This is a genomic window from Marinibaculum pumilum (genome assembly GCF_042646425.1).
Taxonomy (GTDB): domain Bacteria; phylum Pseudomonadota; class Alphaproteobacteria; order Ferrovibrionales; family Ferrovibrionaceae; genus Marinibaculum; species Marinibaculum pumilum.
Genome location: NZ_JBHRTR010000029.1, coordinates 1 through 44,753, shown reverse-complemented (window position 1 = coordinate 44,753; position 44,753 = coordinate 1). Strand labels below are relative to the sequence as shown.

Sequence of the window (44,753 nt, the reverse complement as noted above, 5' to 3'; positions counted from 1 at the left end):
CGATCCGGGTCTTCCGGGCGCCCGGTTGCCGCCACTATCCGCCGGCGGCAGGCGGCGCGCCAGCGCGGCGGAAGCCCGTTGCGGGGCCCCCGCCTGCCGCCGGCGCCGCGATCAGTTCGACGCGGTGCCGCTGACGTCGATGATGTCGCCGAACCGTTCCCAGGCCTCGCCGTTGAAGCGGATCAGCTGCATCTGCTCGATCGGGAAATGGTCCTGCGGGCCGGTCTTCACCCGGATCCCCGGCAGCAGCATCGGCGGCTCGAAGTCGAGATCCTCGGCCTGCTTCAGCATGTTCTCCCGGGTCAGGGTGTCGCCCATCTTCTCCAGGATGTGGATCAGCGCGTGGCAGGTCGACCAGGCATAGACGTTCAGCTTGTCCAGCTTGTCGCCCTTGAAGTCGTTCTCCATGAAGTCGAGCCAGGCCTTGAAGTCCTCGTCGTCCTGCCATTCCGGATCGGTCGGATCCTTCAGGTAGTCGGCGGAGATGATGTCGACCGACTTGTCCAGGCCGGCCGGCTTCAGCACCGCGCCGATGGAGTTGGAGGTGTTGTTCAGGAAGTGCATCGGCTGCCAGCCGATATCCGCCATCTTGCGGATCGACTGCGCGGCGAACTTCGCGGTGGTGATGTTCAGGAAGGTGTCGGCGCCGCTATTGGCCAGGTTGATGATCTGCGAGTCCACCGTCGGGTCGGTCGACTCGTAGGTCTCCTCGGCGACGATCAGGTCGGTCTTGTCGCCAAGGCCCTCCTTGAAGCCGGTCAGGTAGTCCTTGCCGAAATCGTCGTTCTGGTAGAGCACGGCGATCTTGGCGCCGGGATAGTTGGCGGCGACATACTTGCCGTAGATCTGGCCCTCGGTCCGGTAGGCGGGCTGGTAGCCCATGGTCCAGGGATAGTTCTCGTAATCCCCCCACATGGACCCGCCGGAGGCGATCAGCAGCTGCGGCACCTTCTTCTGGTTCAGGTATTTCCGGACCGAGAAGGAGGTCGGCGTGCCCAGGCTCTGCACCACGCCCAGCACCTTCTCCCGCTCCACCAGCTTGCGGGTCTGCTCCACCGTCTTCGGCGGGCTGTAGCCGTCGTCCAGGCTGATATAGCGGACCTTGCGGCCGTTCACCCCGCCCTCTGCGTTCTTCTTGTCCAGGCAGACGGAAACCAGTTTGCCGATCGTGCCGTAGGCGGAGACCGGCCCGCTATAGGGCATCGTGTTGCCGATCAGGATCTCCGTCTCCGAGGCGCCGGGGCCGTATTCGGCGGCCTGCGCGCCGCCCCAGGCCAGGCCACCGGCGATCGCCGCAGCGACTGCCATGCCGGCCGTTCCAGGCTTGCCAAATCTCATCGTTCCGCTCCTCCCGAATGGTCCTTCGCCGGCCCTTCCGGTCCGGGCACGGCCTGCCGCCATCCCGCGGATGGCAGACGGCAGGATCTATGGCGGGTTCGGGGCGTCCTGACTTGCGTCAACTGGCTACGCGGCCGGCAGCGCGTTTGCACAAGCCGGCCGCCCTCCGCTACAGGCCCTCCGCTACAGGCGATGCGACCGATCAGGGGGAGGCATGCGATGGACGATCCGAAACCCGGCCCGGCGACAGCCGGTGACCGTGCCGCCCTGCCGGCGGCGTTCCGCCTGGACGGCCAGGTCGCCCTGGTCACCGGTTCCAGCCAGGGGATCGGTGCCGCCACAGCGCGCGTCCTGGCACAGGCCGGCGCCCATGTCGTGATTTCCAGCCGCAAGGCGGAGGCCTGCGAATCGGTGGTCGCGGCCCTGCGTGACGAGGGGCTGAAGGCGGAGGCTCGCGCCTGCCATGTCGGCCGGCTCGCCGATATCGAGGCGATGGAGGCCCATCTGCAGGCCGCCCATGGCGGCCTCGACATCCTGGTCAACAATGCGGTGCTGAGCCCCTGGCGCAGCATCGCCGACACCGATCCGGGGCTGTTCGCCAAGACGGTGGAGGTCAACCTGCAGGGTCACTGGTTCCTGTCGACCGCGGCCGTCCGGTTGATGAAGCCGCGCGGCGGCGGCAGCATCGTCAACATCTCCTCGGTGGCGGCCATGCATCCGCAGACCATGCTGGCGCTCTACGGCACCCTGAAATCGGCGCTGACCGGCATGAGCCGCAGCTTCGCCCTGGAGCATGGCCCCGACGGCATCCGGGCCAATACCGTCCTGCCGGGACTGATCCAGACCAGCCTGGCCGATGCCTTCGACGCTGAAACCCAGGCGCGGATCGAAGGCCGGACCCCGCTCGGGCGGCTCGGCCTGCCGGAGGAGATCGGCAACGCAGTGCTCTATCTCTCCTCGCCTGCGGGGGCCTTCGTCACCGGGGCGAGCCTGGTGGTGGATGGGGGCTTGTCCCTCTCCCTGTTCTGAACGCTGCCTGGACGCTGCCGCCGCCGATCTCAGGCCGCAGGGCAATGCGCGCCGGCCACGATCCGCAACTGGCGCGAGCCGCGGAAGATCGAACTCGGGGTCAGGCCGTAGATGCGCCGGATCGAATGGCTGAAATGGGTGGAATCCGGATAGCCCAGGTCCATCGCGACATGGGTCAGGTTCTCCGGCCCGTTGACGTGGGGCATCAGCGCCCGGGCACGCTTCCACATGCGGACCGACCGGAAGCGCAGGCCGGTTTCCTGGCTGAACAGGTGCAGGTAACGGGATTTCGACAGGCCGGCCTCGCGGGCGCAATCCTCCGCCGTCACGGTCGCGGCGGGCAGGTCGTGCACCAGATGGCGGATGGTCCGTTCGATCCGCTCGTCCAGCCGGCGCGGCGCCAGCAGACGGCCCAGGAACAGGCGGTCGAAATCATCCGTGGCGAAGCCGCTGCAGTCCGTCGTGCCGGCCAGCGCGGCCCTGGCGGCTTCGATCCTCGCATCGATTTCGGCCGCGCCGGCCGGCGTTGCGCTTCGTGCCTCCAGGGCCTGCAGCTGATCCTCGGCGACGCTTTCCGGCTCGATCATCAGCACGCTGATCAGATCGCTCGAGCTGGTGACCCGGTGGGCGACATAGGGGCGCACGGTGGCGATGCGCCGCCGCTGGATCGGCCCGCCAGCGACGGAAAGGCCGAAGCTGCCGACCGGCGCGGCATAGATCACGAAGGCGCCGGGCGCGCGCAGGCGGCAGGCCCGGCCCAGCAGGCCGTTGTAGAACAGCCGCTCGTGGCCGATCAGCATCACGTTCGGGTTGTCCTCGCCCAGCATTCTCACCTGGCTCTCCTCCCTCGGTGGCGCCGCCGCTGCCTACATCCGCAGCCTGCCACTATTGAAGACGTACTCAGTTTAAGTGAGTCAAGAAACACCCACCTGCAAGGATCCGGCGGCAGCTGGCAGTCCTTGATGCACAACGGTTTTTGCTGCAGTGCAGCATGATCGGTCGGTTCAAGAATGATCTTGACTCATTTTAACTGAGTTCGTTTCATTTAAGCGCGGAGTGCGGTACCGGTTGCTCCGGCCGGTCGGTTGCCCCTCGGAACCCGACATCGGGGGGGCGCCGACTGCCTTCGCCAAACACCACGACAGGGCCGGCCCTGGCGCTGCGGCGATGCGCCGGCGCGGACGGCCGTCACCTGGCGGACTTGCCTCGGAACTGTCGCGGCGCAGGCCGCATGCGCCGCCATTCGAAACGGGAGGGAACCATCATGAAGCTCACGAAGCTCCTGGCCGCGTCGGCCCTGGGTCTAGGCCTGGGCCTGAGCGCGATGGCCGCGCAGGCCGACACCCTGAAGGTCGCGGTCGGCTTTCCGCCGGGCAGCGCCTCCGCCATCGGGCTGGAGAATTTCGCCAAGTATGTGGAAGCGAACAGCGACCTGAAGGTGAAGGTCTTCCCGCTGTCGCTGCTGAACCTGAAGGAGACGCCGCCCGGCCTGCGCGACGGCATCGCCGATATCGGCTACGTGCTGACCCCCTACTATCCAGCCGAGTATGCGGAGACCAATCTCGGCGCCAACCTGTCGATGCTGGTCACGACGGGCGAGCAGGTGCCGGCGCCGGGCGCGGCGATGGCCGGCGCGATGCTGGAATACGTGATGCTGAACTGCCCCGACTGCCTGGCGGAGCATAAGCGGCAGAACCAGGTCTATCTGGGCGGCGCCGCCAGCACCGACTATGTCCTGCTCTGCACCACCCCGATCCGCACCCTGGAGGATGTGAAGGGCAAGAAGATCCGCTCCGGCGCGGCCAATTTCGGCCGCTGGGCGGAGCATTTCGGCGCCACCAAGGTGTCCATCCCCGGCAACGACATCTACGAGGCGATGTCGCAGGGCGTCATCGACTGCGCGATGATCTCCGCGCCCGAGCTGACCAACCTGCAGCTGATGGACGTGACCAAGGACATCACACTGCGGGTGCCCGGCGGCGTCTTCGCCGGCTCCGGCACCTCCAACGTCAACCGCGACACCTGGCTGGAGCTGACCCCGGAACAGCGCAAGGTGATGTTCGAGGCGGCGGCGAAGCTGCTGGCCGATATCAGCCTGGACTACAACGACCTGGCGAAGAAGAACATCGCCGACGCCAAGGCCAAGGGGATCGAGGTGATCGACCCGCCGGCGGAGATGCTCGACGCCTCGGAAGCCTTCGTGAAGGGCGACATGGACGTGATCGCCGAGCAGTTCACCTCCGCCTACGGGCTGGAGAACGTGCCGGCGAAGATCGACACGATCTCCGCCCTGGTCGAGAAGTGGAAGGGCCTGACAAAGGACGGCGCGGTGACCGACGATCGCGACGCGCTGGCGAAGCTCTACTGGGACCAGGTCTTCTCCAAGGTCGACCCGGCGACCTACGCGACGGACTGACATCCTCTGAATGGTGCATCAGGCGGCGCTACCGGGCCCGGGCTCCCTGGCCCGGTAGCGGCCCCTGGCCCTGAAAACGCAGTTCCGATGACTTTCCTCTCCCGCCTGCTGGGCCGGCTGATCGATGCCTCGACCATCGTCGGCGCGATCGCCGTCGCCCTGATGATGCTGCAGATCACCGCCGACGTGATCGGCAAGTTCGTCTTCCTGGCGCCGGTGCCGGCCACCATCACCCTGGTCTCCAACTACTACATGGTGGTGGTCGCCTTCCTGCCGCTGGCATTCTGCGAACGCGGCAACGGCCATATCACCGTCGAGGTGCTGACAGAGCTGATGCCGATGCGGGCGCAGCACCATCTGGGCGCCTTCGCCACCCTGCTGTCCGCGATCATCTTCGCGCTGCTGACCTGGCGCGGCTGGCTCGACGCGGTGAAGAAGCAGGATATCGGCGCCTTCATCATGGAGCAGGGGACCAAGGTGCTGATCTGGCCGTCGCACTACCTGCTGCCGATCGGCACCGGGCTGATGGTGCTGGTGCTGCTGTTCAAGCTGGCCCGCTATCTGCGCGGCGGCGAAGACGCCGCCACCACGACCAGGTTCTGAGCGCCATGTCCGACGTCCAGATCGGCTTTGCCGGCATCGCCCTGCTGCTCGCCCTGATCGCGCTGCGCGTGCCGATCGCGGTGTCGCTGATCGGTGTCTCCTTCGGCGGCATCTGGCTGCTGGTGGGCGAGCGCGCTGCCTGGGGCATCCTGGGCGTGATCCCCTACGAGTTCGCCGCCACCTGGCAGCTCAGCTCGGTGCCCATGTTCCTGCTGATGGGCTTCTTCTGCTTTCATGCCGGGCTGACCAAGGGGCTGTTCGACGCCGCGCGGATGTGGCTGTCGCGGCTGCCCGGCGGGCTGGCGATCGCCACCGTGTTCGGCGCGGCCGGCTTCGCCGCCGTGACCGGCTCCTCGGTCGCCTGCGCCGCCGCCATGGGCCGCATCGCGGTGCCGGAGATGATGCGCCACCGCTACGCGCCCAGCCTGGCCACAGGCACGGTGGCCGCCGCCGGCACGATCGGCGCGCTGATCCCGCCGTCCCTGCTGATGATCCTCTACGGCATCATCGCGCAGGTGCCGATCAGCTCCCTGTTCCTGGGCGGGGTCGGCGCCGGCCTGCTGACCCTGGTGGGATATCTGGTGGTGATTGTGGTGCGGGCGAAGATGGTGCCGGAGCTGGCACCGCCGATCCACGAACATGTCGGCTGGTCGGACCGTCTCTGGGCCCTGCGGGAGACCTGGCCGGTGCTGCTGCTGATGGCCGGCGTCTTCGGCGGCCTGTTCTCCGGCGCCTTCACACCGACGGAAGCCGGCGCGGTCGGCGCCTCGCTGGCGCTGGTGATCGCGGCGCTGAAGCGGGCGCTGACCTGGCAGAGCTTCAAGAATGCGCTGGTGGAGACGCTGCTGACCTCCGCCGCTTTGTTCATCATTGCCATCGGCGCCAGCCTGCTGACCCGCTTCCTGGCATTCAGCGGCGCCGGCGACTATCTCTCCGACATGGTGGTGGGCATCGGCGCGGACCCGATCCTGCTGCTGATCGGTATCTCGCTGGTCTACCTGGTGCTCGGCATGTTCCTGGAGCCGCTGGGGGCGATGCTGCTGACCCTGCCGATCCTGCTGCCGATCATCGACGCCACCGGCTTCAGCCTGATCTGGTTCGGCGTGGTGCTGACCAAGTTCCTGGAGATCGGCATGATCACCCCGCCGATCGGGCTGAACGTCTTCGTCATCAAGGGGGTGGTCGGCGAACTGGCCACCACCAGCCTGATCTTCCGTGGCATCATGTGGTTCCTGGTGGCCGATCTGTTCGTGGTGGCGGCACTGATCATCGTTCCCGACATCATCCTCTATCTGCCGGGGTTGCTACAGTGAGCGGAGACGGGGAGAACGCGATGCTGCGGACCGTGGCGGCCGGCCGGACAGGGCCCTGATGCCGCGCAAGGCTCTGACCCGCCGCGTGCGGGTGGAGGAGCGGGAGCAGGCGATCATCGCCGCCGCCCGCGAGGTCTTCACCCGCAACGGCTTCGACGGCGCCAAGGTCGCCGACATCGCCCGCGCCGCCGGCGTGGCCGAGGGCACGGTCTACATCTATTTCCAGAACAAGAGCGCGCTGCTGGTCGCCGTCCTGCGCGAGTTCTACGAGGAACTGACGGCCAAGGCGGCGGAGGGGGTGGCAGAGATCCCCGGCACCTTCGACCGGCTGGAATTCCTGGCCCGCCACCACCTGGAAAGCGTCGCCCGGGCCTGGCACATCCTGGCGCTGGGCAGCCAGCAGTACCGGATCGTCAGCGACTACGGCCAGACCGAGACCTACCAGTTCAACCGCGCCTATGTGGCGGTGTTCGACCAGGTGATCCGGGAAGGGGTCGCCCGCGGCGATATCCGCGAGGACGTGCCGCTGCGCCTGCTCGGCGACATCTTTTACGGCGGGCTGGAATTCGCCAGCTACACCCTGCGCCTGCGCAGCAAGCGCTTCGAGCGGCTGGCGGCGCCGGTGGTGGCCGACTTCATCCGCATCCTGAGGACCGGCATGGCGGCGCCGGCGGCGGTGCCCGATGCCGCCGAAGATGAGGCGCTGCTGTCGGTCGCTGCGCGGCTGGAACAGGTCGCCACGCGGCTGGAGCAGGCGGCACCGGAATCGCCGCAGGAGTCCGAACGAAAAGCCGGCATGTCGCTCTCGGGCTTGACCCGAGAGCCTATTCCGCCAGCCCGGCGGCAGGGAAAAGCCGGCGGAATGGATCCTCGGGTCAAGCCCGAGGATGACGGCTGAGAGGGCCCCTTACCTTTTCTCCTTCGGCACGATGCCGTGCGCGATCATCGTCTCGATCTCGGCATCGTCGTAGCCGAACTCGGCCAGCACCTCGGCGCTGTGGGCGCCGAAGCGGGGCGGGGCGCGGCGGACATTGCCCGGCGTGCGGGACAGCTTGATCGGCATGCCGGTGCCCTGGTAGCCGTCCAGCTTCACCACCATTTCCCGCGCCAGGGTATGCGGGTGGGTCAGCACGTCGGGCACCGCCAGCGCGGCGCCCGCCGGCACGCCGTTCTGCATCAGGGTCATCGCCAGTTCCTCGCCGTCCCAGGGCGCCACCAGTTCCTCCAGGATCGGGTCCAGGGTGTCGCGGTTGGCGTGGCGGTCGCGATTGGTGCGGAAGCGGGGATCGTCGGCCAGCTCCTCCCGTCCCAGCACGCGGCACAGGGTGCGGAACTGCCGGTCGTTGCCGGCGCCGATCATCACCGGCCGGCCCTTCGACGGCACCAGCTGGTAGGGCACCAGGTTGGCATGCCGGTTGCCGGTCAGCTTCGGCGTGACCTGCGCCATGTGCCAGTTGGCATTGTGCGGGTGCAGCAGGGTGACCCCGGTGTCGTAGAGCGCCACCTCCAGCGACTGGCCGCGGCCGGACTGGGTGCGCTCGTGCACCGCGGCCAGGATGCCGACCGCGACATAGAGGCCGGTGCCGATATCGACCAGCGGGCTGCCCAGGCGGATCGGTCCCGATTCCGGCGAGCCGTTGATCGAGATCAGGCCCGACCAGGCCTGCACCATCGCGTCGTAGCCCGGGAAGCCGCCGAACGGCCCGTTGCCGCCGAAGCCGGTGATCTGCGCATGGATCAGGCGCGGGAAGCGCTTCTCCAGAACCTCGGCATAGCCCAGGCCCCATTTCTCCATGCTGCCGGGCTTGAAATTCTCCACCAGCACGTCGGCGCCTTCCAGCAGGCGGAACAGCACCTCCCGCCCCTCCGGCTTCGACAGGTCGAGCGCCAGGCTGCGCTTGTTGCGGTTGATGCCGGCGAAATAGGCGGCATAGTCCTCCTCGAAGGGCGGGCCCCATTCCCGGGTCTCGTCGCCCTGCGGCGGCTCCACCTTGATCACCGTGGCGCCCAGGTCGCCCAGGGTCTGGGTGCAGAACGGCCCGCCCAGCACGCGGCTCAGATCGATGACCTTCAAGCCCTTCAGGGGCCCGGTCGGCGCCGCGGTCTCACTTTCCATTGCGTCTCGCTCCCGGCAAACGGTTCCTGCTCTTTCCCGATGCTGATAGCGCCGGGGGCACCTGCCCGCAATGGCGCACCTTGACCCGGCGCCAACGTTAAGCAAAGTCCTGTATCACGGATCGGCGGCCACCCGGGCACGGGCGCCGCGACGGCAATGCGCCCGGCCAGGGCCAGTTCCAGGGGGAGGATCGGCATGAACCAGATCATCAGTGCGGATGCGCTGCGCTTCGGGCGCGACGCGCGGGCGGTGCGGCGCCAGGAGGATCAGCGCCTGCTGGTCGGCGACGGCCGCTATGCCGACGACAAGACGGCGGAGGGCATGGTGCACATGGTGCTGCTGCGCTCCCCCGTCGCCCATGCCGCCGTGACGTCGCTGGACGTCTCCGCCGCGAAGGAGGCGCCCGGGGTGGTGGCGGTCTATACCCTGGCGGACCTGGACGCGGACGGCGTGCGGCCGATGCCCTGGGCGGCGGAGATCCCGCGCCCCGACGGGAAGCCCTTCGCCTCGCCGCCGCGCAAGATGCTGGCCGGCGACACCGTCCGCTTTGTCGGTGACCCGGTGGCGGTGGTGATCGCCGAGAGCCGGGCCGCGGCGCAGGACGCCGCGGAGCTGATCGAGGTCGAGTATGACGAGAAGCCCGCCGCCACCAGCACCGAGGCGGTGATCGCCGGCGGTGCCCCGGCGGTCTGGCCCGATGCGCCGGACAACATTTCCTGCGGCGCCCGGCACGGCGATGCGGCGGCGACCGAGGCGGCCTTCGCCAAGGCGCACCACGTCGCGAAGCTGCGCATCGTGAACCAGCGCCTGGTCGGCAATGCGATGGAGCCGCGCGCGGTGCTGGCGGTGCCGGACGGGCCGGGCGGCCATGTCACCCTGAACATGGGCTCGCAGAACCCGTCCACGGTGAAGACCATCATCTCCGGCGCGATCTTCGGTTTCCCCGATACCGAACTGCGGGTGCTGGTGGAGGACATCGGCGGCGGCTTCGGTCTGAAGGCCAATCCCTATGTGGAGGATGCGCTGGCGGTCTATGCCGCGCGCAAGCTGGGCAAGCCGGTGAAGTGGCGCGCCGATCGCGGCGAGGAATTCACCAGCGTGATGCAGGGCCGCGACCATGTCAGCGAGGCGGAGCTGGCGGTCGATCCGCAGGGCCGGATCCTGGGCATGCGGGTGAAGACCTGGGCCAATCTGGGCGCCTATGTCTCTACCGTGGGGCCGCTGGTGCCGCTGATGCTGGGGCCGAAGGTGATCACCAGCGTCTATGACGTGCCGGCCCTGGACCTGGAGGTGATCGGCGTCCTGACCAACACCACGCCGACCTCCCCCTATCGCGGTGCCGGCCGGCCGGAGGCCGTCTTCCTGATGGAGCGGATGATCGAGCAGGCCGCCCGCGACCTGAAGATGGACCCGCTGGAGATCCGCCAGCGGAACTATATCCGCCGCGACGCGATGCCCTACACCAACGCCATGGGCGAGGTGTACGACGTCGGCGATTTCGGCACACTGCAGGGCCGTGCCGTCGAACTGGCCGACTGGAAGGGCTTCGACGGCCGCAAGGCGGAGTCCAAGTCCCGCGGCCTGCTGCGCGGCCGCGGCATGGCGTCCTACGTGGAATGGACCGGCGCCATGCAGTTCACCGAGGCGGTGACGGTGGAGGCCTATGCCGATGGCCGCATCCTGCTCTGGTCCGGCACACAGGACATGGGGCAGGGGCTGCGTACCGCCTATGCCCAGCTGGTGGCGCAGAAGCTGGGCGTGCCGGTGGAACGGATCACCGTCGTGCAGGGCGATACCGACCGGGTCGGCGGCTTTGGCAGCATGGCCTCGCGGTCGCTGTTCACCGGCGGGCCGGCGGCGGTGACCGGGGCGCAGGCCCTGATCGACAAGGGCCGGGAACTGGCCGCCGACGCGCTGGAGGCCGCCGCGGCCGACATCACCTACGAGGAGGGCCGCTTCACGATCTCCGGCACCGACCGGTCGATCGACCTGAGCGAGCTGGCGGGTCGGCAGGATGGCGGCATGTTCCTGATCGACGCCTCCGAGACGGTGGCCGGGTCGAGCTGGCCGAACGGCCACCATTTCGTGGAGGTCGAGGTCGATCCCGACACCGGCCGGGTCGCCCTGGTGAAGATCACCACCCTGGACGATGTCGGCCATCCGGTGAACCCGCTCATCGTCTTCGGCCAGCTGCAGGGCGGCATGGCGCAGGGCATCGGCCAGGCGTTGCTGGAACAGGCGGTCTACGATCCTGAGAACGGCCAGCCGCTGACCGGCTCCTTCATGGACTATTGCATGCCGCGGGCGGACGACCTGCCGTCGATGGATGTGAACCTGGACGAGAGCGTGCCCTGCACCACCAACCCGCTGGGGGCGAAGGGCTGCGGCGAGTCCGGCACGGTGGGCATCACTGCCGCGGTGGTCGCCGCGGTGCTGGACGCGCTGGCGCCGCTCGGCGTCAGCGACATCCAGATGCCGATGACCCCGGACCGGGTCTGGCAGGCGATCCGCGACGCCAGCGCGTGATGGCGAAGGCTTCGGCCCCGGGAGGTCCCCGGGGCCGCACCTGCGGTTGAACTGCTCCGCTTGATGGCGTAGTCCATCGGCTTTACATCGATGGCGGCGGTCGTTTCCTTCCGGGACTTTGCCGCGAAGGTGCAGGCCCTGCACCTGGGTTCCGGAGCTGTTTCGCGCCCGTCTGCCACACCACAGCCTGGCCGGACAGTCGTTCGGGTCGTACCAGCGTTTTCTGATGCCGGATTCACGTGGGGCGTGCCGGTCGGGGGGCCGGGACGCCGCCACCAGGGATAGAGGAGGCCTGAGATGCCTGCGAAGGAAGTACGTTTTTCCACCGAGGCACGGGAGCGGATGCTCGCGGGCGTCGACGTCCTGGCCAATGCGGTCAAGGTCACCCTGGGCCCGAAGGGCCGCAACGTCGTCCTGGAGAAGAGCTTCGGCGCACCGCGGATGACCAAGGACGGCGTCACCGTCGCCAAGGAGATCGAGCTTTCCGACAAGTTCGAGAACATGGGCGCCCAGATGGTGCGCGAGGTGGCGTCGAAGACCAATGACGTGGCCGGCGACGGCACCACCACCGCCACCGTGCTCGCCCAGTCGATCGTCAGGGAGGGCGCCAAGGCGGTCGCCGCCGGGATGAACCCGATGGACCTGAAGCGCGGCATCGACCTGGCGGTCGAGACCGTCGTGAAGGACCTGGAGAAGCGGTCTCGGAAGATCTCCTCCTCCGGCGAGATCGCGCAGGTCGGCACGATCTCCGCCAACGGCGACCGCGAAGTCGGCGACATGCTGGCCCGCGCGATGGACAAGGTCGGCAAGGAAGGCGTCATCACCGTCGAGGAGGCCAAGGGCCTGGAGACGGAACTCGAGGTCGTCGAGGGGATGCAGTTCGACCGCGGCTACCTGTCGCCGTACTTCATCACCGATTCCGAGAAGATGGTCTGCGAGATGGAGGATGCCTACATCCTCCTGAACGAAGGCAAGCTGTCGAACCTGCAGGCCCTGCTGCCGGTCCTGGAGACCGTGGTGCAGTCCAACAAGCCGCTGCTGATCATCGCCGAGGATGTCGAGGGCGAGGCCCTGGCCACCCTGGTGGTGAACAAGCTGCGCGGCGGCCTGAAGGTCGCGGCGGTGAAGGCGCCGGGCTTCGGCGACCGCCGTAAGGCGATGCTGGAGGATATCGCCGTCCTGACCGGCGGGCAGGTGATCTCCGAGGATCTGGGCATCAAGCTGGAGAACACCACCCTGGCGATGCTCGGCCGCGCCAAGAACGTGCGCATCGACAAGGAGAACACCACGATCGTCGACGGCGCCGGCAAGAAGAAGGAAATCAACGCCCGGGTCGGCCAGATCAAGGTGCAGGTCGAGGAGACCTCGTCGGACTATGACCGCGAGAAGCTGCAGGAGCGGCTGGCGAAGCTGGCCGGCGGCGTTGCGGTGATCCGGGTCGGCGGCGCCTCCGAGGTCGAGGTGAAGGAGAAGAAGGACCGGGTCGACGACGCCCTGCACGCCACCCGCGCCGCGGTCGAGGAAGGCATCGTCCCGGGCGGCGGCGTCGCGCTGCTGCGGGCGGCGAAGTCGCTGTCCCGCGCGAAGGGCGGTAATGACGACCAGCAGGCCGGCATTGCCATCGTCCGCCGCGCACTGGAGACGCCGGTGCGGCTGATCGCGGAGAATGCCGGCACCGACGGCGCCGTGGTTGCCGGCAAGCTGCTGGAGGCCAAGGACGACAACTGGGGCTATGACGCCCAGACGGGCGAGTATCGCGACCTTGTGAAGGCGGGCATCATCGACCCGACCAAGGTGGTGCGGACCGCGCTGCAGGATGCCTCCTCCATCGCCGGCCTGCTGATCACCACCGAGGCGATGATCGCCGAGAAGCCGGAGAAGTCTTCCGGCGGCGCCGGCGGCGGCGTGCCGGACATGGGCGACATGGACTTCTGATCGGGCGGTTCGCCGGAAGGACCTGTTCCGGGGGCCGGGCGGCCGCGGCAGCGGCGGCCCGGCCCTCATCGTTTCCGGGCCTTGTTCCGGGACCGTCGCAGGAGCGACCCGGCCCTGCCGCGCCACTGCCGGTGTCGTCGTCCTCGGGCTCGACCCGCGGATCGTGGCAAGGCGCCGACGTTGCATCTCTGGGCCGCTCCACCGCCCGTTGACCGGTCCCCGGGTCGGGCCCTACGCGATTCACATATCTCTTCTCTTCGACGCGCCTCCCTGCTGCCGTCGCCCTCGGGCTTGACCCGAGGGGCATGACGGGACAGGGACGCTGCGCAACTTCGCCGTCTTGCCACGATCCTCGGCTCGGGGGCCGAGGATGACGGCAAAAAGGTAGGACCGCAGGGCTGATCTGGCCCCGCCGGCGAAATGTGTGAATGCCGTAGGCTCGGGGGCCGAGGGCGACTGCGGGGCGGGTGCCGATGCCGGACGGCGGCTTGTCATGGCGGGACCGCGATGACATCTGAAGGATGCGGCGAGCGCCGCTGATACCGAAGACGGGGCGAAAGGACTGATGCGGTCGCGGGCCTGGCGATATCTGGCGATCTGGGCGCTTCTGGTGGCCACCCTCTGGGTGGGCGACCGGTTCGTTCGCGGCGTCTGGCTGACCGCGGACGAGCCGCGCGTGGTGACCCCGCGCGGCCAGCTCTCCGATGTCGAGGAACATACCATCGCCCTGTTCCGCCATGTCAGTCCGTCGGTGGTGGCGATCACCGCCGCCGGCGCCCGGCCGGGCGGCCGGGGTGCGGGATCGGGCTTCGTCTGGGACGGCGCCGGGCATGTAGTGACCAATGCCCATGTCGTGGAGGGCGCCGCCCAGGTCTGGGTGCGGTTCGGCGATGCCGAGGTGGTCGGCGCGACGGTGATCGGCGTGGCGCAGGACCATGACCTTGCCGTCGTGCTGCTGGACGACAACCGGCTGGACCTGCGGCCGATCCCGGTCGGCAGCACCGACGAACTGCAGGTCGGCCAGTCGGTCTATGCCATCGGCAATCCCTTCGGCCTGCCGCGCAGCCTGACCACGGGCATCATCTCCGCCCTGGACCGGGAGATCCTGACCGGCACCGGCCGTGAGGTCACAGGGGTGATCCAGACAGACGCGGCGATCAACCCGGGCAATTCGGGCGGGCCGCTGATCGATTCCGCCGGCCGGCTGATCGGCGTGAACACCGCCATCGTGTCCGGCAGCGGCAGCTTTTCCGGCGTCGGCTTCGCGGTGCCCGTCGACGAGGTCAATCGCATCGTCCCCGCCCTGATCCGCGACGGCCGGGTCGCCCGGCCGGGCATCGGCATCGCCGTGGCCAGCCCGGGGCGCGACCTGCCGCCGGGACTGCGGGCCGGAACGGACCAGGCCGGCGGCATCGTCGTGGCGCAGGTCTTTCCCGACACGCCTGCCGCACGGGCCGGGCTGGAGGGAATCGCCGAGCGTGGCGGCGCTTTGGCGGACATCATCACCGCGGTCGACGGACGCGAGGTCCATTCCCTGGCGGAACTGGCGCGCGAACTGGCGCGGGCCGGGGTCGGCGCCCGGGTCGAACTGACGGTGGTGCGCGACGGCAGCAGCCGCGCGGTCCCGGTCGAGGTGATCGATATCGGGCGGAGCTGACGGCGTCCCGGCCTTGCCCTCAGCTTCCGCCTGCCGGCGGGGCCGCATCGCGGCAGCGGTACATGCCCATGCCGCGGCTGGACATCACCACCTCGTCCGCCTGGTTCAGCACCTCGTTCTTCTGGAACACCACGCCGCGGTCGGGCTTGCTCTCCGACCGGCGCACCCGCTCCACGGTGATCCGCACCCGCAGGGTATCTCCCGGCCGCACCGGCCGGTGCCAGCGGATCTCGTCCACCCCGGGCGAGCCCATGGAGGCGCGCGGCGAGATCCAGTTCTCCACCAGAAGCCGCATCATCACGCAGGTGGTGTGCCAGCCCGACGCGATCAGCCCGCCATAGTTGGAACCCTGCGCCGCCACGGGGTCGGTGTGGAAGCTCTGCGGGTCCCATTGCCGGGCGAAGCCGATGATCTCCGTCTCGGTCATGGTGTAGCTGCCGAACTCGTGCCTCTCGCCCGCGCTGTAATCCTCGAAGAAGCGTTCCGTAGGCGGCACCTGGGACATGAGAACCTCGACTGAAGGGGGCGGCAGCGAAAGCCCGCCGTGCAAAAGCAAGTCCTGACGCAGAGGAGTATGGCCGATTCAGCAGGTTTCCAGTCACCCGGAAGCGCAATCAGGGCAAAACCTGCTAAGATTTCCGTAACGATTCCTGTCATATGCGTAGGACGGGCCGGCAGTACGGGCGCCAGACTGGCTGGCGCCCAATTCGACAGGGGCTCTCAAGCGCGTCGATGAACGTGGTACAGCGTCTGGAACTCGATCCGCAGAAACTGCAGGACATGCTTGCGAAGCATCGCAAGTGGCTGCAGCGCACCTATGGCGGCGTGCGTCTGGACCTGTCGGGCGCCGACCTGCGGGGCGCCGACCTGTCGGGCGCGGTGCTGCGGTCGGCGAAGCTCTCGGGCACCAACTTCGCCCGGGCGATCATGATCGGCACCGACCTGCAGGAATGCGACCTGTTCGCCGCCAACCTGGACCGCGCCGATCTCAGCCATGCCAATCTGGAAAATGCCGACCTGCGCGGCGCCTTCATGCGGGGCTGCCGGCTGAACGGCGCCAACATGAAGGGGGTCGACCTGCGCGGCGGCGCGCTGATGCAGGGCAGCGGCCGCGATTCGCTCTCCAATGCCTACGGCTCCAAGCCGAACACAAAGGGCGCCGACCTGACCAAGGCGCGGATGCGCAATGTCGACTGCTCGGAGGCCCATATGGAAGGGGCCAACCTGTCCGCGGCCCGGCTGGAGAATGCCAACTTCCGAAATTCCGACATGCGCCGCTGCGACCTGTCCGGCTCCCATCTCAACGGCGCCGACCTGCGCGGGGCGAACCTGGAGAAATCGGCGGTCGACGGTGCCATCTTCGCTGGCGCCGACCTGGAGGGCGCGAAGCTGGAAGGGGTCGACCTGCGCGAGGCCAACCTGCAGGGCGCCCGCCTGTTCAAGGACCAGGATTCCTATTCCAAGGAGGTGAAGGACGCCTTCCAGCAGCACGCTCTCTGGATCGAGAGCGACGGCCGCAAGGGCGAGCGCCTGAACCTGAAGGGCGCCGAGATGAGCCGCATCGACCTGCGCGGCGCCAACCTGTCGGCCGGCAGCCTCAAGGACTGCATCATGGAAGGCGCCAACCTGGAAGGTGCCCGCATGGTGATGACCGACCTGTCCGGCGCGCGCCTGACCGGGGCCCGGCTGGTGAAGGCGAACCTGAACGGCGCCAACCTGACCGATGCGGTGCTGAACGGCGTCGACATGCGCGGCGCCTCCCTCGACCCGGTCGAACTGCTCGGGCCCGGCGGCAAGCCGACCGGCCGGCACTGGTCCGCCAGCCTGGCCGGCGCGATGCTGCAGAAGGCCAACCTGGCCTATATCCGCATGCGCCGCTGCAACCTGGTGGATACCGACTTCACCAATTCCAATCTCGCCAAGGCGGATCTGCGCGGCGCCCGCATCGACGACACCATATTCACCGGCGCCATCGTCAAGGACGCGAAGATCCCCAAGGCGGAGGAGTAGAGCGTTTCGGGGCGAGGCGGCGGCGGTATCGAAACCGCGATCGTCATCCCAGGCCTTGAGCCGTCCACGGACTTCGTTTGTGGACCCATTCCGCAAGCCTCGAGGCGCCCGGCCGCCAACGGAATGGGTTCTCGGGTCAAGCCCTACGGCATTCACACATCTCGTCAGCGGAACCAGAGCAGCCCTGCGGTCCTACCTTCTTGCCGTCATCCTCGGCCCCCGAGCCGAGGATCGTGGCAAGGCGGTGAAGCTGCGCGGCGTCCCTTTCCCGTCATGCCCCTCGGGTCAAGCCCGAGGGCGACGGCAACAGGGAGGCGCGTCGAAGAGGAAAGAATATGTGAATCCCGGAGGGGCAAGCCCGAAGACGCGTCGATTCCGGCACGACGCATGACCAGCTCAGGGCCCGCGCGGGCTCAGGTGCGCGGGGCCAGGAAGTCGGCGATCGCACCGTCCGATGCCCGCGCATAGAAGCCGCTGCGGCCGGCCGCGACGCCGGTCAGGCGGTGCATGTCCACCGCCATCTCCGCCGTCTTCAGCGCGACCCCCAGGCCCTCCATCACTGCGGCGCCGTCCACCAGGAAAGGCTGCAGTTCCGCCAGCAGCAGCATGGGCAGGCCGCCGGCCGGGATCAGCACATCGGCGCCGGCGGCGACCAGCGGCTGCACCTGGGCAACGAAGTCGGCGCGCATCGCGTCGCGTTCCGCTGGGTCGGTGAAGGCAGCCATGAACCGGCCCACATCGGCGGTGATGGCGCGCACCCCGGCACAGCGCCGCTCCAGCCCATGGCCGGCGACCTGCAGGTCGTGCCAGGCCAGGAAGGCGGGGTTGATCGTGACCAGGCCGAACTTCAGCCCCATGGAACAGGCCCAGAGCATGCACGCCTCGCCCAGGCCGATCACCGGGATCTCCAGCGCGCCGCGGATCTCCCGCAGGCCGGGCTCCTGGAAATGGCCGATCAGGAAGGCGTCATAGCCCTCCGACTGCGCCCGCAGCGCATTGCGGATGCACTGGTCGGCGCAGCGGAACTCCGTCAGCGCGTGGAAATGCCGGTCCGGCGGGGTGACGCCATGGATCTCGACCGCGGTGCCGGGACGCTTCAGCAGGTCGAGGCGTGCCTGCAGCCGCTCGAAATAGGGGCGCTGTTCCTCGGGGGCGATGAAGCTCTGGTACCAGATCCGCATCGCTCCTTTGGCACTGTCCTGGCTCATCGCATTCCCCTGTCGACCGCCGTCCTGCACTTTCCGTCGGCTAGATAGCCCGGCAACGGGCGGCAGCGGAAGCTGGCAGGCTCAGCCCTCCTGCTCGCGCAGGCGGCGGAGCCGTTCCTTGAAGCCCTCACGCAGCTGCGGGCGATAGGTCATCGGCGCGCTGGGGGTCAGGTTCTCCTCCAGCTCCATCGTGGCGCGCCATTCCTTCGTCGGCTCCTTGCGCATCAGCGGCGCGCGGCCCTCGACCTCGCCCAGGATCCGCAGCCAGAGGCAGTTGCGCGCCTGCTCCAGGCGGGTGTCGCGCAGCAGCTTGGACAGGTCGCTGGCCGCCTGGTTGGGCACCGGCGGCTCGTAGGAGCCGGTGGCCAGGTCGGCCATCGCGTCGATCGCCGCGAACAGGCTCGGCTGGCTGCCCAGCAGCTCCATGATCACCGAGGGGAAGTCCAGGCAGCCCGCCAGCAGCTCGTCCAGGATGCCCAGCGGGTGCCGCTCCATGTCCAGGGTGACGTTCTTGCGGACGAAGTCGATGCGCGAGAAATGCGAGCGCGAACCCCGCATCGCCCGGGCGATGGCATGCAGTGTGAAATAGCGCACCTCGCCCGGGGTCTCGAAGCGGCCCTGGGCGGCTTCGTACAGGGCGCGGTAGTCGTCGTTCACCAGTTCCGGGCGGTTGCGTTCGGCCGCGGCGTCGCGGCTCCAGCTGATCGCGGTGCGCAGCAGGTCCTGCAGGATCTCCGCCCGTTCCCGCGCCGACAGGCGGCCCTCGGTCGCCTGCTTGCGGGCGACCAGGTGGATCGCCGCGCCGACCAGCGGGTATTGCAGGTCGATCATCTTGAACAGCCAGGGGGAATGCAGCGCCTCCAGCGCGCTCAGGCATTCCTCCTCGAAATAGTCGCGCAGGACCAGGTTCAGGATCCGGCAGGAGGCGCGGCCCGACAGGTCGTCGAAGCTCTCGCAGTGCGGCGGCTGCTCCTTGACGTCGCGGGCGGTCAGGACCTTCTCCCGCTCCTCCGCCACCTCGTGGAAGACCTCGGTCTGCGTGCCGCCGCCGCCGGAGCGCGCGCGCTCGCGCATCACCTTGATGGCCTCGAACTTGCCGGTCGCCAGCATCTTCCTGGCCTGGCCGATCAGCCGCTTCTCCACGGCATCGACATCGGCCTTGTTGAAGATGCCGCCCATGCGCATCTCGTCGGGGTCATGCGCGATCTCGATGCGCCAGCGGCCCTCGACAAGGACATGCGTCTCGTACGTGAACTTACGGGCCTTCAGAAAATCGGCCATGGTCCCCCTGCAGCAGGTCTCCCCACACCCGGAGGCGCGTTCCGCAGGTCCTGCGCAGCCAGCAGCCCTGCGCCTCTCGCAGTATGCATGTGTATAGCAAATATTGGAGCGGGTTCGTCAAAACCTCAAACCGCATTCCCCAATAGCCGGCGGACAATCCCGAAGCGTCGCCCGTGCCGCGTTCCGGCAACGGCGCTGTGCACTTGCGGGAAAGGGCCGGATATTGTCGTCCGGCGACGCGTTCTTCCTCCCCAAGTTGTCGGCGGCCCATGGCCACGGCCGGTATCGCCCCCCGGCTTTCGCCGGGCGCCTGTGACGAGTATATCACTGCCATGCACGACCTGGATGCCGTTCTCGCGGCGAATGAGAGTTTCTACCGGGCCTTTGCGGAGGCCGACATGGCCGCCATGGAGGCGCTCTGGGCGGAACGCAGCCCCGTGGCCTGCATCCATCCCGGCTGGCCGCCGCTGACCGAACGGGCCGACGTGATCGAGAGCTGGCGGCGGATCCTGACCAATCCGGGCCAGGACGCTCCGGAATGCCGCGCTCCGGAGGTGCTGCTGTACGGCGACATGGCCCTGGTCCTGTGCTTCGAGGCGATCGCCGGCCAGGTCCTGGTCGCCAGCAATTACTTCGTGCAGGAGGCGGGGGGCTGGCGGCTGGTGCACCACCAGTCCGGCCCGGTGAACGAGGCACCGCGGCCGAAGCGGCCGCCAGGCCCCCGATCCGTGCATTGATGAGACTCAGCGTTGAGGCGGTTGCCGCAGTGCGGGACCGGGGCGCGGCGGAACAGGCGCCATGCTCGACCCGCTGATGCGGCGCCTGATCGACCCGCCGCTGCGGCGGGCCGGGGCGACGCTGGCCCGGGCGGGAATCGGGGCGGACGGCATCACCCTGCTGGCCTTCGTGGCGGGGCTGGCGGCGGCGGCTGCGGTGGCGCTGGGGCAGACCTGGATCGGCCTGGCGCTGCTGGCCCTGAACCGCCTGGGCGACGGGCTGGACGGCGCGGTGGCGCGGGCGACCGGGGCCACGGATCGCGGCGCCTTCCTCGACATCGTCCTGGACTTCGTCTTCTACGGCCTGATGGTGCTGGGCTTTGCCGTCGCCGCGCCGCAGAATGCCCTGCCTGCGGCCTTCCTCCTGGCATCCTTCATGGGCACCGGGGCGAGCTTCCTGGGCTATGCGGTGCTGGCGGGAAAGCGGGGCCTGAGCACCGATCTGCGCGGGCGGAAATCCTTTTTCCATATGGGCGGCCTGACGGAGGGCACGGAGACGATCGCCTTCCTGGTGCTGTGCTGCCTGTTTCCGCAATACTTCCCGCTGTTCGCCTGGATCTTCGGCGCGGCCTGCTGGCTGACGGCATTGAGCCGGGTGGTGGCGGGCTGGCAGGATTTCGCCGGCGGGCCGGGGCGGGACTAGCCCGGGCGGGACCAGCAATGCGCCAGGCGCGAAAGGACGGATGAAGCGATGATCGTCTGGATCGCCATCGCGCTCTCGGCACTGGCGGTGCTGCTGGGCGGCGCGGCGCTGGCGCTGGCGCTGGGGCGGCTCGCCACTCTGCGCCACCAGGTCCGCCTGGCCATGGCGGCGGCGGTGGAGGCCGCGGAGCGCGCCGACGAGGCGACCGCCCAGCTGGACCGCCTGGACCCTGAGGGGAACCCCGCACTGGCAGCCGAGCTGGAGGATGTGAAGCAGCTGCTGGCGCAGCTGGCGAGCCGGATCGACACGGCCTCCGGGCGTGCGGCGATCGGCGCTTCCGGCGGCGCAGGCCGGGGCGAGGCGACCGGCAGTGTCGCGGCGCAGAGCATGACCGTCGCCGTCCAGGAGGCGATCGAAGCCAACCGCATCGACATCTACCTGCAGCCGGTGGTGACCCTGCCGCAGCGCACGCCCCGCTTCATGACGGCAAGCTGCCGCCTGCGCGATTCCGGCGGCCGGGTGCTGCCGCCGGACCAGGCGATGGCGATGGTGGCGCATCTGGGCCTGGCGCAGGAGCTGGACAACCAGATGCTGTTCCGCTGCGTGCAGATGGTGCGCCGGATGAAGCGGCGGCCACGCAAGGTGGGGCTGTTCTGCAGCCTGTCGCCGGCCAGCCTCGCGGATGCCGACTTCTTCGCGCAGTTCTCCGAATACCTGGAGAGCGAGCCGGAGCTGGCCGACTTCCTGGTCTTCGAACTGCCGCTGGCCGCCCTGGAGGATGCCGGCGGTGCGGCGGCGCGGCGCCTGACCCATCTGATGGAAATGGGCTTCCACCTGGGGGTGACGACCCTGACCACCCCGCGGATCAGCGCCGAGGAACTGGCGCAGGCCGGCATCTCCTTCGTCCGGATCGACGCGGCGCACCTGATCCGCGCCGACCGCGAGGAGGAGGAGGGGCCGGACCTGGACCTGCAGGAAACGGCCAACCGCGACTGGCTCTCGGCCTATGTCGCGCTGCGGCGGGAGGGCATCCTGCCGATCGCCGTCCATGTCGACGGCGAGGGCCAGGTGCCGGCACTGCTGGACCTGGAGGTCGGCCTCGCCCAGGGCCGGGTCTTCGGTGCGGCGGAACTGGCGGGGCAGGAGCCCTGACAGCGGCGGCCGCTGCCGTCGTCGTCGGTGGGCTCAGTTCAGGTAGTCGTCCCGCAGATAGTTCACGCCGGTCACGCTGGCGGTGACCGCCCAGCCCTTCTTGGTCAGAACGTAGTACTTGCGGCCGTCGACGAAGCTGCCGGACGCTTCTTCCTTGGAATCCCCCAGGATCGCCTTGCCGTCCATCCGGGCATCCTGGGTGCTGCTGATGAAGGTGTCGAAATCGGCCTGCTCCTGGATCAGGATGACGATCTTGTTGTCGAAATTGCCGACCCCGAAGGTGATGCCGAGCCCGACCGAGGCCATCTTCATGTAGGTCTTCTGCTGGGTCGACCGGTCCACCGCGACGCCGCGGCCGAAGCCGGCCGCCAGGATGAAGGCCACCTTGCGGGCATCGAACACGGCATAGCCGGCGCTCTTGTCGAACAGGGCGCGGGCCTCCGGCTTTTCCTTGAACAGCTGGAGCAGGGTTGTATGCGCCATCTCGTCCAGAGTCCGCCGCATGGCCTCGGGGCTGCCGTCGCCGTCCACCAGCTTCTCCGTCGACCTGAACTCATCGCCGATCCGGTCCGCCACGCCGGAGACGGCGTCGGAGATCTTCTGCCCGGCATCTCCGGCATGGGCGGCGGCACTGCTCAGGAAAAGGGCAAGGAGCAGGCAGATCGACGTGCTGAGCGGCTTCATAGAGCGGAATCCCCCTTGGGATGACCGCACCCGACGGCCACCGATGTCATGTCCATGGTTGCGACCGGGCGACGGCTGACTGCCCGGAGCGACGGCCAGGGTAGTGCGATGCCGTGCGGCGGGAAAGCCGCGCGGGCAGCCCGTCAGGTGACGGCGGCGCGGGCGTGAAAGCGGGGATCGTCCCAGCGCCGCGTCTCCAGGATCTGCCGCAGGCGGTCGACGGCGTCCCAGACGTCCACATGGCGCAGGTAGAGGGGGGTGAAGCCGAAGCGCAGCAGGTCGGGCGCGCGGAAATCGCCGATCACCCCGGCATCGATCAGCGCCTGCATCACCGGATAGCCGCCGCCGAGATCGGCTGGGCAGGCGAAGGAGGCCTGGCTGCCACGCTGGCCGTGGTCGCGCGGCGTGACCAGGCGCAGGCCGAAGCCGGCGCAGTCGCGTTCCACCAGGGCGATGAACAGGTCGCTCAGCGCCAGGCTCTTGCGCCGCAGCGCCGCCATGTCGACATCCGCCCAGACCTCCAGCGCGGCGTCGAGGGCGGAGAGGGACAGGATCGGCGGGGTGCCGACCTGCTGCCGCCGGATGCCGGCGGCCGGGCGGTAGTCCGGTGTGAAGTCGAACGGTGCCGCATGGCCCATCCAGCCGGACAGGGCCGGCGGGACCCGGTCCTGCAGGTCGGGCCGGACGTAGATGAAGGCCGGCGCGCCCGGCCCGCCGTTCAGATATTTGTAGCCGCAGCCCACCGCGCATTCGGCGCCGCTGGCGGCTAGGTCGAGCGGTACCGCGCCGGCGGAATGGGCCAGGTCCCAGACCATGGCGGCACCGGCCGCATGGGCGGCACGGGTCACCGCCTGCATGTCGTGCATCCGGCCGGTGCGGAAATCGACATGGGTCGCCATCACGACCGCGGTGTCGCCGTCGACGGATCCGGCCAGCGCTTCCGGCGCCACGGTTCGCAGATGCAGGCGCCCGCCGGAGGCGGCGCAGAGGCCCTGGGCGACATACAGGTCGGTCGGGAAGTTGCCGGTGTCCGACAGGATCACGGACCGACCGGTCGGCTGCGGCATCAGGCTGAGCGCCGCGTTCAGCGCCTTGTACAGGTTGATCGAGGTGGAATCGCCCGCCGTGACGCTGCCCGGCGCGGCACCGATCAGCCCGGCGATGCGGTCGCCGACCCGCCCCGGCAGGTCGATCCAGCCGGCGTCGTTCCAGCTGCGGATCAGGCCCGCGCCCCATTCCTGGCGGACCACCGCCTCGATCCGCGTCGCCGCGGCGCGCGGCAGCGGGCCCAGGGAATTGCCGTCCAGGTAGATCAGCCCTTCCGGCAGGTCGAACGCAGCCCGGAAGCGGGCCAGCGGATCCGCCGCATCGCGTGCCGCGCAGGCCGACCGGTCGGCCGGCAGGTCCGTCGCGCATGATAAGTCCGGAGCGTTCACAGTCCCTCCGTCGCGGCTGCGGTGCGGGCCGGCACCGGTATCCGCGCCCCCAGGACCGGGCCCGCCAGGACCGGGACACTCAGGACGGGGACACTCAGAACTGGGACACTCAGGAAGGGGACATTCAGGGCCGGGACCCTCAGGACTTGGCCGGGTCGGGGCCGTCGTCGAACAGGGCGTCGACATCGTTCTGGTCGATCGCCTTGCCGGACAGCTGCGGCCCGTTCAAAAGCGCGGCATCGCCCTCCGGCAGATCCGCGGCGGCGGCATCCTCCAGGTCGTTCCCGAACGTGCTGCGCAGCTGCGCCAGCCGGTCCTCGACATGCACCAGGGTCTGCACCACCTTGCGCAGCCGCTGGCCGGTGATGTCCTGGAAGGCGCAGGCCTCGATGATCTGGATCGCCGCGGTCTGCACCTTCTCGGGATAGTCGCCGGCCTTGGGATCCGCGGACATGATCTCTTCCGCCGCCGTCATGATCGTATTGGCGGCTTCCTCCGTCTCCTGAACGACGGCGGTCAGTTCCTGCCCGGCCTGCGGCAGCTGGCGGGTGTGCAGGTCGGTCGGTCGCATGGCCGCGACCTCGTGCCGGGTGCGCTCGATCGCGCGGGACAAACCGACACATTCGCGGGCCAGCTTGAAGATCAGGGTGTCCTTCTCAACCCCTGGAATCAGATCGGCCATAGCTTCCTCTTCCTCCTCCGCCGCGGCCGCGATTGTTGCGCATACCAGGTGCGGCTTCTAAATAGAGCCCCCGATTTATCCAGCCAAACCCTTGTCAACCGGTAAAGGTGAACGATGGCATATCAGCCCGAGGTCAGTGCCGCCATGCTGGGCTACCAGTTCGACGACCTGACGGTCGGAATGGAAGCCCGCTTCGGCAAGACGATCACGGATGCCGACATCGTCATGTTCGCAGGCATCTCCGGCGATACCAACCCCGTTCACCTCAACCAGGATTTCGCCGAGCCGACGATGTTCAAGGGACGGATCGCGCACGGCATGCTGTCGGCCAGCCTGATCTCGACCGTGCTGGGGACGAAGCTGCCCGGCCCGGGCAGCATCTATGTCTCGCAGAACCTGGGCTTCAGGGCGCCGGTGCGGATCGGCGATACGGTGACGGCGGTGGCGCGGGTGGCGGAGCTGCTGCCCAAGCGGCGCGTGCGGCTGGAGACGTTCTGCCTGGTCGGCGACAAGGTGGTGATCGACGGCGAGGCGGTGATGATGGTGCCGGCCGGGTCCGGCCGGTCGGACAGCCAGGCGGGCTGAGGACGGCCATGCGGATCCTGCGGCATACCGGGGACGTGCCTGCCGGCCTGCGCGGCGGGGTTGCCGTGCTGGGCAATTTCGACGGCGTGCATCGCGGCCACCAGGCGCTGCTGAATCTGGGGCGGGAACGCGCCTCGGCGCTTGGCGCGCCGTTGCTGGTGATCACCTTCGAGCCGCATCCGCGCAGCTTCTTCGCGCCCGGCGGGCCGCCGTTCCGGCTGACCAGCCTGCGCAGCAAGACCCGGCTGCTGGCGGCGCTGGGGGTGGATGCGGTGATCGCCCTGCATTTCGATGCCGAGCTGTCGCGGATGCCCGCCGACACGTTCGTCGACGACCTGCTGGCGCGCGACCTGGGCCTGCGCCATGTCGTGGTGGGCTACGACTTCTCCTTCGGCCATCGCCGCGGCGGCAATGCGGAGCGGCTGCGCCTGGGCGGCGAGGAGCATGGCTTCACGGTCGATGTCGTCGATCCCGTGGGCGAGGGGGTGCTGGTCTATTCCTCCACCCGCATCCGGGAGGCGCTGGGCGAGGGACTGGTTGCGAAGGCGGCACAGCAGCTGGGCCACTGGTGGGAGATCGACGGGCGGATCGAGAAGGGCGACCAGCGCGGCCGCACGATCGGTTTTCCGACCGCCAACGTGGCGATGGGCGACCATCTGCAGCCGCGCTTCGGCGTCTATGCGGTGCGCGCCATGCTGGACGGCGGCCCGCAGCCGCGGGAATGGCTGCCGGCGGTGGCGAATCTCGGCCGGCGGCCGACCTTCGACAAGGAGAATGTCACCTGGGAGGTGCATTTCCTCGACCTGGATGCCGATCTCTACGGGCTGCACGTGCGGACCGCCCTGGTCGATTTCATCCGGCCGGAACAGAAATTCGACGGGCTGGAGGCATTGAAGGCCCAGATCGCGGCCGACGCCCTCGCCGCCCGCGATCGCCTGGCTTCGGAAGACACGGCGATCGCGCGTTTCCCGCTGTCGCTCGCCACCTCCGCGCCACTGACGATCGAGGGGGCGGCGTGACGGCCGCGCCCGTGATTGCCGCTGTGGGGGGGCATTGCTATAAGGCGGCCATGACCGAGCACCAACGCGGCCGGAACCTGGCCGAAACGGGCGGCCACCGTCCGGTGGAGCGCGACCGAATTACCCGCCCGGCCTCCTGAACGGGGGCCGGGACGAAGGGTGTGCCTGCGCCGCCCGGCCGAAACGCAGACCAGCCGACAGCCTGCGGGGTCCGCCGCGGGCGCATGAAGCGCCCATGACAGGCCCTCCCGCAGGTTGCACCCGGCCGGCCCCGGATCCCGGATGCCGGACAGGGGCCGCGGAGCCAGAATACCGACAGACATGAATGTGAACTACAAAGACACCGTCCGCCTGCCGCGGACCGACTTCCCGATGAAGGCCGGCCTGCCGGCCGCCGAGCCGAAACTTCTGGAGCGCTGGGAAAGCACGGCGCTGTGGGCGCGCCTGCGCGACACGTCGAAGGGGCGGGAGAAGTTCATCCTGCATGACGGGCCGCCCTATGCGAACGGCAACATCCATATCGGCACGGCGCTGAACAAGATCCTCAAGGACCTGGTCAACCGCACCCAGCAGATGCTGGGCCGCGACGCCTTCTACGTGCCGGGCTGGGACTGCCACGGCCTTCCGATCGAATGGAAGATCGAGGAACGCTACCGCGCGGAGGGCCGCGACAAGGACCAGGTGCCGATCGTGGAGTTCCGGCGCGAATGCCGGGAATTCGCCGACCACTGGATCAACGTGCAGCGCGCCGAGTTCAAGCGGCTGGGCGTGTTCGGCAGCTGGGACCGGCCCTACACCACCATGTCCTTCCCGGCAGAGGCGCAGATCGTGCGGGAACTGCTGAAGTTCCTGGACAGCGGCGCGCTCTATCGCGGCTCCAAGCCGGTGATGTGGTCGGTGGTGGAGAAGACCGCCCTGGCCGAGGCGGAGATCGAGTATCACGACCATGTCAGCCCGCAGATCTGGGTCGCCTTCCCGGTGGAGAAGCCGGCGGCGCCGGAACTGGAGGGCGCGCGGGTCGTGATCTGGACCACCACCCCCTGGACGATCCCGGCCAACCGGGCGATCGCGGTTTCCGCCAAGGACCGCTACCTGGTGATGGCGGTCGACGCGGTGACGGAGAAGGCGGCGGCGAAGCCCGGCGACCGGCTGGTGGTCGCGGCCGACCTGGCGCAGGCCTTTGCCGGCGCCACCGGCATCGAGGCCTGGCACGAGGCGGCGTCCGTGACCGGCGCCCAGGTCGCCGGCACGGTCTGCGCCCACCCGTTGAAGGCCCATCCGGAGGCGGCCGGCGGCTATGCCTTCCCGGTGCAGGTCTTCGTGGCGGACTTCGTCACCATGGAGCAGGGCACCGGCTTCGTGCATATCGCGCCGGGGCATGGCGCCGACGACTACGAGCTCGGCATCCGCAACGGCATCGAGGTGCCCGACACCCTGGGTGAGGACGGCGTCTACCTGCCCCATGTGCCGATCTTCGCCGGCCGCGCGGTGCTGACGGCCGAAGGCAAGGACGGCGACGCCAACCGCGCGGTGGGGGAGGCGCTGGCCGAAACCGGCGCCCTGCTGGCGCGGGCGCGGCTGGAGCACAGCTATCCGCATTCCTGGCGCTCGAAGGCGCCGCTGATCTTCCGCAACACGCCGCAATGGTTCATCTCCATGGCGGTGAACGACCTGCGGGCCAAGGCGCTGGCGGCGATCGACGCCACCCGCTTCGTGCCGGCGGCCGGCCGGAACCGGCTGCGCTCGATGATCGAGCACCGGCCGGACTGGGTGATCAGCCGGCAGCGTGCCTGGGGGGTGCCGATCACCCTGTTCGTGGAAAAGGCGACGGGCAAGCCGCTGAACGATCCCGCGGTGAACGAGCGGATCGTCGCGGCGGTGGCGGAGGAGGGCGCGGACGCCTGGTTCGACAGCCCGCCGGAACGCTTCCTGGGCGACGGCCGCAACCCGGCCGACTATGACCAGGTGTTCGACATCCTGGACGTCTGGTTCGATTCCGGCTCCACCCATGCCTTCGTGCTGGAGGAGGATGCCGACCTGGCCTGGCCGGCCTCGCTGTACCTGGAAGGGTCGGACCAGCATCGCGGCTGGTTCCATTCCAGCCTGCTGGAATCCTGCGGCACCCGCGGCCGGGCGCCCTACGACGCGGTGCTGACGCACGGCTTCGTGCTGGACGAGAAGCGCCGCAAGATGTCGAAGTCGCTGGGCAATTCGGTGGCCCCGCAGGAGGTGATCGACCAGTACGGCGCCGATATCCTGCGGCTCTGGGTGGCCTCGTCGAACTACCAGGACGACCTGACCATCGGGCCGGAAATCCTGAAGGCGCAGACCGATGCCTATCGCCGCCTGCGCAACACCCTGCGCTACCTGCTGGGCAACCTGGACGGCTTCACGGCCGAGGAGCGGGTGGCGCATGCCGACCTGCCGGAGCTGGAACGCTGGGTGCTGCACCGTGTGGCGGAACTGGACGGGGTGATCCGTGCCGCCTGCGACGCCTTCGACTTCCACCGGATGTATGTCGAGCTGCACAATTTCTGCGCCATCGAGCTGTCCTCGCTCTATTTCGACATCCGCAAGGACGCGCTGTACTGCGATGCCCTGGACTCGCCCCGGCGGCGGGCGGCGCGCACGGTGCTGGACATCCTGTTCGACCACCTGACCGCCTGGCTGGCGCCGATCCTCTGCTTCACCGCGGAGGAGGCCTGGCTCAGCCGCAACCCGTCGGAGGAAGGCTCCGTCCACCTGCGGACCTTCCCGCTTCCCGACCCCGGCTGGACGGACCCGGCACTGGGCGCGAAGTGGCGCCGGGTGCGGGAGATCCGCCGCGTGGTGACCGGCGCGCTGGAGATCGCGCGGGCGGAGAAGCGGATCGGCGCCAGCCTGCAGGCGGCCCCGCTGGTGTACCTGCCGGCGGCGGATGCCGAGCTGCTGGCCGGCCTCGCCTTCGCCGATCTCTGCATCACCTCCGGCATCGAGCTGTCGACGGCGCCGGCACCGGCGGAGGCTTTCCGGCTGGAGGAGGTGCCCGACGTCGCGGTGGTGGTGCGTCCCGCCGATGGCGAAAAGTGCGTCCGCTGCTGGAAGGTGCTGCCGGAGGTGGCGCCTGACGGTATCTGCCACCGCTGCGCCGAGGCGGTCGGCGAGCTGCAGCCGGCCTGAGACCCGGCCCGGCAGGCGCGCGGTGGCAACCGATATGACCTCTCCGCCGGCCGCCGCAGCTTCGGTCCGGCGGGCGCGGCGGCTGGCCGGGCTGGTGGCCGTGGCGGTGCTGCTGGCGGACCAGGTCAGCAAGGCGTTCCTCATCGACCTGCTGGCGGAGACACCCGGCGGCTGGATCGAGGTGACCGGCTTCTTCAACCTGGTGATGGTCTGGAACCGCGGCGTCAGCTTCGGCATGTTCGGCGACGGGGCGATGCCGCCCTGGGTCTGGATCGCCCTGTCGGCCGTGATCGTCGCGGTGCTGCTGCTCTGGATTCGCCGTCTGGACCGGCTTTGGACGGCGGTGGCGCTGGGCGGCATCGTCGGTGGCGCCGCCGGGAATGTCATCGATCGCTTGCGTTTCGGGGCGGTCGCCGATTTCTTTGACCTGCATCTGGCGGGCTGGCACTGGCCGGCTTTCAACATCGCCGATGCCGGAATCGTGGTAGGTGTCGGCATGCTCCTGCTGGATGCGCTGACGACGAGGGAGACGAAGGGACATCATGGTCGGGAATGAACGCGGGCGGCCGGTGCGCCGGGCGATCCTCGTCCTGGCCGGGCTGGCGATGCTGGCCGGGCTGCCGGGCTGCGATTCCGTTCGCAACACCTTCGGGCTCAACAAGCAGCCGCCGGACGAGTTCGCCGTGCTGTCGCGGGCGCCGCTGACCCTGCCGCCGGACTTCCAGCTGCGGCCGCCGGACCCCGGCGCCCCGCGCCCGCAGGAGATGCAGCCCGAGCAGCAGGCGCAGGCGGCGGTGTTCGGCACCAATGCCGGCGTGGTGCCGGCCCCGGGCGGCGTCGCCGCGCCGCATGCCGCCGGCACCGCGAACCTGTCCGCCGGCGAGCAGGCGCTGCTGGCGCAGGCCGATGCGGAGGATGTCGATCCTTCGATCCGGCGGGTGGTGAACGAGGAAACCACCGCGCTGATCGAGCGCGACCAGAGCTTCATCAACAAGCTGGTGTTCTGGCAGGCGGCGCAGCCGCCGGGCGAGGTGGTCGACCCGACGAAGGAGCGCGACCGCCTGCAGGAGACCTCCGCCCGCGGCCAGCCGCCGACCACCGGCACCACGCCGACCATCGAGCGGCGCGAGCGCGGCATCCTGGAAGGGATCTTCTGAGGGCTGGGGACCAGCTTGCGGGAACCGCGCTCACGCCCGCTTGATCGCGGCGGGCTGACGCGGCCCGTTGGCGGGCCGCCACTTTCTCGCCATATCGCCTCCATAGCGTGACTTTGATCCGATCCGCTGGAGAGGCCCTGACGCATGTCCCTTTCGCTGTCGCCGCCGGGCAGGCCCGCCCGCCGCGCCGCACCCGCCGCCCGTTTGTCGGCCGTTCGCTTCCTTGTCCTGGGCCTCGGCCTGCTGCCGGCGCTGCTCCTGCTGCTGGCGGGGCGCGCCCATGCCGGGCTGTTCAATCCGGAAAGCTTCACCCTGGACAATGGCATGCAGGTGGTGGTGATCCCCGACCACCGCGCGCCGGTGGTCCACCACATGGTCTGGTACAAGGTCGGCGCCGCCGACGAGGAACCCGGCAAGTCCGGCCTGGCGCACCTGACCGAGCATCTGATGTTCAAGGGCACGCCGAAGGTGCCGGCCGGCGATTTCTCCAAGATCGTGCGTCGCGCCGGCGGCCAGGACAACGCCTTCACCTCCAGCGACTATACCGGCTATTTCCAGACCATTGCCGCGGACCGCCTGCCGATGGTGATGGAGATGGAGGCCGACCGCATGGTGAACCTGGACTATGCGGAAGGCGATTTCGCGCCGGAGCTGAAGGTGGTCCTGGAGGAACGCTCCTCGCGCACCGACAACAACCCGCAGGCGCTGCTGGGCGAGCAGATGGACGCCGCGCTCTACCAGAACCATCCCTATGGCCGGCCGGTGATCGGCTGGCGGCATGAGATCGAGGGCCTGAGCCGGCAGGACGCGATCGACTTCTATCGCGCGCATTACGCCCCCAACAACGCGATCCTGGTGGTCGCCGGCGACATCACGGCCGAGCAGCTGAAGCCGCTGGCGGAAGCGACCTACGGGCAGATCCCGGCGCGCGAGCTGGCACCGCGTGCCCGACCGCAGGAACCCCCGCAGATCGCCCCGCGCCGCATCGTCCTGACCGATCCGCGGGTGCAGCGGCCATCCTTCTCCCGCAGCTACCTGGCCCCCAGCCTGACGGCAGGCGACAGCAGCCAGGCCGTGCCGCTGACCGTGCTGGCGGAGATCCTGGGCGGCGGCGCCTCCGGCCGGCTCTACGACCGGCTGGTGCGGCAGTCGGACACCGCCGTCTATGCCGGCGCCTGGTACAACGAGGGCGCAATGGACCTGGGCGAGTTCGCCGTCTATGCCGCGCCGTCGCCGGGCACCGCATTGCAGGCGGTGGAGGACGCGGTGGATGAGGAAATTGCCCGTATCCGCGACGACGGCGTAACCGAGGAAGAGCTGCAGCGCGCCAAGACGGTGCTGCTGGCGGAGGCGGTCTATGCCCGCGACAGCCTTGGCAAGGCGGCGCGGGTGTTCGGCCAGGGCCTGACCGCCGGGCAGAGCATCGACCAGATCGAGGCCTGGCCCGACCAGGTGCGGGCGGTCACCGCCGAGGATGTCCGGGCCGTCGCCGAAGCGGTGCTGCAGCCGCAGCGCAGCGTGACCGGCTGGCTGCAGGCCCCGGCGCCATCTCCCGCACCGTCTGCCGCCGGGCCGGCCAAGAAGGAATCCTGATCATGACCCTTTGGACGCGCTGGCCTGCACCTGCGGTGGCCCTCCTCCTGTTCCTGGCCGCCTTCCTGCCGCCGGCCCAGGCGGCCGACCTGAAGGTGCAGAAGGTCGTCAGCCCCGGCGGCATCGAGGCCTGGCTGGTGCAGGAGGAACAGATCCCCGCGATCTCGGTGGAGATGATGTGGCGGGGCGGCAGTGCCCTGGACCCGACCGGGATGGAGGGGCTGGCGGAAATGGCGACCGGCCTGCTGACCGAGGGCGCGGGCGAGATGGATGCCGCCGCCTTCCGCCGCGCGCTGGACGACAAGGCGGTGTCGATCGGCTTCGAGGCGGGGCGCGACTATCTGTCCGGCAACATGCGGACCCTCAGCGCCAACCGCGATGCCGCCTTCGACCTGCTGCGACAGACCCTGATGCAACCCCGTTTCGGCGAGGCGGAGATCGCCCAGGCCCGCCGCCAGATGCTGTCCAGCCTGCAGCGGATCGAGCAGGACCCGCACGAGATGGCCGGCCGGACCTGGTTCGAAACCGCCTTTGCCGGGCAACCCTATGGCCGTCCGGGCGACGGCACGCCGGAGAGCCTGGAGGCGATCGGCCGCGCCAACCTGCTCGACTTCCACGGACGGCGCTTTGCCCGCGACAACATGATCCTGGCGGTGGTCGGCGATATCGACGCCGACAGCCTTGGCGGCCTGCTGGACAGCACGTTCGGCGGCCTGCCGGCGGCGGCCGCGCCCTGGGCGCTGCCGGTGCAGGAGATGAAGGCCGGCGGCACCCGGGAGACGGTGCGGATGCAGAACCCGCAGACCGTCATCATGATGGGCGGTCCCGGCATCCCCCGCGACGATCCCGACTACTACGCCGCGCGGGTGCTGAACTACATCCTGGGCGGCGGCGGCTTCGATTCGCGGCTGATGGAGGTGATCCGCGAAGAGCGCGGGCTCGCCTACAGCGCCTATTCCACCATGCTGCCGCTGGCCGAACAGGGCCTGTTCTTCGCCGGCACCGCGACCGCGAACGTCACTGCAGAGGAGGCCCTGTCCTTGCTGCGCGGCGAACTGGAGCGGATGCGCGACGACGGCCCCACGGAGGCGGAGCTGGCGGGAGCGAAATCGGCGCTGACCGGTTCCTTTCCCCTGCGCATGACCTCCAACCGGGCGATTGCCGGCCTGCTGGCCGGCATCCAGTATCGCGGCCTGGGTGCCGATTATCCCGACCGCTATGCGGGCCTGATCGGCCATGTCGACCGGGCCGCCGTCATGCGGGTCGCGAAACGGCTGCTGGATCCGGCGCAGATGCTCACCGTGGTGGTCGGCGACCCGGTGCCGCCGGACCAGGCGCGGACCACACCGCTGCCGGGCCTGGATAAGCCCGCCGGCCGCCATCACGGCGGCGGCGGCGGGCCGGTCGACGGCTGAGTGGCGCCGACCCAGTCCGAGATCGCCAACCCAGCCCGGGATCGCCGGAACCGGCCGGCGGGGCGCCGGGTTGACCGTCCGGCTGCTCCTCCGCGCCGCTTTCCAGGCGGCTGCGCTTTGTGCTATCGGACGGCACCATGGGCTATGAACATAACGTGGACGCATGTTTCGCGGACCGCATCGGTCCGGGGGGCATTGCCCGCGCCGGCTTCGAGCGCCTGAGGGCGGAGGCCGGGGATGCGCTGGGCCGCCTTGCCGCCCTGCAGGGCTCCGGGCGGATGGCCCTGTTCGACCTGCCCGCGACCCGCGCCGACCTGCCGGTGCTGCAGGCGGAGGCCGCGCGCTTCCGCGCCGATTTCGACCGGGTGATCGTGCTCGGCACCGGCGGCTCCTCCCTGGGGGCGATGGCGCTGACCGCGATCGGTGTGCCCGATGGGCCGGAACTGATCTTCCTCGACAATTTCGAACCCTACGGCCTGGACCGGGCGCTGGCAGGCGACCTTTCGCGGACCGGCTTCATCGCCATCTCCAAATCCGGCGGCACGGCCGAGACGGTGGCCCAGTTCCTCGCCTGCATCGCGGCGGCGGAGGGGCGCACCGGCGGCCGAAGCATGTCGCGTACCTTCCTGTGCATCGCCGGCCCGGGCGATTCGCCGATGCGGCGCATCGCCCGCACCCATGCAATCCCGGTGATGGACCATCCGCCGGAGATCGGCGGCCGCTATTCGGTCTTCACCCTGGTGGGCATGCTGCCCGGGCTGATCGGCGGCTATGACGTGGCGGCCCTGCGCGCCGGCGCGGCCGAGGTACTGTCCCAGGCGATCGGCGATCCGCGCTCGCCGCCGGTGGTGGGCGCCGCGCTGCAGGTGGCGGCCGCACAGCAGCGCGGCATCCGTGCCTCGGTGCTGATGCCCTACGAATCCCGCCTCGACCAGTTCAGCCGCTGGTTCTGCCAGCTCTGGGCGGAAAGCCTGGGCAAGGACGGCATGGGCACCCTGCCGGTGCGGGCGCTGGGCCCGGTGGACCAGCACAGCCAGCTGCAGCTCTACCTGGAAGGCCCGCCGGACAAGCTCTTCACCCTGATCCTGTCGGACCAGCGCGGCCAGGGGCCGGTGATCTCGCCGCAGGCGACCGGCGGCGACCCGGCTTTGGCCTATCTGGCCGGCCATACCCTGGGCGACGTGGCGGAGGCGGAGGGGCGCGCCACCGCCGCCACCCTGATCGCGCGCGGCCGGCCGACCCGGGTCATCCGCATCGAGCGGGTCGACGAGTTCACCCTGGGCAGCCTGTTCATGCATTTCATGGTCGAGACGATCCTGGCCGCCCACCTGATGGCGGTCGACCCGTTCGACCAGCCGGCGGTAGAGGAGGGCAAGAAGCGCACCCGCGACTATCTCCTGCAGGCGCAGGCCGAGCGGGAGCGGGATGCCGGCTGAACCGCAGCAGCTGCCGATCGACCCGGGCGGCTTACCGGCGGCCGCGGCGCCTGTGGCAGGTGCGGCGGCGCGCATTCGCCGCCTGCCCGATACCCTGGTCAACCAGATCGCCGCCGGCGAGGTGGTGGAGCGCCCCTCCAGCGCAGTGAAGGAACTGGTGGAGAATGCCATCGATGCCGGCGCGCGGCGCATCGAGGTGCGGCTGCGGGACGGCGGCCGCGCCGAACTGGCCGTCACCGACGATGGCTGCGGCATGTCGCCGGAGGACCTGGTCCTGGCGGTGGAGCGGCATGCCACCTCGAAGCTGCCCGATGCCCGGCTGGACCGGATCCGCAGCCTGGGCTTCCGCGGCGAGGCGCTGCCGTCGATCGGCGCCGTCTCGCGGCTGTCGGTCACCAGCCGCACCGCCGATGGCGATGCCTGGTGCCTGCGGGTCGACGGCGGCGCCATCGCCGCGCCGGAACCGGCCGCCCATCCGCCCGGCACGACCGTGCGTGTCCGCGACCTGTTCTACGCCACCCCGGCACGGCTGAAATTTTTGAAGACCGACCGCACGGAATCCGCCCATGTGCAGGACATGGTGAAGCGGCTGGCGATGACCCGGCCGGATATCGGCTTCACCCTGTATGACGACGACCGGCGCGCGATCAACCTGCCCGCCTGCCCGGGGGAGGCATTGGCCGCGCGTGCCGCGCGGCTGGGCCAGGTGCTGGGCCAGGCCTTTGCCGAGAACGCCCTGCCGATCGAGGCGGAGCGCGATGGCCTGCGGCTGGAAGGGCTCGCCTCGCTGCCGACGATGAACCGCGGCAATGCCCGCGCGCAGTTCATCGCGGTGAACGGCCGGCCGGTCTGGGACAAGCTGTTCCTGGGTGCGATCCGCGGCGCCTATGCCGACCTGCTGGCGCGCGACCGTCATCCGATCCTGGCCCTGTTCCTGACCGTGCCGGAGGCGGTGGTCGACGTGAACGTGCATCCGGCCAAGGCGGAGGTTCGCTTCCGCGAGCCCGGCATCGTTCGCGGCCTGATCGTCAGCGGCCTGCGCCATGCCCTGGCCGAAGCCGGGCATCGCGCCTCCACCACCGTCAGCCAGGCCGCCCTGGGTCGTTTCCGGGCCGGAGAGGGTGGGCCGGTGGACAACCCGCAGTCCGGCCTGGCGCTGCAGCGGCCGGACGTCCAGATGCCGGCCCGGATGCCCGCCTGGGCCGCGCCATCGCGGCCAGCCGCCGGATCCCTGCCGCCGGGCCTGGCCGCCGCCGCGGCGGCCTATCACGCCCCGGTCACCGACCGGAGCCGGGCCGATCCGGCCGAGGAGGCAATAGAAGCGGAGGCGGCGGGCGGTCGCCTCGGACTGGCGAAGGCGCAGCTGCATGGCACCTACATCGTCGCTCAGACGCCGGATTCCCTGGTCATCGTCGACCAGCATGCCGCCCATGAACGGCTGGTCTACGAACGGATGAAGGCGGCCCTGGCCGCGGGCGGGGTGACCCGCCAGGGCCTGCTGCTGCCCGAGGTGGTGGAGCTCGACCCGGCGGATGCGGAACGCCTGATGGCGCGGGCGGACGAGCTGCGCGAGCTCGGCCTGGCGCTGGAGAGCTTCGGTCCCGGTGCCGTGCTGGTGCGGGAGACCCCGGCCCTGCTCGGCAATTGCGATGCCGCCGGCCTGGTGCGCGACCTGGCCGACGAACTGGCGGAGTTCGAGCAGACCCTGTCCCTGAAGGACCGGCTGGACGAGGTCTGCTCCACCATGGCCTGCCATGGCAGCGTGCGGGCCGGCCGTGCCCTGAACGGCGCCGAGATGAACGCGCTGCTGCGCCAGATGGAGGCGGTGCCCCATTCCGGGCAGTGCAACCACGGCCGGCCGACCTATGTCGAGCTGAAGCTCGCCGATGTGGAGCGCCTGTTCGGGCGCCGCTGACGATTCCGAAGACATTCCTGGGGGGAAACGACGTGACCTACGGCTATCTGCGCCTGGGCGAAGGGCATTACCGCGAGCGCTTCGGCCTCGCCTTCGAGGATTTCCGCGCAGGCCAGGTCTTCCACCACCGCCCCGGCGTCACCTTCACCCAGCAGGATAACAAGGACGAGGCGCTGGACAGCCTGAACAACGCCCACCTGCACTACGACGAGGGCTATGCCGCGGCGACGGAGTGGAAGCTGCCGCTGGGAGTCTCGACCCTGACCCTGCAGCTGGTGATCGGCATGACCAGCCGCACCTTCTATCGGCGGCGCAGCCTCACCGGCTTCGACGAGATCGCGATGACCCGGCCGGTGGTCGGCGGCGACACCCTCTATGCCCGGACGGAGGTGCTGGAGGTCGCCGACGGCGGCGATCCCGACTGGGGTCTGCTGAAGCTGCGGACGGAGGCGGTGAACCAGCACGGCGAGGTGGCGGCGCGGATCACCTGGCCGGCGGAGATCTGGCGGGCCGGCCGGCACCCGGAGGAGATCCTGCCGGGTGCGGCGACGGAGATCGCCGCCGAAAACCGCTTCGCCGCCCACCATCCCGGCCCGGACGGTGCCCTGGTCGAACAGACCGGCCTGCATTTCGAGGATTTCCGGCCCGGCGAGACCTTCGAGCACTGGCCGCCGCGGGTGATGGCGGCAGAGGAGAGCCGCCGCCACGCCCTGCGGGCACTCGAGATCAATCCGCGCTACAGCGATCCGGCCTTCGCGCAGGCGGTGACCGGGGCCGAGCCGCCGCTCTTCGAGCCGCTGGTGGTCGGTGCGGTCACCGCTCTTACAACCCGCACCTTCGGCCGGGTGGTCGCCAATCTGGGCTGGACCGAGATCCGCCTGCCGCGGCCGGTGCGGCCGGGGGAGCAGATCCGCGCGATGTCCACCGTGCAGGGCGCCCGCGAGAGCGCCAAGCGGCCCGCGCAGGGCATCCTGCAGGTCGATACGGAGGCGCTGGGCGAGGACGGCACGACCGTCTGTGCCTTCAAGCGCGTGCTGCTGGTCTACAAGCGCGGCCAGGGACCGTACGAGGCAGCGGGGTATTGAGGCGTTTCGGCCGGCACGGTGGAGCAGTGCCGCCGCGTCGCTATCCTCCCCGTCGTCCCCGGCCCCCGAGCCGGGGATCGTGACGGGACAGGGACGCTGCGCAGCTTCGCCCTATCGTCACGGTCCTTGGGTCGAGCCCAAGGACGACGGCGGCAGGGCAGGCGCGTCAACCAGAGGTGTGAATGCCTTAAGGTGGCGCCCGAAGGCGGCGGCGAAGTTGGTGTCGGATGGCGTCCGGACCTTAGCCTTCCAACACCAGGAACGCCGCCCGCGCGATGCCGTAGCGGCGCTCGTCGACCAGGGTGAAGCCCTCTGCCTCCGGCATCGGCTCGCTGGCGCCGGTCTCCACCACCGCCAGGGCGCCGGGTGCCAGCCAGCCATGCCGGCGCAGCGCCGCGAGCGCCGGGCCGGCAAGCGCCTTGCCATAAGGCGGGTCGAGGAAGGCGAGGTCGGCGGCGAAGGGGGCGGGGCCGGGCAGCAGGGCGTCGCCCCGCTGCACATGGGCCTCCCTGTCGGTCAGGCCGAGGCCGGAGAGGTTGCGGCGGATCAGCGCGCAGGCGTGGCCATCCGCCTCCAGGAAGGCGGCGCGGGCGGCGCCGCGCGACAGCGCTTCCAGGCCCAGCGCGCCGGATCCGGCGAAGACGTCGAGCACCGCAGCCCCCAGCGGCAGCGGGCCGTCGTCGCGCCGCCAGTCGGGATTGTGCGCCAGGATGTTGAACAGCGCCTCGCGCATCCGCTCCGACGTGGGGCGGACCGACCGGTCGTCCCCGGCATCCAGCTTCCGCCCGCGCCAGCGGCCGCCGACGATGCGCAAACCGGTGGGGGCGCTGCCGGCCGGGCGGCGCGTCGGCCGCTGGCGCCCTGCCATCAGCCGGCGCCGCGGCCGGTGCCTGCCGCCGGCGTGCGGCCGGCCTCGATCTCCGCCAGGCGGGCGGCGCCCAGTGCCTCGCGCAGGACCCGCCGCGGCGCCTCCCTGGTCGCGCCGCGCGGCAGCTGGCCCAGCTGGAACGGGCCATAGGCGGTGCGGATCAGCCGGCTGACCGAATGGCCGACCGCCTGCAGGGCCCGCCGGACCTCCCGGTTCCGCCCCTCCTTCAATGCCACCGTGATCCAGGTATTGGCGCCGCTCGTGCGGCGGTCCTGCGCCTCGCCACGGCCGCCTTTCGTGCCGCCGGGACCCTTGCCGGCCTCGTCGATGCTGACCTGGATCGGGCCGAAGGCCTCGCCGTCGACCGTCACGCCGGCGGCCAGGGCGGCGATGGCGGCCGCATCGGGCCGGCCGAACACCCGCGCCCGGTAGCGCCTGGTCCAGCCGGTGGCCGGCAGTTCCAGGTAGCGTGCCAGGGCGCCGGAGGTGGTCAGCAGCAGCAGCCCCTCGGAATTCAGGTCCAGCCGGCCGATGCTGACCGTGTAGGGCATGTCCTGCGGCAGGTTGTCGAAGATCGTCGCCCGGCCCTGCGGGTCGCGGCGGGTGGTCATCAGGCCGGGCGGCTTGTGGAACAGCCACAGGCGCACCGGCTGGGCGCCGCCGATCGCTTCACCGTCGACGCGGATCTCCTGCGTGTCGGTGACCTTCACCGCCGGGCTGTCGATGGTGACGCCGTCAATCTCCACGCGCCCTTCGGCGATCAGGCGCTCCGCCTCCCGCCGGGAGGCGATGCCGGCGCGGGCCAGGCGCTTGGCGATGCGCTCTGCAGCCGGGTCCGCGCCGGAGATGTCGGCGGAGGGGGGGCTGGAAGGAGGGGGTGTCTTGGTTTTGCCGCTCATGGCGGCGCAGTGTATCGAAGGGCCGGCCGCCGGCAATGGCGTCGGCGCCGCAGGCAGGCGGGTGTCGCATGCGCAACGGCCCGGACGGACATCTCTGGCACGGCCCCATGGAACTGGCGCTGGCGCAGGCCCGCGCCGCGGCGGCGGCCGGCGAGGTGCCGGTCGGCGCGGTTCTGGTGGACGGCGCCACCGGGGCGGTGCTGGCGCGGGCGGCCAACGCCACCATCGCCCGAAGCGATGCGACCGCCCATGCGGAGCTGCTGGCGATGCAGGCGGCCGCGCCGGCGCGCGGCGGCCGGCTGGACGGCTGCGACCTCTACGTCACCCTGGAGCCCTGCGCGATGTGCGCCGGTGCGATCGCCTGGATGCGGATCCGCCGGCTCTATTTCGGCGCCGAGGACGAAAAGGGCGGGGCGGTGATGCACGGTCCCCGATTCTTCGACCAGCCGACCTGCCACTGGCGGCCGGAAATCTACGGCGGAATCGGCGCCGATCCTGCCGCCGACCTGCTGCGTAGCTTTTTCAGGAACCGCCGCTAAAATCCGCCGCGCCAATCTACGCCGCACGTCTCGCATGGAGACGTACGCCTGGGGGTAATGGAGGAGATAGCCCAGATGAATTTCGAGTATTCCGACAAGGTGAAGGATCTTGAGGCGCGCCTGAACGCGTTCATGGAGGCGCATGTCTACCCGAACGAGGAAGCGATCACCGCCGAGATCGACAAGAACGGCACCGAGAAGGGGGATCGCTGGCAGCCCTCCCAGATCATCGAGGATCTGAAGAAGAAGGCGAAGGCGGAAGGCCTCTGGAACCTGTTCCTGCCGGAGAGCGAGCGCGGCGGCGGGCTGACGAACCTGGAATATGCCCCGCTCTGCGAGATCATGGGCCGGGTGGAATATGCGCCGGAGATCTTCAACTGCTCCGCGCCCGACACCGGCAACATGGAGGTGCTGGAGCGCTACGGCACCGAGGAGCACAAGAAGCAGTGGCTGAAGCCGCTGCTGGAAGGCGAGATCCGCTCCGCCTTCGCGATGACCGAGCCGCGGGTGGCCTCCTCCGATGCCACCAACATCGAGTGCCGGATCGAGCGCAAGGGCGACGAATATGTCATCAACGGCCTGAAGTGGTGGACCTCCGGGATCGGCGATCCGCGCTGCAAGATCCTGATCCTGATGGGCAAGTCGGACCCGGACAATCCGGACCGCTACCGCCAGCAGTCGATGATCCTGGTCCCCCGCGACACGGCCGGCATCACCGTGAAGCGGATGCTGCCGGTGTTCGGCTATGACGACGCCCCGCACGGCCATGGCGAGGTGGAGTTCAACGACGTCCGGGTGCCGGCCTCCAACATGCTGCTGGGCGAGGGCCGCGGCTTCGAAATCGCGCAGGGCCGCCTGGGCCCGGGCCGCATCCATCACTGCATGCGCCTGATCGGCCAGGCGGAGCGGGCGCTGGAGAAGATGTGCCGGCGCACCTCCTCCCGCACCGCCTTCGGCAAGCCGGTGTCCGAGCAGACCGTGACCCAGGAGCGGATCGCGGAATCGCGGATCATGATCGACCAGGCACGCCTGCTGGTGCTGCATGCCGCCTGGAAGATGGACACGGTGGGCAACAAGGAAGCCCGCAAGGAGATCGCGATGATCAAGGTCGCGGCACCGGTGATGGCCTGCAAGGTCATCGACTGGGCGCTGCAGGCCCATGGCGGCGGCGGCGTGACGACCGATTTCGGCACCGCACGCGCCTATGCCCATGCCCGTACCCTGCGGCTCGCGGACGGTCCGGACGAGGTGCATCGCAACCAGATCGCCCGGCTGGAGCTGCGGCGCTACAACTGAGGCGGCAGCCGCCCCGGCCCTGTGCCGGGGCGGTCCGCAACCTGGGTATGGCAGGCGGCCGGGCAGAATGTCCGGCCGTCGGCGTCTGTGGCCCCCGATCGTGCCGCATTGCAGCATCGCACTGCGGGCATTGCGGATGCGGCTGGAGCGTCCGGGGGGGGTGGCGGCAGCAGCTGCCATGCCCCATCTGGTGGCAGTACCGAGGGTGGCCTGCGGCAGGCGGCCGACACGATTGCGCCGCATGGGACCGAACAGCAGACTGGTCGACAGAGGCCGACCGACCTGAAGACGCATGAGGGGCGGCGCCGAGGGCGGGCGCCGGTGCGGCGGAGGCAGAAGATGACTAAGGTGCGCGGCTATTTCAGCGACAGCTATCTGGACGCCCGGGAAACCTTCCTGGACGCCGCCCGCCGGGCGAAAGGCGACCTGACGAGCTTCATGAACCCCAATGCGACCGGGGTCGAGGATGAGGGGCTCGCCACCGACATGGCCCGGTTCGGGCCGGCGGATGCGGAGAATGTCCTGATCGTCAATTCCGGCACCCACGGGGTCGAGGGCTATTGCGGTTCCGGCTGCCAGGTCGGTGCGATCCAGTCCGGCCTGATCCGGGAACGGGCCCGCAACACCGCGATCGTTCTCTGCCACGCGATCAATCCCTACGGTTTCTCCTGGTCGCGCCGGGTCAACGAGGACAATGTCGACCTGAACCGCAACTTCGTGGATCACGAGGCCGGGCATCCCGACAATCCTGCCTATCGGGAGGTGCATTCCTTCATCGCGCCCACCGACTGGGCCGGCCCCGGCCGGGCGGCGGCGGACAAGGCGATGGAGGCCTTCATCGCCGAACGCGGCGAGGTCGCCTTCCAGGCGGCGGTGACCGGCGGCCAGTACGAATTTCCGAAAGGGCTGTTCTATGGCGGCCAGGCACCGGTCTGGTCGAACGTCACCTTCCGCGAGGTGGTGCGTCGCGTGGGCCGCGGCCGGCGCCGGATCGCCCTCATCGACCTGCATACCGGCCTGGGGCCCAGCGGGCATGGCGAACTGATCTATTCCGGTGCCGAAAGCGAGCCCGGCTATCACCGCGCCACCGCCTGGTTCGGCGAGGCGCATTCCACCAAGGCCGGCCGGTCGGTGTCCGCCGTCGTGATGGGCGACATCACGGAGGCAATCCCGTCGGAACTGCCGGATGCGGAATATACCGCGGTGGCGCTGGAATTCGGCACCGTGCCGATGCTCCAGGTGCTGGATGCGCTGCGGGCCGACAACTGGCTCTACGCCTATGGCGACCCGAAATCCTCCCTCGGCAAGCAGATCCGGGCGCAGACCCGGTCCGCCTTCTATGTCGACGACGATACCTGGAAGGGGCAGGTCTTCTCCCGCGCCAGCGAGGTCATCCGTCAGGCGCTGTCGGCGCTCGGCGCCTGACCGGCGGCGCCGCGGCGCGCCGCCATGCTGTCGGAAATCAGCCAGCGCCAGACGCCCCAGACGTTGATGGCGAACAGCACGCCGTTCTGCACGGCCAGGCTGTAGGTTGCGTCCATCAGCCCGGAACTCACCCACAGCACCGAGGACAGGGTGAAGACCGCGAAGCCATAGCCGGTGATCCTGTCGCTGATGCGCGACGCCACCATGATCGCGGCGATGGTGCCGCTGATGCAGGCGCCCCATTGCAGTATCTCCAGCAGCTCCATCCTGATCTCCTCTCCCCCTGGGTCCGCGGCGGCCTCGCCATTCCTTCGATCGCCGGAGCAGAAAATGGGCGGCGGCGGTATTGGTTCCGCGTCGCCATCGTCCCGGCGATGGCGTCCCGGGCGGCGGGGGCGGTGGGCGTTTTGTCGCACCCATGGAACTTTGCGTATTTCAACCGGACCTGACGGCGCCGCTGCCGAGACCCGGCGGCGGCCGATGCCGGTTCTTCGCAAATCGTGGAAAACTGCGGGCTTCGCGCCGCCGGCCTCGATTCAAGGCGTAGCGGTGGGTGATCGCCTCCTAACCGCTTGAAAGCACAAGCGAACCCGGGATCATTGTTTTTTTGACGCTGTCAAGAAAAAATCGTTGGTGACAGCAAGTGACGAAACATTTACCCCCGATCCCGTATCCGTCGCGACGGTCGGCACCCCCCTACGGGCACCGGCCTGCTTCCGGTCCCCGGGCGAAGGTCCCGGGACCGTCCAGCGGACGCCGGATGCGCCAGAGAAAAGCCGAATCCCGGCACAGGCGGACGCAGAGCCGCGCCGGGGTTCCGACCAGACGAAAGGCAAGCGTGGGGATCGGGCGAGTGCGATTTTCAGGGGTGAGCCGGCGACGGCTGATCATCGGGGCTGCGGCCCTTTCCACAGCAACAGTTTCAGGGACAATCTTTGCGGGACCGGCCGCCGCGGCAGGCGGCGGGGGCATCGTCCAGGCCGCGCTGCGGAATCCGGGCAATGTGCGCAAGCTGGCCCTGCATTCGGTCAACGAGGGCGGCGAGATCGCCGTCGATTACTGGGCGGACGGTCACTACCGGCCCGAGGCCCTGCAGGCGATCTCCCACCTGATGCGGGACCGCCGGTCGCTGGAGGTCGGCGCTATCTCGCCGAAACTGGTTGACCTGCTCTACCTCCTGCACAGCAGGCTGGAGACCAGGGAGCCGATCGAGATCATCTGCGGCTACCGGTCGCCGAAGACCAACGCCAAGATGGCCAAGGCCAGCAAGGGTGTCGCCAAGAACAGCTACCACACCCGCGGCATGGCGGCGGACATCCGGGTCAAGGACCGTTCCGCGCGGCAGATCTACAAGCTCGCCCAGAGCCTGGACATCGGCGGTGTCGGCTATTACGGCAAGTCCGGCTTCGTCCATGTCGACGTGGGACCGCCGCGCAGCTGGTAGCGGCGCGGAGGGCCTGCACGGAATGCCGGCGGGCTAGGACACCGACTCATAAGCGCGCAGCCAAATTCGGACAGCAGCGAGCTTGATGAGTGCGAGGTAGTTTTCCGGCATTT

At 69.5% G+C, this 44,753-nt stretch carries 38 protein-coding genes; 26 read left to right on the top strand and 12 right to left on the bottom strand.

The features are described from left to right. Positions 1-111: 111 nt before the first annotated feature. The gene (locus ACFOGJ_RS17105) at positions 112-1,308 is read right to left on the bottom strand and encodes an ABC transporter substrate-binding protein (protein WP_379902647.1); all 1,197 of its coding nucleotides are present in this window, start codon (positions 1,306-1,308) and stop codon (positions 112-114) included. A 249-nt stretch (positions 1,309-1,557) separates the two neighbouring features. Here ACFOGJ_RS17105 and ACFOGJ_RS17100 point away from each other — a divergent pair, with 249 nt between their 5' ends. Beyond that, positions 1,558-2,367, top strand: a complete 810-nt coding sequence (locus ACFOGJ_RS17100) for a glucose 1-dehydrogenase (protein WP_379902645.1) — start codon at positions 1,558-1,560, stop codon at positions 2,365-2,367. 29 nt (positions 2,368-2,396) lie between these two features. Here the strand turns inward: ACFOGJ_RS17100 and ACFOGJ_RS17095 are convergent, their stop codons facing one another. Continuing rightward, positions 2,397-3,194, bottom strand: a complete 798-nt coding sequence (locus ACFOGJ_RS17095; RefSeq protein ID WP_379902850.1) for a helix-turn-helix transcriptional regulator — start codon at positions 3,192-3,194, stop codon at positions 2,397-2,399. A 437-nt stretch (positions 3,195-3,631) separates the two neighbouring features. Here ACFOGJ_RS17095 and ACFOGJ_RS17090 point away from each other — a divergent pair, with 437 nt between their 5' ends. The 4 genes from ACFOGJ_RS17090 to ACFOGJ_RS17075 all read left to right on the top strand — a co-directional run bounded on the left by ACFOGJ_RS17090 (position 3,632) and on the right by ACFOGJ_RS17075 (position 7,597). Continuing rightward, positions 3,632-4,783: a C4-dicarboxylate TRAP transporter substrate-binding protein gene (locus ACFOGJ_RS17090; RefSeq protein ID WP_379902643.1), complete on the top strand. Its 1,152-nt coding sequence runs from the start codon at positions 3,632-3,634 to the stop codon at positions 4,781-4,783. An 87-nt stretch (positions 4,784-4,870) separates the two neighbouring features. Next, a complete protein-coding gene (locus ACFOGJ_RS17085) occupies positions 4,871-5,386 on the top strand; it encodes a TRAP transporter small permease (RefSeq protein ID WP_379902639.1) in 516 nt (171 codons plus the stop codon). A 5-nt stretch (positions 5,387-5,391) separates the two neighbouring features. Then, the gene (locus tag ACFOGJ_RS17080) at positions 5,392-6,699 is read left to right on the top strand and encodes a TRAP transporter large permease (protein ID WP_379902637.1); all 1,308 of its coding nucleotides are present in this window, start codon (positions 5,392-5,394) and stop codon (positions 6,697-6,699) included. Positions 6,700-6,757: 58 nt separating this feature from the next. Next, on the top strand, positions 6,758-7,597 hold the full coding sequence (locus tag ACFOGJ_RS17075) for a TetR/AcrR family transcriptional regulator (RefSeq protein ID WP_379902634.1): 840 nt from the start codon (positions 6,758-6,760) through the stop codon (positions 7,595-7,597). A gap of 9 nt (positions 7,598-7,606) precedes the next feature. On the opposite strand, the gene ACFOGJ_RS17070 is transcribed toward ACFOGJ_RS17075, so the two are convergent. Then, the gene (locus ACFOGJ_RS17070) at positions 7,607-8,815 is read right to left on the bottom strand and encodes a CaiB/BaiF CoA transferase family protein (RefSeq protein WP_379902632.1); all 1,209 of its coding nucleotides are present in this window, start codon (positions 8,813-8,815) and stop codon (positions 7,607-7,609) included. Between the two features lie 195 nt (positions 8,816-9,010). Here ACFOGJ_RS17070 and ACFOGJ_RS17065 point away from each other — a divergent pair, with 195 nt between their 5' ends. From ACFOGJ_RS17065 to ACFOGJ_RS17055, 3 genes are all read left to right on the top strand, one after another. Next, on the top strand, positions 9,011-11,341 hold the full coding sequence (locus ACFOGJ_RS17065) for a xanthine dehydrogenase family protein molybdopterin-binding subunit (protein WP_379902630.1): 2,331 nt from the start codon (positions 9,011-9,013) through the stop codon (positions 11,339-11,341). 297 nt (positions 11,342-11,638) lie between these two features. Continuing rightward, entirely contained in the window at positions 11,639-13,276 is a 1,638-nt protein-coding gene (gene groL / locus ACFOGJ_RS17060; protein WP_379902628.1) for a chaperonin GroEL, read from the top strand. 565 nt (positions 13,277-13,841) lie between these two features. After that, positions 13,842-14,933, top strand: coding sequence for a S1C family serine protease (locus ACFOGJ_RS17055; protein WP_379902625.1), 1,092 nt, complete (start codon positions 13,842-13,844; stop codon positions 14,931-14,933). A gap of 19 nt (positions 14,934-14,952) precedes the next feature. On the opposite strand, the gene ACFOGJ_RS17050 is transcribed toward ACFOGJ_RS17055, so the two are convergent. Then, complete coding sequence (locus tag ACFOGJ_RS17050; protein ID WP_379902623.1) at positions 14,953-15,438, bottom strand: MaoC family dehydratase; 486 nt, start codon at positions 15,436-15,438, stop codon at positions 14,953-14,955. Between the two features lie 227 nt (positions 15,439-15,665). Between ACFOGJ_RS17050 and ACFOGJ_RS17045 the strand changes: the two genes are divergently transcribed. After that, positions 15,666-16,943 (top strand): pentapeptide repeat-containing protein, encoded by a 1,278-nt coding sequence (locus tag ACFOGJ_RS17045; protein WP_379902621.1) that lies wholly within the window; start codon positions 15,666-15,668, stop codon positions 16,941-16,943. A 413-nt stretch (positions 16,944-17,356) separates the two neighbouring features. Here ACFOGJ_RS17045 and ACFOGJ_RS17040 read toward each other — a convergent pair whose 3' ends face one another. Both ACFOGJ_RS17040 and ACFOGJ_RS17035 read right to left on the bottom strand, forming a co-directional pair. Next, the gene (locus tag ACFOGJ_RS17040; protein WP_379902619.1) at positions 17,357-18,151 is read right to left on the bottom strand and encodes an aspartate/glutamate racemase family protein; all 795 of its coding nucleotides are present in this window, start codon (positions 18,149-18,151) and stop codon (positions 17,357-17,359) included. 81 nt (positions 18,152-18,232) lie between these two features. After that, positions 18,233-19,432, bottom strand: a complete 1,200-nt coding sequence (locus ACFOGJ_RS17035) for a hypothetical protein (protein ID WP_379902618.1) — start codon at positions 19,430-19,432, stop codon at positions 18,233-18,235. Positions 19,433-19,764: 332 nt separating this feature from the next. Here ACFOGJ_RS17035 and ACFOGJ_RS17030 point away from each other — a divergent pair, with 332 nt between their 5' ends. The 3 genes from ACFOGJ_RS17030 to ACFOGJ_RS17020 all read left to right on the top strand — a co-directional run bounded on the left by ACFOGJ_RS17030 (position 19,765) and on the right by ACFOGJ_RS17020 (position 22,003). After that, complete coding sequence (locus ACFOGJ_RS17030; protein ID WP_379902616.1) at positions 19,765-20,169, top strand: nuclear transport factor 2 family protein; 405 nt, start codon at positions 19,765-19,767, stop codon at positions 20,167-20,169. 61 nt (positions 20,170-20,230) lie between these two features. After that, entirely contained in the window at positions 20,231-20,851 is a 621-nt protein-coding gene (locus ACFOGJ_RS17025; protein ID WP_379902613.1) for a CDP-alcohol phosphatidyltransferase family protein, read from the top strand. Positions 20,852-20,899: 48 nt separating this feature from the next. After that, the gene (locus ACFOGJ_RS17020; RefSeq protein ID WP_379902610.1) at positions 20,900-22,003 is read left to right on the top strand and encodes an EAL domain-containing protein; all 1,104 of its coding nucleotides are present in this window, start codon (positions 20,900-20,902) and stop codon (positions 22,001-22,003) included. 33 nt (positions 22,004-22,036) lie between these two features. Here the strand turns inward: ACFOGJ_RS17020 and ACFOGJ_RS17015 are convergent, their stop codons facing one another. From ACFOGJ_RS17015 to ACFOGJ_RS17005, 3 genes are all read right to left on the bottom strand, one after another. Next, positions 22,037-22,687, bottom strand: coding sequence for a hypothetical protein (locus tag ACFOGJ_RS17015; RefSeq protein ID WP_379902607.1), 651 nt, complete (start codon positions 22,685-22,687; stop codon positions 22,037-22,039). A gap of 143 nt (positions 22,688-22,830) precedes the next feature. After that, positions 22,831-24,123, bottom strand: a complete 1,293-nt coding sequence (gene kynU, locus ACFOGJ_RS17010) for a kynureninase (protein WP_379902604.1) — start codon at positions 24,121-24,123, stop codon at positions 22,831-22,833. A 139-nt stretch (positions 24,124-24,262) separates the two neighbouring features. Further along, complete coding sequence (locus ACFOGJ_RS17005) at positions 24,263-24,805, bottom strand: protein phosphatase CheZ (protein WP_379902602.1); 543 nt, start codon at positions 24,803-24,805, stop codon at positions 24,263-24,265. A gap of 114 nt (positions 24,806-24,919) precedes the next feature. Between ACFOGJ_RS17005 and ACFOGJ_RS17000 the strand changes: the two genes are divergently transcribed. From ACFOGJ_RS17000 to ACFOGJ_RS16955, 10 genes are all read left to right on the top strand, one after another. After that, complete coding sequence (locus ACFOGJ_RS17000) at positions 24,920-25,390, top strand: MaoC family dehydratase (RefSeq protein WP_379902601.1); 471 nt, start codon at positions 24,920-24,922, stop codon at positions 25,388-25,390. 8 nt (positions 25,391-25,398) lie between these two features. Next, complete coding sequence (locus tag ACFOGJ_RS16995) at positions 25,399-26,409, top strand: bifunctional riboflavin kinase/FAD synthetase (RefSeq protein ID WP_379902599.1); 1,011 nt, start codon at positions 25,399-25,401, stop codon at positions 26,407-26,409. A gap of 321 nt (positions 26,410-26,730) precedes the next feature. Beyond that, positions 26,731-29,568 (top strand): isoleucine--tRNA ligase, encoded by a 2,838-nt coding sequence (gene ileS, locus ACFOGJ_RS16990; protein ID WP_379902598.1) that lies wholly within the window; start codon positions 26,731-26,733, stop codon positions 29,566-29,568. A 34-nt stretch (positions 29,569-29,602) separates the two neighbouring features. Then, on the top strand, positions 29,603-30,124 hold the full coding sequence (gene lspA, locus ACFOGJ_RS16985; RefSeq protein ID WP_379902595.1) for a signal peptidase II: 522 nt from the start codon (positions 29,603-29,605) through the stop codon (positions 30,122-30,124). Further along, positions 30,111-30,725: a DUF3035 domain-containing protein gene (locus tag ACFOGJ_RS16980; RefSeq protein WP_379902593.1), complete on the top strand. Its 615-nt coding sequence runs from the start codon at positions 30,111-30,113 to the stop codon at positions 30,723-30,725. Before lspA ends, ACFOGJ_RS16980 begins: the two co-directional genes overlap by 14 nt. Positions 30,726-30,869: 144 nt before the next feature. Beyond that, the gene (locus ACFOGJ_RS16975) at positions 30,870-32,318 is read left to right on the top strand and encodes a M16 family metallopeptidase (RefSeq protein WP_379902591.1); all 1,449 of its coding nucleotides are present in this window, start codon (positions 30,870-30,872) and stop codon (positions 32,316-32,318) included. Between the two features lie 2 nt (positions 32,319-32,320). After that, positions 32,321-33,733 carry a M16 family metallopeptidase gene (locus tag ACFOGJ_RS16970; RefSeq protein WP_379902588.1) on the top strand — a complete coding sequence of 471 codons (1,413 nt, stop codon included), beginning with the start codon at positions 32,321-32,323 and terminating at the stop codon, positions 33,731-33,733. 137 nt (positions 33,734-33,870) lie between these two features. Then, positions 33,871-35,169, top strand: coding sequence for a glucose-6-phosphate isomerase (locus ACFOGJ_RS16965; protein WP_379902586.1), 1,299 nt, complete (start codon positions 33,871-33,873; stop codon positions 35,167-35,169). Then, positions 35,159-37,084, top strand: a complete 1,926-nt coding sequence (mutL, locus tag ACFOGJ_RS16960) for a DNA mismatch repair endonuclease MutL (RefSeq protein WP_379902583.1) — start codon at positions 35,159-35,161, stop codon at positions 37,082-37,084. The genes ACFOGJ_RS16965 and mutL overlap by 11 nt, the downstream gene beginning before the upstream one ends. Positions 37,085-37,116: 32 nt before the next feature. Then, positions 37,117-38,169, top strand: a complete 1,053-nt coding sequence (locus ACFOGJ_RS16955; protein ID WP_379902581.1) for a MaoC/PaaZ C-terminal domain-containing protein — start codon at positions 37,117-37,119, stop codon at positions 38,167-38,169. Positions 38,170-38,410: 241 nt separating this feature from the next. On the opposite strand, the gene rsmD is transcribed toward ACFOGJ_RS16955, so the two are convergent. Together rsmD and ACFOGJ_RS16945 are read right to left on the bottom strand one after the other, a co-directional pair. Then, positions 38,411-39,037, bottom strand: coding sequence for a 16S rRNA (guanine(966)-N(2))-methyltransferase RsmD (gene rsmD / locus ACFOGJ_RS16950; protein ID WP_379902578.1), 627 nt, complete (start codon positions 39,035-39,037; stop codon positions 38,411-38,413). Continuing rightward, positions 39,037-39,936 (bottom strand): pseudouridine synthase, encoded by a 900-nt coding sequence (locus ACFOGJ_RS16945; protein WP_379902575.1) that lies wholly within the window; start codon positions 39,934-39,936, stop codon positions 39,037-39,039. Before ACFOGJ_RS16945 ends, rsmD begins: the two co-directional genes overlap by 1 nt. 68 nt (positions 39,937-40,004) lie before the next feature. On the opposite strand from ACFOGJ_RS16945, the gene ACFOGJ_RS16940 reads away from it, so the two are divergent. From ACFOGJ_RS16940 to ACFOGJ_RS16930, 3 genes are all read left to right on the top strand, one after another. Beyond that, positions 40,005-40,475, top strand: coding sequence for a nucleoside deaminase (locus tag ACFOGJ_RS16940; protein WP_379902573.1), 471 nt, complete (start codon positions 40,005-40,007; stop codon positions 40,473-40,475). Between the two features lie 75 nt (positions 40,476-40,550). Further along, positions 40,551-41,771, top strand: coding sequence for an acyl-CoA dehydrogenase family protein (locus ACFOGJ_RS16935; protein ID WP_379902570.1), 1,221 nt, complete (start codon positions 40,551-40,553; stop codon positions 41,769-41,771). Positions 41,772-42,110: 339 nt separating this feature from the next. Beyond that, complete coding sequence (locus tag ACFOGJ_RS16930; RefSeq protein ID WP_379902567.1) at positions 42,111-43,196, top strand: M14 family metallopeptidase; 1,086 nt, start codon at positions 42,111-42,113, stop codon at positions 43,194-43,196. Here ACFOGJ_RS16930 and ACFOGJ_RS16925 read toward each other — a convergent pair. Continuing rightward, positions 43,169-43,462, bottom strand: a complete 294-nt coding sequence (locus ACFOGJ_RS16925) for a hypothetical protein (protein ID WP_379902565.1) — start codon at positions 43,460-43,462, stop codon at positions 43,169-43,171. The genes ACFOGJ_RS16930 and ACFOGJ_RS16925 overlap by 28 nt on opposite strands. A gap of 737 nt (positions 43,463-44,199) precedes the next feature. On the opposite strand from ACFOGJ_RS16925, the gene ACFOGJ_RS16920 reads away from it, so the two are divergent. After that, positions 44,200-44,640, top strand: a complete 441-nt coding sequence (locus ACFOGJ_RS16920; protein WP_379902563.1) for a YcbK family protein — start codon at positions 44,200-44,202, stop codon at positions 44,638-44,640. Positions 44,641-44,753: the final 113 nt, after the last annotated feature.

Excerpts from the sequence above, each read along its gene's own strand:
- ACFOGJ_RS17105 (WP_379902647.1), bottom strand. The coding sequence starts at position 1,308 with ATGGCAGTCGCTGCGGCGATCGCCGGTGGCCTGGCCTGGGGCGGCGCG.
- ACFOGJ_RS17100 (WP_379902645.1), top strand. The coding sequence starts at position 1,558 with ATGGACGATCCGAAACCCGGCCCGGCGACAGCCGGTGACCGTGCCGCC.
- ACFOGJ_RS17095 (WP_379902850.1), bottom strand. The coding sequence starts at position 3,194 with ATGCTGGGCGAGGACAACCCGAACGTGATGCTGATCGGCCACGAGCGG.
- ACFOGJ_RS17090 (WP_379902643.1), top strand. The coding sequence starts at position 3,632 with ATGAAGCTCACGAAGCTCCTGGCCGCGTCGGCCCTGGGTCTAGGCCTG.
- ACFOGJ_RS17085 (WP_379902639.1), top strand. The coding sequence starts at position 4,871 with ATGACTTTCCTCTCCCGCCTGCTGGGCCGGCTGATCGATGCCTCGACC.
- ACFOGJ_RS17080 (WP_379902637.1), top strand. The coding sequence starts at position 5,392 with ATGTCCGACGTCCAGATCGGCTTTGCCGGCATCGCCCTGCTGCTCGCC.
- ACFOGJ_RS17075 (WP_379902634.1), top strand. The coding sequence starts at position 6,758 with ATGCCGCGCAAGGCTCTGACCCGCCGCGTGCGGGTGGAGGAGCGGGAG.
- ACFOGJ_RS17070 (WP_379902632.1), bottom strand. The coding sequence starts at position 8,815 with ATGGAAAGTGAGACCGCGGCGCCGACCGGGCCCCTGAAGGGCTTGAAG.
- ACFOGJ_RS17065 (WP_379902630.1), top strand. The coding sequence starts at position 9,011 with ATGAACCAGATCATCAGTGCGGATGCGCTGCGCTTCGGGCGCGACGCG.
- groL (WP_379902628.1), top strand. The coding sequence starts at position 11,639 with ATGCCTGCGAAGGAAGTACGTTTTTCCACCGAGGCACGGGAGCGGATG.
- ACFOGJ_RS17055 (WP_379902625.1), top strand. The coding sequence starts at position 13,842 with ATGCGGTCGCGGGCCTGGCGATATCTGGCGATCTGGGCGCTTCTGGTG.
- ACFOGJ_RS17050 (WP_379902623.1), bottom strand. The coding sequence starts at position 15,438 with ATGTCCCAGGTGCCGCCTACGGAACGCTTCTTCGAGGATTACAGCGCG.
- ACFOGJ_RS17045 (WP_379902621.1), top strand. The coding sequence starts at position 15,666 with ATGAACGTGGTACAGCGTCTGGAACTCGATCCGCAGAAACTGCAGGAC.
- ACFOGJ_RS17040 (WP_379902619.1), bottom strand. The coding sequence starts at position 18,151 with ATGAGCCAGGACAGTGCCAAAGGAGCGATGCGGATCTGGTACCAGAGC.
- ACFOGJ_RS17035 (WP_379902618.1), bottom strand. The coding sequence starts at position 19,432 with ATGGCCGATTTTCTGAAGGCCCGTAAGTTCACGTACGAGACGCATGTC.
- ACFOGJ_RS17030 (WP_379902616.1), top strand. The coding sequence starts at position 19,765 with ATGCACGACCTGGATGCCGTTCTCGCGGCGAATGAGAGTTTCTACCGG.
- ACFOGJ_RS17025 (WP_379902613.1), top strand. The coding sequence starts at position 20,231 with ATGCTCGACCCGCTGATGCGGCGCCTGATCGACCCGCCGCTGCGGCGG.
- ACFOGJ_RS17020 (WP_379902610.1), top strand. The coding sequence starts at position 20,900 with ATGATCGTCTGGATCGCCATCGCGCTCTCGGCACTGGCGGTGCTGCTG.
- ACFOGJ_RS17015 (WP_379902607.1), bottom strand. The coding sequence starts at position 22,687 with ATGAAGCCGCTCAGCACGTCGATCTGCCTGCTCCTTGCCCTTTTCCTG.
- ACFOGJ_RS17005 (WP_379902602.1), bottom strand. The coding sequence starts at position 24,805 with ATGGCCGATCTGATTCCAGGGGTTGAGAAGGACACCCTGATCTTCAAG.
- ACFOGJ_RS17000 (WP_379902601.1), top strand. The coding sequence starts at position 24,920 with ATGGCATATCAGCCCGAGGTCAGTGCCGCCATGCTGGGCTACCAGTTC.
- ACFOGJ_RS16995 (WP_379902599.1), top strand. The coding sequence starts at position 25,399 with ATGCGGATCCTGCGGCATACCGGGGACGTGCCTGCCGGCCTGCGCGGC.
- ileS (WP_379902598.1), top strand. The coding sequence starts at position 26,731 with ATGAATGTGAACTACAAAGACACCGTCCGCCTGCCGCGGACCGACTTC.
- lspA (WP_379902595.1), top strand. The coding sequence starts at position 29,603 with ATGACCTCTCCGCCGGCCGCCGCAGCTTCGGTCCGGCGGGCGCGGCGG.
- ACFOGJ_RS16980 (WP_379902593.1), top strand. The coding sequence starts at position 30,111 with ATGGTCGGGAATGAACGCGGGCGGCCGGTGCGCCGGGCGATCCTCGTC.
- ACFOGJ_RS16975 (WP_379902591.1), top strand. The coding sequence starts at position 30,870 with ATGTCCCTTTCGCTGTCGCCGCCGGGCAGGCCCGCCCGCCGCGCCGCA.
- ACFOGJ_RS16970 (WP_379902588.1), top strand. The coding sequence starts at position 32,321 with ATGACCCTTTGGACGCGCTGGCCTGCACCTGCGGTGGCCCTCCTCCTG.
- ACFOGJ_RS16965 (WP_379902586.1), top strand. The coding sequence starts at position 33,871 with ATGGGCTATGAACATAACGTGGACGCATGTTTCGCGGACCGCATCGGT.
- mutL (WP_379902583.1), top strand. The coding sequence starts at position 35,159 with ATGCCGGCTGAACCGCAGCAGCTGCCGATCGACCCGGGCGGCTTACCG.
- rsmD (WP_379902578.1), bottom strand. The coding sequence starts at position 39,037 with ATGGCAGGGCGCCAGCGGCCGACGCGCCGCCCGGCCGGCAGCGCCCCC.
- ACFOGJ_RS16945 (WP_379902575.1), bottom strand. The coding sequence starts at position 39,936 with ATGAGCGGCAAAACCAAGACACCCCCTCCTTCCAGCCCCCCCTCCGCC.
- ACFOGJ_RS16940 (WP_379902573.1), top strand. The coding sequence starts at position 40,005 with ATGCGCAACGGCCCGGACGGACATCTCTGGCACGGCCCCATGGAACTG.
- ACFOGJ_RS16935 (WP_379902570.1), top strand. The coding sequence starts at position 40,551 with ATGAATTTCGAGTATTCCGACAAGGTGAAGGATCTTGAGGCGCGCCTG.
- ACFOGJ_RS16930 (WP_379902567.1), top strand. The coding sequence starts at position 42,111 with ATGACTAAGGTGCGCGGCTATTTCAGCGACAGCTATCTGGACGCCCGG.
- ACFOGJ_RS16925 (WP_379902565.1), bottom strand. The coding sequence starts at position 43,462 with ATGGAGCTGCTGGAGATACTGCAATGGGGCGCCTGCATCAGCGGCACC.